Annotated in this window: 50 protein-coding genes (2 of these 50 only partly in view); 26 read left to right on the forward strand and 24 right to left on the reverse strand. The window is 62.1% G+C overall.

All coding sequences use genetic code 11. The features are described 5' to 3' along the window. Positions 1–185, reverse strand: the 5' portion of a protein-coding gene (locus AC5XE7_RS00800; protein ID WP_183830686.1) for an S-(hydroxymethyl)glutathione dehydrogenase/class III alcohol dehydrogenase. The gene continues 940 nt to the left of window position 1, outside the view; only the first 185 of its 1125 coding nucleotides appear in the window; it begins with the start codon at positions 183–185; the stop codon falls past the left edge of the window. Between the two features lie 220 nt (positions 186–405). Here AC5XE7_RS00800 and dnaE point away from each other — a divergent pair, with 220 nt between their 5' ends. Together dnaE and AC5XE7_RS00810 are read left to right on the forward strand one after the other, a co-directional pair. After that, on the forward strand, positions 406–3885 hold the full coding sequence (gene dnaE, locus AC5XE7_RS00805; protein ID WP_495364662.1) for a DNA polymerase III subunit alpha: 3480 nt from the start codon (positions 406–408) through the stop codon (positions 3883–3885). 46 nt (positions 3886–3931) lie between these two features. Further along, positions 3932–4729, forward strand: a complete 798-nt coding sequence (locus AC5XE7_RS00810; RefSeq protein ID WP_495364535.1) for an ion channel — start codon at positions 3932–3934, stop codon at positions 4727–4729. A gap of 20 nt (positions 4730–4749) precedes the next feature. On the opposite strand, the gene AC5XE7_RS00815 is transcribed toward AC5XE7_RS00810, so the two are convergent. From AC5XE7_RS00815 to AC5XE7_RS00845, 7 genes are all read right to left on the reverse strand, one after another. Further along, positions 4750–6102, reverse strand: coding sequence for a DNA polymerase IV (locus tag AC5XE7_RS00815; protein WP_495364534.1), 1353 nt, complete (start codon positions 6100–6102; stop codon positions 4750–4752). Between the two features lie 52 nt (positions 6103–6154). Further along, on the reverse strand, positions 6155–6784 hold the full coding sequence (gene aat / locus AC5XE7_RS00820; protein ID WP_495364533.1) for a leucyl/phenylalanyl-tRNA--protein transferase: 630 nt from the start codon (positions 6782–6784) through the stop codon (positions 6155–6157). Between the two features lie 102 nt (positions 6785–6886). After that, positions 6887–8230 carry an acetyl-CoA carboxylase biotin carboxylase subunit gene (accC, locus tag AC5XE7_RS00825; RefSeq protein WP_239798939.1) on the reverse strand — a complete coding sequence of 448 codons (1344 nt, stop codon included), beginning with the start codon at positions 8228–8230 and terminating at the stop codon, positions 6887–6889. Between the two features lie 10 nt (positions 8231–8240). Further along, on the reverse strand, positions 8241–8699 hold the full coding sequence (gene accB / locus AC5XE7_RS00830; protein WP_495364532.1) for an acetyl-CoA carboxylase biotin carboxyl carrier protein: 459 nt from the start codon (positions 8697–8699) through the stop codon (positions 8241–8243). Between the two features lie 26 nt (positions 8700–8725). After that, positions 8726–9160 carry a type II 3-dehydroquinate dehydratase gene (gene aroQ, locus AC5XE7_RS00835; protein ID WP_183830675.1) on the reverse strand — a complete coding sequence of 145 codons (435 nt, stop codon included), beginning with the start codon at positions 9158–9160 and terminating at the stop codon, positions 8726–8728. Between the two features lie 141 nt (positions 9161–9301). Then, positions 9302–10078 carry a DsbA family protein gene (locus AC5XE7_RS00840; protein ID WP_495364531.1) on the reverse strand — a complete coding sequence of 259 codons (777 nt, stop codon included), beginning with the start codon at positions 10076–10078 and terminating at the stop codon, positions 9302–9304. Positions 10079–10122: 44 nt separating this feature from the next. Beyond that, entirely contained in the window at positions 10123–11520 is a 1398-nt protein-coding gene (locus tag AC5XE7_RS00845; RefSeq protein ID WP_495364530.1) for a M48 family metalloprotease, read from the reverse strand. A 143-nt stretch (positions 11521–11663) separates the two neighbouring features. On the opposite strand from AC5XE7_RS00845, the gene AC5XE7_RS00850 reads away from it, so the two are divergent. Further along, entirely contained in the window at positions 11664–12812 is a 1149-nt protein-coding gene (locus AC5XE7_RS00850) for a pyridoxal phosphate-dependent aminotransferase (protein WP_495364529.1), read from the forward strand. Between the two features lie 12 nt (positions 12813–12824). Continuing rightward, entirely contained in the window at positions 12825–13751 is a 927-nt protein-coding gene (locus AC5XE7_RS00855; protein ID WP_495364528.1) for a glutaminase, read from the forward strand. 131 nt (positions 13752–13882) lie between these two features. On the opposite strand, the gene AC5XE7_RS00860 is transcribed toward AC5XE7_RS00855, so the two are convergent. After that, the gene (locus tag AC5XE7_RS00860; RefSeq protein WP_495364527.1) at positions 13883–17059 is read right to left on the reverse strand and encodes an Rne/Rng family ribonuclease; all 3177 of its coding nucleotides are present in this window, start codon (positions 17057–17059) and stop codon (positions 13883–13885) included. A gap of 615 nt (positions 17060–17674) precedes the next feature. Between AC5XE7_RS00860 and AC5XE7_RS00865 the strand changes: the two genes are divergently transcribed. The 4 genes from AC5XE7_RS00865 (at position 17675) to AC5XE7_RS00880 (ending at position 23638) form a co-directional block, all read left to right on the forward strand. Beyond that, positions 17675–18940: an N-acetylmuramoyl-L-alanine amidase gene (locus AC5XE7_RS00865; protein ID WP_495364526.1), complete on the forward strand. Its 1266-nt coding sequence runs from the start codon at positions 17675–17677 to the stop codon at positions 18938–18940. Positions 18941–19139: 199 nt separating this feature from the next. Next, a complete protein-coding gene (locus tag AC5XE7_RS00870; RefSeq protein WP_495364525.1) occupies positions 19140–21584 on the forward strand; it encodes a penicillin-binding protein 1A in 2445 nt (814 codons plus the stop codon). Positions 21585–21717: 133 nt separating this feature from the next. Then, positions 21718–22849 (forward strand): peptide chain release factor 2 gene (gene prfB / locus AC5XE7_RS00875; protein WP_183830664.1). Its coding sequence is split into 2 segments (ribosomal slippage): positions 21718–21783 and positions 21785–22849, totalling 1131 coding nucleotides; the frame shifts between segments, so codons are not numbered across the junction. Positions 22850–22987: 138 nt separating this feature from the next. After that, positions 22988–23638, forward strand: a complete 651-nt coding sequence (locus AC5XE7_RS00880; protein WP_183830663.1) for a YiaD family glycine zipper/OmpA-like lipoprotein — start codon at positions 22988–22990, stop codon at positions 23636–23638. Positions 23639–24087: 449 nt separating this feature from the next. Here the strand turns inward: AC5XE7_RS00880 and AC5XE7_RS00885 are convergent, their stop codons facing one another. Then, complete coding sequence (locus tag AC5XE7_RS00885) at positions 24088–30567, reverse strand: apolipoprotein A-IV repeat region-like domain-containing protein (RefSeq protein WP_495364524.1); 6480 nt, start codon at positions 30565–30567, stop codon at positions 24088–24090. Positions 30568–30966: 399 nt separating this feature from the next. On the opposite strand from AC5XE7_RS00885, the gene AC5XE7_RS00890 reads away from it, so the two are divergent. Next, on the forward strand, positions 30967–31248 hold the full coding sequence (locus AC5XE7_RS00890) for a histidine kinase (RefSeq protein WP_495364523.1): 282 nt from the start codon (positions 30967–30969) through the stop codon (positions 31246–31248). Between the two features lie 86 nt (positions 31249–31334). Further along, the gene (locus tag AC5XE7_RS00895) at positions 31335–31655 is read left to right on the forward strand and encodes a 2Fe-2S iron-sulfur cluster-binding protein (RefSeq protein WP_183830656.1); all 321 of its coding nucleotides are present in this window, start codon (positions 31335–31337) and stop codon (positions 31653–31655) included. 27 nt (positions 31656–31682) lie between these two features. Here AC5XE7_RS00895 and AC5XE7_RS00900 read toward each other — a convergent pair whose 3' ends face one another. Continuing rightward, the gene (locus AC5XE7_RS00900; protein WP_495364522.1) at positions 31683–33167 is read right to left on the reverse strand and encodes an MDR family MFS transporter; all 1485 of its coding nucleotides are present in this window, start codon (positions 33165–33167) and stop codon (positions 31683–31685) included. Positions 33168–33269: 102 nt separating this feature from the next. After that, positions 33270–34040: a DUF922 domain-containing Zn-dependent protease gene (locus tag AC5XE7_RS00905; RefSeq protein WP_495917596.1), complete on the reverse strand. Its 771-nt coding sequence runs from the start codon at positions 34038–34040 to the stop codon at positions 33270–33272. Between AC5XE7_RS00905 and folP the strand changes: the two genes are divergently transcribed. From folP to folK, 3 genes are read left to right on the forward strand one after another with little or no spacing between them, the layout of a single operon-like run. Then, positions 33970–34815 (forward strand): dihydropteroate synthase, encoded by an 846-nt coding sequence (gene folP / locus AC5XE7_RS00910; protein WP_495364521.1) that lies wholly within the window; start codon positions 33970–33972, stop codon positions 34813–34815. The genes AC5XE7_RS00905 and folP overlap by 71 nt on opposite strands. 15 nt (positions 34816–34830) lie before the next feature. Beyond that, on the forward strand, positions 34831–35190 hold the full coding sequence (gene folB, locus AC5XE7_RS00915) for a dihydroneopterin aldolase (RefSeq protein ID WP_183830648.1): 360 nt from the start codon (positions 34831–34833) through the stop codon (positions 35188–35190). Then, a complete protein-coding gene (folK, locus tag AC5XE7_RS00920; RefSeq protein ID WP_495364520.1) occupies positions 35174–35686 on the forward strand; it encodes a 2-amino-4-hydroxy-6-hydroxymethyldihydropteridine diphosphokinase in 513 nt (170 codons plus the stop codon). The genes folB and folK overlap by 17 nt, the downstream gene beginning before the upstream one ends. A gap of 24 nt (positions 35687–35710) precedes the next feature. On the opposite strand, the gene AC5XE7_RS00925 is transcribed toward folK, so the two are convergent. From AC5XE7_RS00925 to AC5XE7_RS00935, 3 genes are read right to left on the reverse strand one after another with little or no spacing between them, the layout of a single operon-like run. Beyond that, positions 35711–36259, reverse strand: coding sequence for a DUF924 family protein (locus tag AC5XE7_RS00925; protein ID WP_495364519.1), 549 nt, complete (start codon positions 36257–36259; stop codon positions 35711–35713). A gap of 14 nt (positions 36260–36273) precedes the next feature. Continuing rightward, positions 36274–36978 carry a TIGR02281 family clan AA aspartic protease gene (locus tag AC5XE7_RS00930; protein ID WP_495364518.1) on the reverse strand — a complete coding sequence of 235 codons (705 nt, stop codon included), beginning with the start codon at positions 36976–36978 and terminating at the stop codon, positions 36274–36276. Beyond that, positions 36975–37211, reverse strand: coding sequence for a DUF1289 domain-containing protein (locus tag AC5XE7_RS00935; protein ID WP_239798923.1), 237 nt, complete (start codon positions 37209–37211; stop codon positions 36975–36977). Before AC5XE7_RS00935 ends, AC5XE7_RS00930 begins: the two co-directional genes overlap by 4 nt. A 154-nt stretch (positions 37212–37365) precedes the next feature. Between AC5XE7_RS00935 and AC5XE7_RS00940 the strand changes: the two genes are divergently transcribed. Further along, on the forward strand, positions 37366–38364 hold the full coding sequence (locus AC5XE7_RS00940; RefSeq protein ID WP_495364517.1) for a nicotinate-nucleotide--dimethylbenzimidazole phosphoribosyltransferase: 999 nt from the start codon (positions 37366–37368) through the stop codon (positions 38362–38364). 48 nt (positions 38365–38412) lie between these two features. Here AC5XE7_RS00940 and AC5XE7_RS00945 read toward each other — a convergent pair whose 3' ends face one another. Then, positions 38413–39933 (reverse strand): sensor histidine kinase, encoded by a 1521-nt coding sequence (locus tag AC5XE7_RS00945; protein WP_495364516.1) that lies wholly within the window; start codon positions 39931–39933, stop codon positions 38413–38415. Between the two features lie 145 nt (positions 39934–40078). Here AC5XE7_RS00945 and AC5XE7_RS00950 point away from each other — a divergent pair, with 145 nt between their 5' ends. From AC5XE7_RS00950 to AC5XE7_RS00965, 4 genes are all read left to right on the forward strand, one after another. Further along, positions 40079–40627, forward strand: a complete 549-nt coding sequence (locus tag AC5XE7_RS00950) for a thermonuclease family protein (RefSeq protein WP_495364515.1) — start codon at positions 40079–40081, stop codon at positions 40625–40627. A gap of 57 nt (positions 40628–40684) precedes the next feature. Beyond that, positions 40685–41296, forward strand: a complete 612-nt coding sequence (locus AC5XE7_RS00955) for a glutathione S-transferase (RefSeq protein ID WP_495364514.1) — start codon at positions 40685–40687, stop codon at positions 41294–41296. A gap of 14 nt (positions 41297–41310) precedes the next feature. Further along, on the forward strand, positions 41311–41943 hold the full coding sequence (locus AC5XE7_RS00960) for a uracil-DNA glycosylase family protein (protein WP_495364513.1): 633 nt from the start codon (positions 41311–41313) through the stop codon (positions 41941–41943). A gap of 107 nt (positions 41944–42050) precedes the next feature. After that, positions 42051–42542, forward strand: a complete 492-nt coding sequence (locus tag AC5XE7_RS00965; RefSeq protein ID WP_183830618.1) for an Lrp/AsnC family transcriptional regulator — start codon at positions 42051–42053, stop codon at positions 42540–42542. Between the two features lie 34 nt (positions 42543–42576). On the opposite strand, the gene AC5XE7_RS00970 is transcribed toward AC5XE7_RS00965, so the two are convergent. The 4 genes from AC5XE7_RS00970 to AC5XE7_RS00985 form a co-directional block, all read right to left on the reverse strand. After that, positions 42577–43131, reverse strand: a complete 555-nt coding sequence (locus AC5XE7_RS00970; protein ID WP_280197552.1) for a hypothetical protein — start codon at positions 43129–43131, stop codon at positions 42577–42579. A gap of 143 nt (positions 43132–43274) precedes the next feature. Then, positions 43275–44363: a YcjF family protein gene (locus AC5XE7_RS00975; protein ID WP_495364512.1), complete on the reverse strand. Its 1089-nt coding sequence runs from the start codon at positions 44361–44363 to the stop codon at positions 43275–43277. Then, complete coding sequence (locus AC5XE7_RS00980; protein WP_495364511.1) at positions 44360–45835, reverse strand: YcjX family GTP-binding protein; 1476 nt, start codon at positions 45833–45835, stop codon at positions 44360–44362. Before AC5XE7_RS00980 ends, AC5XE7_RS00975 begins: the two co-directional genes overlap by 4 nt. A gap of 118 nt (positions 45836–45953) precedes the next feature. Beyond that, positions 45954–46457: a SixA phosphatase family protein gene (locus tag AC5XE7_RS00985; RefSeq protein ID WP_495364510.1), complete on the reverse strand. Its 504-nt coding sequence runs from the start codon at positions 46455–46457 to the stop codon at positions 45954–45956. A 183-nt stretch (positions 46458–46640) separates the two neighbouring features. Between AC5XE7_RS00985 and dksA the strand changes: the two genes are divergently transcribed. Continuing rightward, positions 46641–47057 carry an RNA polymerase-binding protein DksA gene (dksA, locus tag AC5XE7_RS00990; protein WP_183830602.1) on the forward strand — a complete coding sequence of 139 codons (417 nt, stop codon included), beginning with the start codon at positions 46641–46643 and terminating at the stop codon, positions 47055–47057. Positions 47058–47237: 180 nt separating this feature from the next. Here the strand turns inward: dksA and AC5XE7_RS00995 are convergent, their stop codons facing one another. Continuing rightward, entirely contained in the window at positions 47238–47951 is a 714-nt protein-coding gene (locus AC5XE7_RS00995) for a hypothetical protein (protein WP_495364509.1), read from the reverse strand. Between the two features lie 250 nt (positions 47952–48201). Here AC5XE7_RS00995 and cckA point away from each other — a divergent pair, with 250 nt between their 5' ends. After that, on the forward strand, positions 48202–50799 hold the full coding sequence (gene cckA / locus AC5XE7_RS01000; RefSeq protein WP_495364508.1) for a cell cycle histidine kinase CckA: 2598 nt from the start codon (positions 48202–48204) through the stop codon (positions 50797–50799). Between the two features lie 30 nt (positions 50800–50829). Here cckA and AC5XE7_RS01005 read toward each other — a convergent pair whose 3' ends face one another. Further along, complete coding sequence (locus tag AC5XE7_RS01005; RefSeq protein WP_183830568.1) at positions 50830–51135, reverse strand: ribbon-helix-helix domain-containing protein; 306 nt, start codon at positions 51133–51135, stop codon at positions 50830–50832. Positions 51136–51374: 239 nt separating this feature from the next. Between AC5XE7_RS01005 and AC5XE7_RS01010 the strand changes: the two genes are divergently transcribed. The 3 genes from AC5XE7_RS01010 to AC5XE7_RS01020 all read left to right on the forward strand — a co-directional run bounded on the left by AC5XE7_RS01010 (position 51375) and on the right by AC5XE7_RS01020 (position 54008). Continuing rightward, complete coding sequence (locus tag AC5XE7_RS01010; protein ID WP_495364507.1) at positions 51375–51770, forward strand: VOC family protein; 396 nt, start codon at positions 51375–51377, stop codon at positions 51768–51770. An 87-nt stretch (positions 51771–51857) separates the two neighbouring features. Next, positions 51858–52388: a twin-arginine translocation signal domain-containing protein gene (locus AC5XE7_RS01015; protein WP_495364506.1), complete on the forward strand. Its 531-nt coding sequence runs from the start codon at positions 51858–51860 to the stop codon at positions 52386–52388. Between the two features lie 48 nt (positions 52389–52436). Next, entirely contained in the window at positions 52437–54008 is a 1572-nt protein-coding gene (locus AC5XE7_RS01020) for a GMC family oxidoreductase (RefSeq protein ID WP_495364505.1), read from the forward strand. A 54-nt stretch (positions 54009–54062) separates the two neighbouring features. Here the strand turns inward: AC5XE7_RS01020 and AC5XE7_RS01025 are convergent, their stop codons facing one another. Together AC5XE7_RS01025 and AC5XE7_RS01030 are read right to left on the reverse strand one after the other, a co-directional pair. Next, entirely contained in the window at positions 54063–54398 is a 336-nt protein-coding gene (locus tag AC5XE7_RS01025; RefSeq protein ID WP_495364660.1) for a hypothetical protein, read from the reverse strand. 50 nt (positions 54399–54448) lie between these two features. After that, entirely contained in the window at positions 54449–54952 is a 504-nt protein-coding gene (locus tag AC5XE7_RS01030) for a hypothetical protein (RefSeq protein ID WP_495917598.1), read from the reverse strand. A gap of 39 nt (positions 54953–54991) precedes the next feature. On the opposite strand from AC5XE7_RS01030, the gene AC5XE7_RS01035 reads away from it, so the two are divergent. From AC5XE7_RS01035 to eno, 3 genes are all read left to right on the forward strand, one after another. After that, a complete protein-coding gene (locus AC5XE7_RS01035) occupies positions 54992–55882 on the forward strand; it encodes a VOC family protein (RefSeq protein ID WP_495917600.1) in 891 nt (296 codons plus the stop codon). Further along, a complete protein-coding gene (kdsA, locus tag AC5XE7_RS01040; protein ID WP_495364502.1) occupies positions 55879–56724 on the forward strand; it encodes a 3-deoxy-8-phosphooctulonate synthase in 846 nt (281 codons plus the stop codon). Before AC5XE7_RS01035 ends, kdsA begins: the two co-directional genes overlap by 4 nt. 214 nt (positions 56725–56938) lie before the next feature. Next, positions 56939–57446, forward strand: partial view of a phosphopyruvate hydratase gene (gene eno, locus AC5XE7_RS01045; protein ID WP_495364501.1) — the 5' portion only. The gene runs 767 nt beyond the window's last position; 508 of the gene's 1275 nt are visible here — the first part of the coding sequence; it begins with the start codon at positions 56939–56941; its stop codon lies off the right edge, out of view.

The following is a 57446-nucleotide window of genomic DNA, read 5'->3' on the forward strand; positions in this document are numbered from 1 at the left end:
TGACCCAGAATGGCGGGGAAGATGCCTTCCGGATCTGCGCCCGAGAGGGTGAATTCGTCCGTGTGGCAGATGCCCGTGGCCTTGATCTCGACCAGAACTTCGCCCTCGCGCGGCCCTTCGAGGTCGACTTCCATGATCTCAAGGGGTTTGCCTGCTCCAACAGCAACGGCGGCGCGGGTTTTCATGAAGTTTCCTCCCAGCAATACAATTTCAATTGTCGCCAAACTAGCAGCAAGGGGCGGGGGCGCAAGGTGGCACACCATGATTGGACATTTCGTCGCCTCGCAGACGCAGTTGTGAACAGCCGGGGTCTGGACTCGCAGCCGGCCTGTTCCGACTATAAGGATCAATGAACGAATCCCCGGTTTGCGACCTATGAGCGACGATCAATCAGCCAGCGAGAAGATGAAGACACTCCCGGCGGGTGCATCGGGGCGCGTCTTCGTGCATCTGCGCGTCCATTCCGCCTATTCCTTGCTGGAAGGCGCACTTCAGCTTGGTGCGATCGTCGGGCATGCGGTTAAGGACAGTGCGCCCGCCGTTGCCGTCACCGACACCAACAATCTGTTCGGTGCGCTGGAGTTCGCGCAGAAGGCTACCAAAGACGGCGTGCAGCCGCTCATGGGCTGTCAGGTCGATCTGTCTTTTGCCGGTGAGCCCGCGGACGGACCGCGTGAACGGCGACGCGCGGGGCCGGACATGGCGCCTGTCGTGCTCATCGCGGCTAACGAGGAAGGCTATGCCAATCTCGTGCGTCTGGTCAGCCACGCCTATCTCGATACGCCGTCGGGCGAGCCGGTGCATGCCACCAGCGATATGCTGGGCCAGTATTGCGAGGGCGTGATCTGCCTGACCGGCGGGCCGCGCGGGCCGGTCGGAGCGGCGCTGAAGGCGGATCGGCAGGAACTGGCGGAATCGCGCCTGCTGTTCCTCAAGGAAATGTTCGGCGACCGGCTCTATGTCGAGTTGGAGCGCGTATCCGGCTACGACCGCGTCATCGAGCAGCGCACCATCGATCTGGCCTACCGGCACGAATTGCCGCTGGTTGCCACCAACGAGGCCTTCTTCCTCAAGCGCGAGGACTATGAGGCGCATGATGCGCTGATCGCCATTGCCGAAGGCTCGGTGATCGCGGTCGACGACCGCCGCCGGCTGTCTCCGGACAATTACCTGAAATCGCAGGCGGAAATGGCGAAACTGTTCGCTGACCTGCCTGAGGCGCTCGACAATACGGTCGAGATCGCCATGCGCTGCTCCTACTATCCGAAGAACCGCAAGCCGATCCTGCCGCGCTTTGCCGGCGCCGATGTCGAGGACCCGGAAGCGGCTGAAAAGGCGGAGGCGGAGGAACTGAAGCGGCAGGCGCGCGAGGGACTGGCGCGCCGGCTGGAGGCACACGGGGCGACCAAAGGCCATACGGTCGAGGATTACCGGGAGCGGCTGGAATTCGAGCTCGGCGTCATCGAGCGCATGAAGTTCCCCGGCTACTTCCTTATCGTTGCCGACTTCATCAAATGGGCCAAGGCGCAGGATATTCCGGTGGGGCCGGGGCGTGGCTCGGGCGCGGGCTCGCTGGTCGCCTATGCGCTGACCATCACCGACATCGATCCGTTGCGTTTCTCGCTGCTGTTCGAGCGCTTCCTCAACCCCGACCGCGTGTCGATGCCGGACTTCGATATCGACTTCTGTCAGGACCGGCGTGAAGAGGTGATCCGCTACGTGCAGGGCAAATATGGCCGCGAGCAGGTGGGCCAGATCATCACCTTCGGGACGCTTCAGGCACGTGCAGTCCTCCGCGACGTCGGTCGCGTGCTGCAAATGCCCTACGGTCTGGTCGACCGGCTGTGCAAGATGGTGCCGGCCAATCCCGCCAATCCGGTCAAGCTCAAGGACGCCATCGAGGCGGAGCCGCGCTTTGCCGAGGAGGTGGAGAAGGAGCCGATCGTCCAGACGCTGCTCGACATGGCGCTGAAGCTGGAAGGGCTCTACCGGCACGCCTCTACCCACGCGGCCGGCATCGTCATCGGCGACCGGCCCTTGTGGGAACTGGTGCCGATGTACCGCGATCCGCGTTCGGACATGCCCGTCACCCAGTTCAACATGAAGAAGGTCGAAGACGCAGGGCTGGTGAAGTTCGACTTCCTCGGCCTCAAGACGCTGACCGTTCTGGAAACGGCGGTGAGGCTGATCCGACGGCGGGGCGTCGACATCGACCTTTCCAGCCTGCCTCTGGACGACCAGCCGACGTATTCCATGCTTTCGCGCGGCGAGACGGTCGGCGTGTTCCAGGTGGAATCGGCGGGCATGCGCAAGGCGCTGATCGGCATGCGCCCGGACTGCATCGAGGACATCATCGCGCTGGTGGCGCTCTACCGGCCCGGCCCGATGGAGAATATCCCCACCTACAACGCCCGCAAGCATGGCGAGGAGGAAACCGCTTCCATCCACCCCAAGATCGATCATCTGGTGCGCGAGACGCAAGGCGTCATCGTCTATCAGGAACAGGTCATGCAGATCGCGCAGGAACTGGCCGGCTATTCGCTCGGCGAAGCAGACCTGCTGCGCCGCGCCATGGGCAAGAAGATCCGCGCAGAAATGGACAAGCAGCGCGAGCGCTTCGTCTCCGGCGCGGTCGAGCGGGGGGTGAGCAAGCAGCAGTCCAACTTCATCTTCGATCTGCTGGCAAAGTTCGCGGACTACGGCTTCAACAAGTCGCACGCCGCCGCCTATGCGGTGGTTTCCTATCAGACCGCCTATCTGAAGGCGCACTATCCGGTGGAGTTCCTGGCGGCGTCGATGACGCTCGACATGAACAACACCGACAAGCTCGCCGACTTCCGGCAGGATGCCATGCGCCTCGGCATCGAGGTGGTGCCGCCATCGGTGCTGACCAGCTATCGCGAGTTCGAGGTCGGCGAGAACAAGATTTTCTATTCGCTGGCAGCCCTCAAGGGCGTGGGCGAAGCTGCGGTCGATCACATCGTCGAAAAGCGCGAGGAAGGCCAGTTCCGCAGCCTTGCCGATTTCTGCGAGCGCATCGACCCCAAGATCGTCGGCAAGCGCGTGTTCGAAAGCCTGATCATGGCGGGCGCCTTCGATTGCTTCGGCCACGAGCGCGCCGCCATGATGGCGGGCGTGGAGCGCATGATGGGGCTGGCGGCTCTTGCCCAGCAGAACGCAACCTCGGGGCAGGGCGATATTTTCGGTGTTTCACTGGGCGCGCAGTCGAACGCGCTCAACCTGCCCGCCGTCGAGCCATGGCTGCCGGCGGAGCGTCTGCATCGCGAATTTCAGGTGGTGGGCTTCTATCTCTCGGCGCATCCGCTGGATGAATACAAGCAGGTTCTGGAGAAGATGCGGGTGCAGAACTGGGCTGATTTCGCCGCTGCCGTGAAACGCGGTGCATCGGCGGGTCGTCTGGCCGGAACCGTCACTTCCAAGCAGGAGCGGAAAACCCGTACCGGCAACAAGATGGGCGTGGTGAATTTCTCCGACACCAGCGGCCAGTTCGAGGCGGTGATGTTCTCCGAAACGCTGGCGCAGTACCGCGACCATCTGGAGGCGGGCAAATCCGTGGTCATCGAGGTCGGTGCCGAGGACAGGCCGGAAGGCGTCAATCTGCGCATACAGGCGGTGAGGTCGCTGGACGACGCGGCCAGCCAGGTGCAGAAGCTGCTGCGCATTTTTGTTCGTGGGGCCGAGCCTGTCGATTCCGTCGCGGCGCGACTGTCGCAAAGCGGCGAAGGGCAGGTCAGCATCGTGGTGCTGAAAGAGGAAGGGCAGGGCGAGATCGAGGTGGCGCTGCCCAACCGCTATCGCATCGATCCGCGCATCGCCTCGGCAATAGGCGCGGTTCCGGGCGTGATCGAAGTGGAGCTGGTGTAAGCCGGCTTCACTGGACGCTCCCGCGGCGAAGCGCTATCGCTTGGCAATGAGCAACGACGCCGAAGACGTGCAACTGACCGGTCTTGCAGCCATCAGGGATGGGCTGCGAAAGCTTTACCACGGCAATTCGCCGGCTGCGTTCCGCTTTCAGGTCGCCACGATCGTGGTCGATCTGGCCATTATCATTTTTTTCATCCTGACGCCGGTGTTGCAGGAAACGCCAAGCTTTCTGTGGATCGACTATCTGGTCGCCGCCCTTGTCGCTGCGGACATGGCCGGCAGGCTGCTCGCCTCCACGGACATGTTGCGGCTGATCCGCCAGCCCACGTCCTGGATCGATATCTTCATCCTGATGACGCTGCTGTTTCCGCAGGCGCTCGCCAATCTGGCATTCCTGCGCATATTGCGCCTGTGGTCGCTGTCACGCAGCGGCACATTGTGGCGTCATTTCGAGATGAAACGGCTGCGACCATGGCGCGAGGCCAGCCATGCGGTCGTCAATCTGCTGACCTTCCTGTTCGTCGTTACGGGCTTCGTCTACACGTTCTTCTTCCGTAACGGCTCCGGTTTCGAGGGTTATGTGGACGCCATGTATGTCACGGTGGCAACCGTCACCACGACGGGCTTCGGCGACATCGTATTGCCGGGCGTGGCGGGAAAGCTGACTTCTATCGTCACGATGATCATCGGCATCACATTGTTCGTGCGGCTGGCACGGGCGCTGTTTCGTCCGAACAAGGTGTTTTTCCCGTGTCCGCGCTGCGGCTTGCAAAGGCATGAACCTGATGCGGTGCACTGCAAGGCATGCGGCAAGGTTCTCAACATTCCAGACGACAATTACTGATCCGGTGAAGCTGCCGCGGTTCAGATGCGCTCCCATGGATGGCGCACGTCCGGCTCGTCTTCCTCGCCGGGGCGGGTGGGCTTGCCCCTGTGGCCACGGCCGAAGGTGTAGCCTGTCTCGACGGCACCGTTGCCGAATTTGTTTCGCAGCACGTCGATAGCGCCTTCGGCAAGGGCTCGCTTGTGCGAGCGGGTGTCGACGAGATCCGGAGGATCGGCCTTTTCGGCATCGCACAGATCTGACACGCCGATGCCCAGAAGCCGGTATTTTGTGCCGTCGATTTCCCTGCGCAGAAGTTCAAGGCCGGTGGCGAAGATGCGGTCGGCAAGACGGGTGGGGTCACCCAGTTGCCGGTTGCGGGTGCGTGTCCTGAAATCCTTCGATTTCAGCTTCAGCACCACCGTCCTGCCGGCCAGATTGGCTTTCTTCAGGCGCGCCGACACTTTTTCGGAAAGAGCGCGCAGCACCGGAACGAGATCGTCCAGTTTTCCAAAATCCGTGTCGAAAGTGGTTTCGGCCGACACGCTCTTGGAGTCGCGGTCGGCGTGGACGACGCGTTCGTCCTGACCACGTGACAGCCTGAACAGCCGGTTGCCCATGCTGCCGTAACGGCGCATCAGTTCGCTCTGCTCCATCTTCTGCAGCTGGCCTATGGAGCGGATGCCGTCGCGCTCCAGCGTGGCGGCGAAAGCCTTGCCGACGCCCCAGATCAGCGTGACAGGTTGCCCGGCAAGAAAACTGACCGCTTCCGCTTCCCCGATGACGGAAAAGCCTCGGGGTTTACGGAAATCGGACGCGACCTTGGCGAGAAACTTGCAGTAGGACAGGCCAACCGAGGCGGTGATGCCGACTTCCTTTTCCAGCCTTTGGGCAAAGCGGGCCAGAACCAGTGCGGGCGGCATGGCGTGCATGCGTTCCGTTCCGCTCAGATCGAGAAAGGCCTCGTCGATCGAGATCGGTTCGACCAGCGGTGTCAGGTCCTGCATCATGGCGCGCACCTCGCGCCCGACGCGGGCATATTTCTCCATGTTGGGCTTGATGACGGTCGCCTCCGGGCAGGCTTCCAGCGCCTTGAACATGGGCATGGCCGAGCGCACGCCGTTGATGCGCGCAATGTAGCAGGCGGTCGAGACCACACCGCGCTTGCCGCCACCGATGATCACGGGCTTGTCCTTCAGCGCCGGATTGTCTCGCTTTTCCACCGCCGCATAGAAGGCGTCGCAATCGATGTGGGCCAGATGCAGGCTGTAAAGCTCGGGATGGCGCACGAGCCGCGGGCTGCCGCATTGCGTGCAGCGACGCACCGCAGCAGGCTGCGGCGTCAGGCAGTCACGGCAAAAACCGTATTCGGGATCATTGACGGCGGTGCGCATCGGTCGAACATATGAGGAACGTGCGCCATCCTACGCCAGCGTCGCGGCGGCTTCAACCGCTGCCGGCAGGGGTGAAGCTGGCCGTGCCGACAAGGGCCTCGGCCAGAAGCTGCTCATATTGCGCGCGCGGCACGTCTATGGCGCCGAAGCGCTTGAGATGCTCTGTGGTGAACTGGGTGTCGAGCAGCCGGTAATCCTGCTGCCGCAAGCGTTCCACCAGCGCCACGAGGCAGATTTTCGAGGCGTCGGTTTCCTTCGAGAACATGCTTTCCCCGAAGAAGACGCGCCCCAGCGAAACACCATAGAGTCCGCCCACAAGGCGGCCTTCGCGCCAGGCCTCGACCGAATGGCAATGGCCCATATAGTGAAGCTGCACATAGGTTTCCCGGATGGGGCCGTTGATCCATGTGGAGGGGCGCTCGTCGCGCTTTTCCGCGCAGGCGTCGATCACGCCTTCGAAATCCGTGTCGAACCTGATGTCGAACGGATTGTGCCGCAGGGTCTTGGCAAGGCTTCTGGGAATGTGGAAGGCATCCAGCGGAATGATGCCGCGAATTTCCGGCCGCACCCAGAACACTTCCGGATCCGTTTCGCTTTCCGCCATCGGAAAGACGCCGGAGGCATAGGCCTTCAGCAGGAGATCCGTGGGGATGCGGAAGCCGGGTGCGAAGGGGCGGATCATGGCCGCAGCGTCTGGTCTGTGTTCAGGCAGTCTTCATGCCGTCGTTCACCCCCCTTTTCGAGGGGGGTGAGAATAGAGGCCATGACAGGCTCCATCGGCAGGTTACTCGCCTTTGGCGAGATACTTTTCCAGCCAGTGGATGTCATAGTTGCCGTCAGCGATGTCATGGTTGCCGACGAGATCGCGGAACAGCGGCAGCGTGGTATTGATGCCGTCGACCACGAATTCGTCCAGCGCGCGGCGCAGGCGCATCATGCATTCCACGCGGTTGCGGCCATGCACGATCAGCTTGCCGATCAGACTGTCGTAATATGGCGGGATGCGGTAGCCGGAATAGACGCCGGAATCGACGCGGATGCCGAGCCCGCCCGGCGTATGGAAGTGCGTGATCGTGCCGGGAGACGGCATGAAGGTGCGCGGATCCTCCGCATTGATGCGGCATTCGATGGCGTGACCCTGAAAACGGATGTCTTTCTGCGTCACCGAAAGCCCGCCGCCGGACGCGACGCGGATCTGCTCGTGCACCAGATCGACGCCGGTGATGGCTTCGGTGATCGGATGCTCCACCTGCAAACGGGTGTTCATTTCAATGAAATAGAACTCGCCGTTCTCATAGAGGAACTCGATCGTGCCGGCGCCCGAATAGCCAAGCTCGGCCACGGCATTGGCGCAGATCGTACCGATGCGCTCACGCTCGGCCTCGTTGAGGGCAGGGGAAAGAGCTTCTTCCCACACCTTCTGGTGGCGGCGCTGCAACGAACAGTCGCGCTCGCCGAAATGCACGCCCTTGCCGGCGCCGTCGCCGAACACCTGAAGCTCGATATGCCGAGGCTTTTCGAGATATTTCTCGATATAGACCGCGTCGTCGCCGAAAGCAGCACCCGCTTCAGACCGTGCCGTGGCAAGTGCTACTTCCAGCTCGCCTTCCGAGCGCGCCACCTTCATGCCGCGACCGCCACCACCGGCCGAAGCCTTGATGATGACCGGATAGCCGATCTCGCCGGCGATGCGCCGTGCTTCGCTTTCTTCCGTGACCGCGCCGTCAGAGCCCGGAACCACCGGAATGCCGAGGCGCTTTGCGGTGCGCTTGGCCTCGATCTTGTCGCCCATCATGCGAATGTGGTCGCCGGAGGGGCCGATGAAGGTGATGTTGTGTGCGGCCAGAATGTCGGCGAACTTGGCATTCTCCGACAGGAAACCGTATCCCGGATGCACGGCATCGGCGCCGGTGATTTCACAGGCGGCGACGATCTGGTGAATGTTGAGGTAGCTGTCGCGGGATGGCGGCGGGCCGATGCAGACGGCTTCGTCGGCAAGGCGCACATGCATGGCGTCGGTATCGGCGGTGGAGTGAACCACGACGGTCTGGATGCCGAGTTCCTTGCACGCCCGCAGAACGCGCAGCGCGATCTCGCCGCGGTTGGCTATGAGAACCTTCTGAAACATGCCCACCGGCCTACTCGACCACAACCAGCGGCTGGCCGAACTCGACCGGCTGCGCGTCCTCGATCAGGATGGCGGTGACGGTGCCGGCGCGGGGGGCCGGGATCTGGTTCATCGTCTTCATCGCCTCGATGATGAGCAGGGTCTGGCCTTCGCTCACCTTCTGGCCGACCTCGACGAACGCCTTGGCGCCGGGGGCAGGGGCCAGATAGGCGGTGCCAACCATGGGCGAGGGCACGGCGTTCTTGGAAAGGTCGGGTGCGGCAGGTGCAACAGGCGCTGCCGGTGCAGCGACCGCGGCAGGCGCCGGCGCATAGGCAGGCGCAACTGCGTGAACCGTCGGCGCCTGACGCGAGATACGCACCTTGAAATCTTCGTTCTCGACCTCGATTTCGGTCAGGTTGGTGTCGTTCAGGATACCTGCCAGATCACGGATCAGTTGCTGGTCAACACCGGTTTTCTTGTTTGTCATGGTCGAGCCTTCTTGTTGAGTGCTGGTCACAGGCGCGCAACGAGCGCCTGCAGCGCCAGCGTGTAGCCGAGCGGGCCGAAGCCGCAGATCATTCCCACCGCATTCGGCGCGATCATCGAGACGTGCCTGAACGCTTCACGGGCGTGTATGTTGGAAAGGTGAACCTCTACGACCGGCAGCGGCTGAACAGCCTTGACCGCATCGAGGAGTGCAATCGACGTGTGGGTATAGGCAGCGGCGTTGATGACGATGCCCGCCGCCTTGTCGGCGGCTTCGTGAATCCAGTCGACCAGAACACCCTCATGATTGGTCTGGCGAAAATCCACTTCAAGGCCGAGCGCGCGGCCCGCCTCACGGCACTGGTCGGCAATGCCCTCAAGCGTCTGCGTCCCATAGATGGACGGCTCCCGCTTTCCGAGCATGTTGAGATTGGGACCGTTCAGAACGAAAACAGTTTTCAATATGCCGACCTTGTTCCGCGACGGAAGCCGATCACCCCCGCCGGACCCTCTATAAAGCGCTTAACCCGGTGCGAAAAGAGCGCAAGCGGGTTCTTTGCCTGTCCACAACAGGCTCCACCCACCAATTAAGCCGATTCTGTGTCAGAGAGCTTTTTTCGCATCGGCAATTTTCTCGGCAAGCACATCCTTGCCGAGCGCGCCGAACACCACTTCGTCGCCTATCACGTAGGAAGGGGTGCCCGTGATCGAAAGCTTGTTTGCCAGCTCATAGGTAGCCGAGAGCGCCTGCGGGATGGACGGATCCTTCATCTTCTCGCGCAGTTCCGCTTCGGTGGCTCCGAGCGAAACGGCGATCCTGATCGCAGCCTCCTCACTGGCCCCGCCTTCTACCGCCATCAATGCGCGATGGAATTCGCCATATTTCTCGGGCTGCAGCAGATGGAAGGCCATGGAGACGATGCTGGCTTTTTGCGAATTGGCGCTCAGGATCGGGAATTCCTTGAGCACGAAGCGCAGATCCGGATCATCTTTGGTGAGGGCATCCATGTCGTCCATGGCGCGTTTGCAGTAGCCGCAATTGTAGTCGTAGAATTCGACGATGGTGATCTTGCCATCGGGATTGCCGACCACACCGTCAAAGCTGGAATTGAAGATTGCGTCCTTGTTCTGCTTGATGGTTTCGAGGCTGGCGACGCGCTGCTGCTCCTGCTGCTTCGTCTCCAGAGAATCCTGCATTTCCAGAAGAATTTCCGGGTTCGCCAGAAGATATTCGCGCACGATGGTTTCGATCGCGGCGCGGTCGGGCTCTTGTGCCTGTGCCGGTGTCACCATCTGAAGATTGCCGCTGCCGGCGATATAACCGGTTGCCACCAGTGCGAGGCCCAATGCCGTGGCGCTGGCCAGAAATGTCTTCTTCATCGTTGCTAACCTTTTCCCGAGCACGGCGTTGCGCGATCTGGCTCTTACTTGCGGGCGGATTTGCCCTGATTGATGATGTCCTGCGCCCGCGTCCAGGCGGGAGAATTGGGCTTCAGGCGGGTTTGGGCTCTGGCTGCGAAGATAGCTGCATCCCGGTAGCCGCCCGAGTAATAGTGGCCTTCGGCGGTGGCTAGTTCGGCCTCGCCGACATTTCCAAGCAGGCCCTGCGCCTGCGCAAGGTAACGATAGGCCGAGATGTTTTCGCGGTCGCGTTCAAGCCCCTTGTTGATGAGGCCAACCGCCTGTTTGATCGCTTCCGGCGTGCCGATGGCGAGAAGGGCCTGCCCCTGCATCACCGGCAGCAGACCGGATTTCGCTTTGTCGAGCTGGATCGCCTTTCCATAGGCGGCCGCGGCTTCCTTCGGCTTGCCCGCCTTCATCAGAATGTCGCCACGCAGCTCCTGAAAATAGGGGTTGGAGGGCTGGGCCTTGGCCAGCGCATCCGCCTTGCTCTGGGCCGAACGCAGATTGCCGTAAAGATAGGTGATCTGGGCGTCGCCATATTTCGCGGCGAGCGTGCCGGGGCTCTTGGCGATCATGCGCGAGGCGGCTGCCTGACCGTCCGTATAGGCGGCGATCTTGAAGCGCGCCATGTCGTGGCGCTGCTGCAGTGCTTCCGAATCGGCCTTTCCGTAATGCGGGCTTTTTTCGATCAGCGTCTGAAGGTTGGATATGCGATCCTGCGGCATGGGGTGGCTGACCCGATAGGGGTCGACCTTGGCGCCGGAAAGAGACAGCGCGCTCTGGAACCGCTGGAAGGTTCTGAGCATGCCTTTTCCGGACTGGCCGGTCTTGTCGAGATAGGTGATGGCGGAGCGGTCGGCCGCCATTTCCTCGCCACGCTGGTAGGAAAGCAGGCTTCGACGCGCCACTTCGCCGCCGCCGGTGGCAAGGCCGATTCCCGCTCCGGCAAGGCCGCGATTGTCGGAGGCTCCACCGGCCACGATCGCACCGGCGCCGAGCAGGCTGGCGATGATGGCCATGGTCTTGGCCCGCTCCAGCTGATCACGCAGCCTCTGCTGATGGCCGCCGGCCAGATGCCCGGCCTCATGGGCGATCACGCCGATGATTTCGTTGGGGGTTTCGGACTGCATCAGCGCGCCGGTGTTGATGAACATGCGGCGGCCGGCAACGAAGGCGTTGAAACTCTTGTCGTTGACCAGAACGATCTGGATACCGGCCTTCGACAGACCGGCGGCATTGAAGATCGGGCGGGAGTAATCGCGGACCAGAGCCTCGATCTCCGCGTCGCGAACGACGGGAACGCCCTGCGCGAAACTTTGCGCACAGGTGGAGGCCAGCAAAGCAAGACCGAGCGACAGTTTGGCCAGCGCCTTGCCAGCCTGGATCGCAGGCCGGACATTTATGGGCAGGTTCATCATTTCCGCTCCACTCGTAGCTGAGCCTTCGTGCGATGAAAAGGCGCTGGCGTAAAGTTCATGAACTTGTGATCCCCACAGCAATAGGGCAATTGTGCGGCGCCTGCACTGTTTGAAGTGCGGGATTGGAACGAGGATTGGTGCAAATGGGTGTGTCGTCGTCACGTCGCGGAGATGTCGAGCCTTTCCATGCAATGGATGTGCTGGCCGGCGCAAACCGGCTCATCGCGCAGGGAATCGATGTCATATCGATGGCGGTCGGCCAGCCCAGCGACCCCGCACCGCTCACAGTCCGGCGCGCCGCTTCCGAGGCGCTGGAGCGCGGGCGGATCGGCTACACGGACGCGCTGGGGCTGATGAGCCTGCGCGAAGCCATCGCGCGCCATTATGCGGAGAACTACAAAGTCGAGGTTTCACCGGACCGTATCGCGGTAACGACCGGCTCTTCTGCCGCCTTCAATCTGGCGTTTCTTGCCATGTTCGATGCAGGCGATCGCGTTGCCATCGCGGCGCCCGGCTATCCGGCCTATCGCAACATCATGGCCGCGCTCGGCATCGAGGTGGTCGAGATCGAGCTGGACGGCGCGCCCTATCTCGATGCTGCGCATCTGCGTGCCGCCCACGCAGACAAGCCTCTGAAGGGTGTTCTCTTTGCAAGCCCGGCCAACCCGACGGGTTCGGTCATTTCGGAACCGGACCTTGCCGAACTGACAGCTGCCGCGCGTGAACTCGGCATCACCGTCATTTCCGATGAGATCTACCACCGGCTGACCTATGGCGCGCCGGACACCACGGCGCTTGCCTATGGCGACGACGTGACCGTCATCAACTCCTTCTCCAAATATTATTGCATGACCGGGTGGCGAATCGGCTGGATGGTGTTGCCGCAGGAGCTTGTGCGCCCGGTGGAGCGCATCGCGCAGAGCCTTTACATCTCCGCGCCGGAACTGTCGCAGGTCGCGGCCATAGAGGCCTTCTCGGCGACCGGGGAGCTGGAGGCAGTGAAGGCGCGCTATGCGCAGAACCGCGATTTGCTGATGCAGCGGCTGCCTGAGCTCGGCTTTCCGCTGGCCGCCCCGATGGACGGCGCCTTCTATGCCTATTGCGATGTCAGACGGCACACGAACGACAGCATGGAATTTGCCCGCCGGATGCTGGCAGAAGCCCATGTCGCGGCTACACCGGGGCGGGACTTCGACACGAGGCAGGGCCATCGCTACATGCGTTTTTCCTATGCCGGGAGCAACCGCGATATGGTGGAGGCTCTGGCCCGTCTTGAGCGCTGGCTGAAATAAGGGGAGGTGAGCGTGCCGGATCTGCAGGCTGTTCTCGATGAAATTACTGTTGAGATGCTGGCAAGGACGGATCGCGGCGCTGTTGCCGGCTATATTCCCCAACTGGCGAGGGTAGACCCCCGCAAATTCGGGATTGCCGTGGCACTTGTCGACGGCCGGGTGCTGACGGCGGGAGACGCGGGTGAAAGCTTTTCCATCCAGAGCGTCTCCAAGGTTTTCACGCTGACGCTGGCGCTCGGAAAGGTGGGCGACGCGATATGGCGCCGCGTCGGGCGCGAGCCTTCCGGCAATCCGTTCAATTCGATTGTCCAGCTTGAGCATGAGGCGGGCGTTCCGCGAAATCCCTTCATCAATGCCGGCGCCATCGTGGTGGCGGATATGCTTCTGGCGGGCCACCAGCCGCGCGAGGCGATCGGCGAAATCCTGCGCTTCGTTCAGTTCCTTGCCGATGATGACGGCATTGTCATCGATCATCAGGTGGCAGCCTCCGAGCGTGCCACGGGATTTCGCAATTTCGCGCTGGCGAACTACATGAAATCTTTCGACAATCTCCTTCATGAACCAGAGCTGGCTCTCGGCGTCTATTTTCACCATTGCGCGATTGCCATGAATTGCCGCCAGCTTGCGCTGGCCGGGCGCTTTCTGGCCGACAAGGGCAGGGCGGCCGGCGGGCATTCCGTCGTCTCGGCCGAAAGGGCGCGACGCATCAGCGCGTTGATGCTGACCTGCGGCCATTATGACGGTTCAGGCGATTTTGCCTTCCGGGTTGGCATTCCGGCCAAAAGCGGTGTCGGCGGCGGCATTCTGGGCGCGGTGCCGGGCGTCGGCTCCGTCGCAGTCTGGTCTCCGGGGCTCAATGCGCACGGCAACTCGCAACTGGGCACGCTGGCGCTGGAGAAACTGGCGCGGGCGATGAACTGGTCCGTGTTCGGAGCCTGATCTCCTCTTGCCTTGATCCGTACGAAAAAGCCCGGCTGCGAGAACAGCCGGGCTTTTTACAAATTTGTTTCCGGCGGAATTCGTTTTCCGCAAGCCTGCCCGAAGCCGCGATCGGCACCGGGCAGATTGGTTTAGAAGAAGCTCTTGCGCTGCCACCAGCCGGCACGCTTGGGCTTCTCCTCGGCCGGGGAAGCGGCCTGATCGGTTTCGGGCACCACCGAAGACACAACCGGAGCGGCAGGTGCTTCCGCCGTTGCGGCAGGCTTGCGGCGAGTGCGCGTCGGTTTGGCCGGCGCCTTTGCCTCGGCAGCAGCTTCCTGATCAGCCGCGCTATTGGACTGAGTATCCTGAGGCGCAGGTGCCGTTTCTTCCGCAGCGACGGAGGGAGGGGTCTCGGCTGCAGGCTCGGCTTTTGCCTCCTCAACGGGCGCAGAGGCTTGAGCGGGAGATTCCGCCGCAACTTCATCCGCCTTGGGCTTTTTGGCACGCGGCGCGCGGCGCGCACGCTTCGGCTTCTCAGCAGGCTCTGTGGCAACGGCTTCGGGCTCTGCCGCCGCAGCCTCAGGCTGCCCGGCAACCACAGCTTCATCCGCATCCGCCACGGCCTCGACGGTCTCCGCGACGACCGACACTTCGGCAGCAGCGGGAACCTCGGCCTCGGTGGCAGGCTGTTCAGCCGCTTCAGCTTCGTCGGCGGATGCCGTTGCGTCGCTGTCTTCTGCCGTTTCGTCCCCGGAAGCGACGATCTCGGCGCCATCTTCCTCGCCATTGCGGCTGCGACGGCCACCGCGCTTGCCGCGACGACGCTTTCTCGGCTGACTGTCCTCGGCCTTCACCGGGTCTGCATCATCGTCAGCGGCTGCATCGCCGTCTTCGGCCTCGCCGTCTTGGGCATCGCCTTCTGCGGCCTCAGTTACAGCGTCGGAACCGGCTCCATGGGCCTGCTCATCACCGTCACGATCCTTGCCACCCCGCCTGCGGCGGCGCTTGCGGCGCTTGCGGTCACGATGGTTGTCGGACTGGGTTTCCTCACCCTGAGCTGAGACTGCCTCTTCGGTATCCGCTTCGTCCTCATCTACAATGAGGTCGTCTTCAGGATCTTCTTCGGCGGCAAATCCGGTCTGGGTATGGATCTCGACGAAGCCTTCCGGCTTCTCGGCGACGGCACCACGGGTGATGACATAGTGCTGCGAAGCGGTGCTTTCGTCCGCCTCGATGGTGATCGTCACGCCAAAACGCTTTTCCAGATCGATCAGCGTGCTGCGCTTGTGATTGAGCACATAGAGTGCCGTTGCGGCAGGCGTGCGCACGGTGATGTGGTTGCGTGCATCCTTCAGCAGGAATTCCTCGATGGCCCTCACGACCATCAGCGCAACGGAAGAATCAGAGCGCACATGGCCGCTGCCACCGCAATGCGGGCACGGCTTCATGGTTGATTCCAGAACGCTGGCGCGGATGCGCTGGCGCGACATTTCCAGCAGGCCGAAATGCGAAATACGGCCGACCTGGATGCGGGCGCGATCGTTCTTGAGGCATTCCTTGAGCCGCTTTTCAACCGTCCGGTTGTTGCGGCTTTCCTCCATGTCGATGAAATCGATCACGATCAGACCGGCAAGGTCGCGCAGACGCAACTGGCGTGCCACTTCCTCGGCCGCTTCCAGATTGGTATGCAGCGCCGTTTCCTCGATGGAGTGCTCCTTGGTGGAGCGACCCGAGTTCACGTCGATGGCAACCAGAGCTTCGGTCTGGTTGATGATGAGATAGCCACCGCTCTTGAGCGTCACCTGCGGCTGCACCATGCGGTCGAGCTGGCCCTCGATGCCGGAGCGCACGAAGATCGGCGTGGTGTCGCGATAGGGCTGCACCACCTTGGCGTGGCTTGGCATCAGCATGCGCATGAAGTCCTTCGCCTCGCGATAGCCTTCCTCGCCGGCGACCAGAACTTCGTTGATATCCTTGTTGTAAAGATCACGCACCGAACGCTTGATGAGCGAACCCTCCTCGTAAACGAGGGCAGGGGCCGTCGACTGAAGCGTCAGATTGCGGACGTTTTCCCACATCCGCATCAGATATTCGTAATCGCGCTTGATCTCCGCCTTGGTGCGGCTTTCGCCGGCCGTGCGCAGAATGACGCCCATGCCTTCCGGAACCTCCAGATCGGTCATGATCTCCTTGAGGCGCTTGCGGTCCTGGGCATTGGTGATCTTGCGCGAAATGCCGCCGCCACGGGCGGTGTTCGGCATCAGCACCGAATAACGGCCGGCCAGCGACAGATAGGTGGTGAGGGCCGCGCCCTTGTTGCCACGCTCTTCCTTGACCACCTGCACCAGCAGGATCTGGCGGCGCTTGATGACTTCCTGAATCTTGTAGTGGCGGCGCAGCGGCTTGCGGCGGGTACGCGCTTCTTCAAGCGCATCTTCCGCACCGACCGACTCGACTTCGTTCTCATCGCCATTCGAGAAAGACACTTCCTCGATTATGCCGCGTCCGGCTTCTTCCTGTTCACCTTCGGAAGAAGCGTCGCTGTCGCCTTCGGCAGACGCGCTCTGTTCATCTTCCGACGAAACGCCCTGCTCGGGCGCGGGTTCGGAAATGACGTCCCCTTCGGAAGCGGCAGCCATGGAGCCGGGCTTGGTGCCGTCCGTCTCCGTTGTATCTTCCGGCTCGTCGTCGGAGGCTTCGACGGTCTCCGAAGCTTCAGACGTTTCAGCCTGATCCTGGGTGCCAGCTACCTTTTCGGCCTGCGGAGCATCTTCACTTTCGGGCTGATTTTCGTCAGCCGCGCTTTCCACAGGTTCAAAAGCATTCTCGGCGACGGCTACCGCGTCGTCCGATTCATCGTCATCGCTGGCGGTTGCGGCATCCTGCGACGCACCTTCAGCATGAACCGCCTCATCGCCATGGTCGCGGGCCTTGCTGCCGCGACGGCGATTGCGACGTGAGCGGTCGCGTTCCCGGTGCTCGCCACCCGAATTGCTTTCACCGCCTGAACTCTCTTCGTCGTGCTCGGCCTGTGCATCTTCGGCCTCAGCGGCCAGAAGCGCCTGACGGTCGGCGACAGGAATCTGATAGTAGTCCGGATGAATTTCAGAGAAAGCAAGGAAACCATGCCGGTTTCCGCCATATTCGACGAAAGCGGCCTGAAGCGAAGGTTCTACCCGCGTGACCCTGGCGAGATAGATATTTCCTTTGAGCTGCTTTTTGTCCTGTGATTCGAAATCAAATTCTTCAATACGGTTACCGCGAACGACAACGACGCGGGTCTCCTCCGGATGGGAGGCATCTATAAGCATTTTGTTGTTGGGCATTACTGCGTTTCCTCCCGGCAGCCACCCGTGCCGGCCAGCCGGGCCATGCCCGCCGCTGCCGTCTGAAAAGGTTGAGGGTGCCGGATAATTGTATGTCCGCGGCCTGTCGCCGAAGCGCGATGGCAAAGCCGCCCGCTGCCATGGTGGCGCGGTGTGATGCGGAACTTTCCATTTTGGCGCTTGAGGGCATTGTGAGCCACTGGACCTTTTGAACCAAAGCCCGGGAAACCGGACCAGCTTGTTTGCTCTTGATCAGAGCCGGCCGGGCAGACCCGAGCCGTTTTCATGAACGCAGACCACTCCCCGCCACGGGTTCATGCCTGCGAAAACCTTTTTTGTGACCAGCCGCGAACCGTATCTATCCCGCGAGGACGATGCCGGCCACTTTCCATGGCGGGCAGAATCGCAGGGGGACGGTTCCGAGATTGCGGTAGTCCACCGCTGCTTTTAAGATTTGGCGAGGTGGAACGCAACCCTGTTTTCGGATGCCGGCAAACACGCACTGCATCGCGTAATGTCGTGTTCGCAAAGGCTTGGTTAACCTTCTTTGGCTACGAACCGTTAATCGAATTGCGTCGTATCGGCGTTACGATCAACAACGGGCAAGCCGCCGCAATGGAAGCCACGCGACATTATATCGGGACGCATACCGAAAATCGCAAGTCGGCCGGCGCCGTTGGGCGTCTGCTTGCCGTTCTTGCTCTTATGGTTCTGCTTTGCGGATTGCAGGCGCTGATGCCTTCATCCGTGCTGGCCGGTGAGACCGTTACCGCCAGCGAATACAAAATGGCCGGCGACGCCACCAGGATGCGCATCGTGATGAATTTCGACGGCGAACCGGAGCCGCGCTGGTTCCTTTTGCGTGCGCCGCACAGGCTCGTCATCGATCTGCCGTCGACGAACATGAGAATCGCGACCTCCGATCTCAAGGCCAAGGGTTTGGTGGCAGGTGTGCGCTACGGCAGCACCGGGGATGGCAATTCCCGCCTGCTCATCTCCGGCAAAGGGCCGTTCATGGTGGACCGGCTCGATGTTCTGAAAAACGAGGACGGCAAGGGCTACCGCATCGCCATCGAGATTTCGGCGGCTTCAGACCGTGAGTTTGAGGCGGCACTGGCCGAGCAGGCGATGACCACGGCCTCGACAGTTGCCGGCGACAAGGGCGACCGCAGGTCGAACCATCCGCTCAAGCGCTTCACCGTGGTTCTGGATCCGGGGCATGGCGGCATCGACGGGGGAGCAGAGGGCGTCAGCGGTACGCAGGAAAAGGAAATCACGCTGGCGTTTGCCCGCGAACTGCAGGCGAAGCTTGCCAGCACGCGCAAATACGATGTCATCCTGACGCGCGACAGCGATGTGTTCCTGCGCCTGGATGACCGGGTGCGGATCGCGCGGCAAAATGAGGCCGACCTGTTCATTTCAATTCATGCCGATACGATCCGGCTCAAGGGCATTCGCGGCGCCACCGTCTATACCGTGTCCGACAAGGCTTCGGATGCCGAGGCGCAGGCGCTGGCGGAGCGCGAAAACTTGTCGGACCAGCTTGGCGGTGTCGAGGTGAAGGTGGACAGCCCGGAAGTGGCCGACATTCTGTTCGACCTGATCCGTCGCGAGACGCATTCCTTCTCGATGAGCTTTGCCAATACGCTTGTGGGAGAATTGTCCACAACGGTTGGACTGATCAATAATCCGCATCGTTTTGCCGGGTTCAGGGTTTTGCGCGCACCCGATGTGCCATCGGTGCTGGTGGAGCTTGGTTATCTGTCCAATCCGGAAGACGAGGCGCAGCTGATCAACCCCGAATGGCGGGACAAGGCCGCAAACAGCATCATCAATGCCATATCCGCCTTCGCTTCGGCCAAGGCCGCAGCCGGCGGGTGAGGGCCTCTGGACGGCAAAGGCAGCGTTGCAAGCGCACAACACAGTACGATATTGTGAGGGCCTTCGAGAATCGGGTTTGCCCGCTGCCGTAATTTACCCACATGAGGGCGACAATGGTTCCCGATCCTGGCACTTTTCGGGTTTTTGTGCGCGCTGATGCGTCGTACCGGAGGGCCATGAAGTCTCGAACGGAGCGGGCATGATTCGTCTATTGGGCTATTTTTTCGGCATCGGTACAGCGGTTGCCCTGCTTGTGGCAGCGGGCGTGGCTGTCTATGTCGGCAATCTTTCCAAGGATCTGCCCGACTATGAAGTGCTGGCCAGATATGAGCCGCCCGTAACGACGCGCATTCATGCTTCCGATGGTTCGCTGATGGCTGAATATGCGCATGAGCGCCGGCTGTATCTGCCGATCCAGGCCATACCGGATCGTGTGAAGGCTGCCTTCCTTTCGGCTGAAGACAAGAATTTCTACAATCATCCGGGTATCGACATTCAGGGCATCGGCCGCGCTGCGGTACGTTATGTATCCGGCGGCCCCATGCAGGGCGGCTCTACCATTACCCAGCAGGTCGCCAAGAACTTCCTTCTGACCAACGAGCAGACCCTTGACCGCAAGATCAAGGAAGCCGTGCTGTCGTTCCGTATCGAGGAAGCCTATTCCAAGGATCGCATCCTCGAACTCTACCTCAACGAAATCTTCTTCGGTCTCGGCGCCTATGGCATAGCGGGCGCGGCGCTCACCTATTTCGACAAGTCGGTGAACGAACTGACCACCGCAGATGCCGCCTATCTGGCGGCATTGCCCAAGGGCCCGGCCAACTACCATCCGTTCCGCCACACCGAGCGCGCCATCGAGCGCCGCAACTGGGTGATCGACCAGATGGTGGAGAACAATTACATCTCGCGGGAAGAGGCGGAAAAGGCCAAGGCCGAAGGGCTGGGCGTCAAGCCGCGGCGCGGCGGCACCTATCTGTTCGCCGGCGAATATTTCACCGAGGAAGTGCGCCGCGAGATCATTTCCCGCTATGGCCAGACGGCTCTCTATGAGGGCGGCCTGTCGGTGCGCACCACGCTCAACCCGGAAATGCAGCGCATCGCGCGCAAGGCCATGCAGACCGGCCTGATCAAATACGACACGCTGCGCGGCTATCGCGGCCCGGTGACGACCATCGACGTTTCCGGCGACTGGGGCGTGCCGCTGGGCGAGGTCAAGGGGCTGGACGATGTGCCGGAATGGACGCTCGCCGTCGTTCTGGAAAGCGGTGCTTCCGGGCTCCGCATCGGTCTGAAGCCGGCAAGGCAGGTTTCGGGTGAACTGGTCAAGGAACGCGTGGAAGGCACCGTTTCCAAGGAAGACATGTCGTTTGCCATGCGCCATGTCGTGGACGGCAAGACGCTGAAGGCGAACTCTCCCGCCGATGTGCTGAAGCCCGGCGACGTGGTGTTAGTGGAAAAGCAGGAAGGCGGCGAAAATGCCTATCGCCTGCGTCAGATGCCCGAGGTGAGCGGCGGCATGATCGCCATGGATCCGCATACCGGGCGCGTTCTGGCCATGGTCGGCGGCTTTTCCTACGCCCAGTCCGAATTCAACCGCGCCACCCAGGCGATGCGCCAGCCCGGATCATCGTTCAAGCCGATCGTCTACGCGGCAGCGCTGGACAATGGCTACACGCCGGCTTCGGTGATCATGGACGGCCCCATCACCATCCAGAGCGGCAACACGGTATGGACGCCGAAGAACTATGATGGCCGCGCCGCCGGCCCCTCGACGCTGCGGTCCGGCATCGAGCGTTCGCGCAACCTGATGACGGTTCGCCTCGCCAACGACATGGGCATGAAGCTGGTGGCCGAATATGCGGAGCGCTTCGGTGTCTACGACAAGCTGGCGCCTTATCTGCCGATGTCTCTCGGTTCGGGCGAAACGACCGTGATGCGCATGGTTTCTGCCTATGCGATCATGGCCAATGGCGGTCGCTCGATCAAACCTTCGCTCATCGACCGCATCCAGGATCGCTACGGTAAGACCGTTTTCCGGCACGACGATCGTGGTTGCGAGGGTTGCAATGCCAGCGACTGGCAGAACCAGCCGGAGCCTGAACTGATCGACAATGCGGAGCAGGTTCTCGATCCGATGACCGCCTACCAGATCACCTCGATGATGGTGGGTGTGGTGCAGCGGGGCACCGCCACCTCCGTGGCCGAGCTTGGCCGTCATATCGCCGGCAAGACCGGCACGACCAATGACGAAAAGGATGCCTGGTTCATCGGCTATACGCCCAATCTCGTGGTCGGCCTCTATCTGGGCTACGACAAGCCGAGGAGCCTCGGTCGCGGCACAACCGGCGGCGGCCTGTCCGCGCCGGTGTTCAAGGACTTCATGCGCGCCGCGCTCGAAGGCACGCCGAATGTCGATTTCAAGGTGCCGGATGGCATGAACCTCGTCTCCATCGACCGCAAGACCGGCATGCAGGCGACACCCGGCCAGCCGGGTACCATCATGGAGGCCTTCAAGCCCGGCACCGGCCCGGCCGACTCCTACTGGGTCATCGGCATGGGCGAGGATGGCTCCAACGGCTACGGCGAAGCACTTTCGCCACAAGCCAATCAGGCCATCCAGTCTGGCGGCGGCGGCCTTTACTGAGCCGGCTTTCGCGCTCTGACAATACAATGGGCAGGCCGTGCGCCTGCCCATTTCGCTTTACAGGGGCGGCCCCTCTGCCTATGTATCGCGCCCAGCAATCCGATCTGCATCAATAAGGGACCAGCGCCGAACCATGCGCGCCGAAACACAGAACATTGTCGACGAAATCAAGCAGGCCATAACCCTGCTGAGGAGGCATCTTTGACTGGGATCAGGCTCTTAAACGACTGGAGTATCTGAACGTTCTGGCGGAAGATTCCACGCTCTGGAACGATCCGCAGGAAGCCCAGAAGCTGATGCGCGAGCGCCAGACGCTTGATGACGGAATCAGCGCCGTCAAAAGCCTGACGCAGTCGCTGGCCGACAATCTCGAACTCATCGGGATGGGCGAGGAGGAGGGCGACGACAGCATCGTCACCGAGGCCGAGGACGCCCTGCGCGCGATGCGCGGCGAGGTGAAGGCCCGTCAGGTCGAGACCCTGCTGTCCGGCGAAGCCGATTCCAACGACACCTATCTGGAAATCCATGCAGGTGCCGGCGGCACCGAAAGCCAGGACTGGGCCTCCATGCTCCTGCGCATGTACACGCGCTGGGCGGAGCGCCGCAGGTTCAAGGTCGAGGTGCTCGAAGTCCATGATGGCGAAGAGGCGGGGATAAAGTCCGCCACGGTGCACATCAAGGGCCAGAACGCCTATGGCTGGCTGAAAACGGAATCGGGCGTGCACCGGCTTGTGCGCATTTCGCCCTATGACAGCAATGCACGCCGTCATACCTCGTTCGCCAGTGTCTGGGTCTATCCGGTCATCGACGATTCGATCGTCATCGAGATCCCGGAATCAGAGGTGCGCATCGACACATATCGCTCGTCCGGTTCGGGTGGACAGCACGTCAACACCACGGACTCGGCCGTGCGCATCACTCATATCCCTACCGGCATCGCCGTTGCCTGTCAGGCAGAGCGTTCGCAGCACAAGAACCGTGCAAAGGCGTGGGAAATGCTGCGCTCGCGCCTCTATGAGGAAGAGCTGAAGAAGCGCGAGGCGGCAGCCAACGCAACCGAATCGTCCAAAAGCGATATCGGCTGGGGCCATCAGATCCGCTCCTATGTGTTGCAGCCCTATCAGCTCGTGAAGGACCTGCGCACCGGCGTGGAATCGACCAGCCCGTCGAATGTTCTTGACGGCGATCTGGACGAATTCATGGAAGCTTCCCTGTCCCAGCGTATCGAAGGCGGATCGGGCGAAGTGGTTGCAGATCTGGAGTGATGGTCAAATGGCCGGGGAAAGCCCCGGCCTGAGCCCAAAAGGGCTACCAAGTTCCGCTTTTCGCCGTATTTTATGCTAGAACGGGCGGCAAGGGACCAAGGGCGCTTACTGCGTCGCAGCTTATGAGGGATAATCCTGATGAAGACCAGAACAGTGATCGCCATGATGGTTGCCGGCGCTCTGACGGCGGCATGCTCGACCGACCCCTATACCGGCCAGCAGAAGATTTCCAATACGGCCGGCGGCGCGGGCATCGGTGCTCTGGCCGGCGCGGCGCTCGGCACGCTTGCAGGTGGCGATGACCGTCGCAATGCTCTGATCGGTGCTGGTGTGGGTGCGCTCGCTGGCGGTCTGGTCGGCGCCAAGATGGATCAGAACGAAGCTGAGCTGCGCGCGCAGTTGCAGGGCACCGGCGTGAGCGTCACCCGTGTCGGCAACCAGATCATGCTCAACATGCCCTCCGACATCACCTTCGGTGTCGATCAGGACGCGGTGCGTGCCGACTTCTATCCGGTCCTGAATTCAGTGGCTCTGGTTCTGCGCAAGTACAACCAGACGCTGGTCGACGTGTATGGCCACACCGACTCCACCGGCAGCGATCAGCACAATTACGACCTGTCGCAGCGTCGTGCGCTCTCCGTCGCCAACTACCTCTCGGGGCAGGGCGTGGATCAGCGCAGGTTCGCCGTCAGCGGTTTCGGCAAGACCCGCCCGATCGCCAGCAACGGCACCGCCGACGGACGCGCGAAGAACCGCCGCGTGGAGATCCAGCTTTCGCCGCTCACCTGATCGCGGCCACTGCAGACGAACAAAAAAGGGCGGGATTTCCCGCCCTTTTTAATGTTTCTGCGCCGGGCATCCGGCGTTTCGAAAAAGCTGGGCCTCCACAATGGAATCCACACTGGAATAGGGGCCGGAGCAGCGGACGCTCTGATGAACGCAGCTCCGTTGCTCAGCTTGTTTTTCTTGCCCTCATGTGTGCGATATCAGACGATTCCGCCTGACTGCAAAATCTTTCCACACCTCTGCCTCCATTTCCTCTGCGTGACATTTATCTGCTGCCCGGAGGCGAGAGCCAGCTTCGCACAGATCTCTGATGTCGGTCGGACGGAGGTGCGTCGAAACGATCTTCATCGGACTCGGTTCGGCAGCATGGGTGATGTGGCAAGCCATCGGCGGTTTGGCGGGCACAAAAAAGGGCGGGAAAATCCCGCCCTTTTTGTGTCTGAACTATCGCCTTACCGAAGCCGGCCCGAGGCATGGGCTAGCATGGTGTAGACCTTGCCGGTATCGGAGGTGAGATAGGTCTGCGTCATGATGTTGTCGCGGTCTGTGCGGGCAACGTCCTTCAACAGCTTCTCGAAATCCTCGCAATAGCGATCGACGGCGGCGCGGAACTCGGCTTCCGCCTGATACTTGCGGCGAATGTCGTCGAAGGTCTGCTGGCCCTTGAGCGTGTAGAGGCGGCGCGTGAACACGTCGCGTTCGCCACGGCGATAGCGGTTCCACAGCTCGATCGATGCCTCGTGGTCGATGGCGCGCGCGATGTCGACCGACAGTGAGTTGAGCGACTCGACGACATGAAGCGGCGAACGCTCGGCCGGCTTTGCCGTGCGCGGCGCATCGGATGCCGCCGGCTTGGCGCCATCCTCACGCGAGGCGCCGCTCAGCAGATCGCGGACCCAGCCGCCCTGCTGTTGCGAGCGGTTTTCAGGTTCGCGCTGGCGCACGGTCGGTTCCGCCCGCGGCCGGGTATCCAGCCCGCCGCGCAACGCGGTATCGCCCAGAGGATTGGCGGCCGCCGGCGCCGGTGCTGCCGGCTGAACCGCGGTTTGCGCCTGGCGCGGCTGTTCGGCCGGGCGAGGGGCGGGCGCCGGTGCGGCAGGGCGCAGATTGGCCTCGGAAGCATCCGGGCCGCGGCCGGACTTGGCGACGATCGCGGACAGTTCCTTCAGCGCGTTGATCTGCTCGGAAACGGCGCGGCGGATGGCCGTCGTCGATTCCTTGGCCTCGGCCGGCATTTCCACGACGCCGCGCTTGAGTTCGGCACGGGTCAGGTCCAGCTCGCCCTTGATGGCGGCAGCCGTGCGGCGCATGTCCTCGGTTGCGTCGGCGAAGCGCTTGGTGGCGGTCTCCACCACGTCGCCGATGGACGAACGGATCTTGTCCGCCGATTCCAGCGTACGGTTCTCTGCCGTCTGCAGGGTGCGGCCGACCAACGACTCGAAGGACTTCATCACCTTTTCGAGGTCTTCCGACTTCTTCACCAGTCCGACGGCAAGGTCGTCCAGCGAGGACTGGCGCTCCAGCGTGTGCTCCAGATTGCTCTGGGCGGAGCTCAGCAGCTCCGACGCACTGGAGAGAAGACGGCTGTGCTCGTCGAATTTGGTGGCGATGGAAGCCACCTCGCGCAGCGTGTTGGACGAGAGCTCGGTGAGGCGCGATGCGTTGGAATCCACCAGCCGGGCCGAGCTTGCAAAGGTCTGCGCGGCCTTTTCCGTGGTCGCGGCGAAGCTTTGCGTGCTGCCGGCCAGCCGCTCGTCGATCTCGCCAAGATTGGCTGCGGCGTTCTCGATGAGCTGGCCGAGTCCCTGGCTCGACGCGCCGAGGCGGCCGATCAGGTCGTTGATGCTCTCGGCGAGGGTAGCCCGGGCGTTTTCCACGGCCGAGAGGGTTTCCGCCGTGCGGTTGGCGAGCGCGCCGGCGAGGCGGGCATTTTCATGCCGCAGCTTTTCGGTGGCACGCTCGGTGGCTTCTTCCATGCTCTTCTGGAGCTCGGAACCGCCTTCGGCGAAACGCTCGACCAGAGGACGCGCGGTCTCGTCGAGGATGCGGGTCATTTCGGCCGAACGGGCAGCCAGCATCTCGTTGAGTTCGCGGGTGTTGGTGCCGATCGTCTTCGCAGCTTCGTTGGTGCTCTGGCCGATATGCTGGCCAACGGCAGTGAAGGTCTCTGCGATGGCATCGGCACGGGCAACCAGCTGGCTTTCGGCGCGGGCAACCTGCTCGCCAAGCTTCTCGCCCATGGTTTCGGCCGAGCGGGCGAGGCGGTTCTCGACGCTGGCGACTTCCTCGCCAATGCGGCTGGCAACCGTTGCTGCACCGGCGGCAAGGCGCTCGTCGGCTCCGGCAAGTGCTGCCTCGATGGAGCGCGCCTGATCGGACAGCGCCCTGCTGGTCTCGGCAGCGCGGGCGGCCACCTGACGTTCCGTCTCGGCAAAGGCACCGACAATGCTGTCCGCATGCTGGCCGATCGTCGAGGCGGTGTAGGCGATGCGCGACACCATGCGGTTGTCGGCTTCGTCGAACACGCGGGCAATCTCGCCTGCACGTTCGCCGAGAACTTCGGACCCCTCGGCAATACGCTGGGTGAGCTTCTGGTCGACGGCTTCGAAGACACGGCCCACTTCCGCGGCACGACCGACGAGGGCCTGCGAGCCCTCGGCAATGCGCTGCGTGAGTTTCTGGTCGGCCGCGTCGAACACGCCACCGATCTCGGCGGCACGACCGGCGAGGGTCTCAGAACCTTCGGCGATGCGCTGGGTAATCTTCTGGTCGACGTCCTCGAAGACGCGACCCACTTCCGCAGCGCGGCCGACGAGGGTTTGCGAGCCTTCGGCGATACGCCGGGTCAGCGTATCATCGGCAGCGTCGAAGATGCGGCCCATTTCGGCGGCGCGGCCGCCAAGGGCTTCCGAGCCCTCCGCGATGCGAGCCATGAGCTGCTGATCGGCGGCATCGAAGATGCGGCCGAGATCTGCCGCGCGTGCAGCCAGCGCCTCGGCGGATTCGCCGATGCGGGCGCCAAGGCGGTTATCCGCATCCTCGAAGTTGCGCAGGATGTCGCCTGCGCGAGCCGCCAGCGACTGCGCCGTTTCCATGGCGCGCTGGGCAAGGCGCTGATCCGCGACCTCGAAGCTCTCGACGATGTTGCCTGCGCGAGCCGCCAGCGTGTCGGCGGTTTCCTCGGCGCGTGCGACGAGCATCGAAGAGGTGTCTTCCGCCCTCGCAGCAAGCCTGTTTTCCGCTTCCTCGAAGGTTCGGGAAATGTCGTGAGCACGGGCCAGCAGCGCGGCGGAGGTCTGCTCGGCGCGCTCCACGATCTTGCGGTCGGCATCGCTGAGGGCAAGTCCGGCCTGCTCGTTGAGGGCTGCCGTGACTTCCAGAACCTTGTCACGCAGGGCACTGGCGACAGACACCGCGCTCTGTTCAAGCGTGCCCCGAATATTGTCGACACCGATCGACAGGGCGCGCTCCATGGTGCTGGTGCGCTCCTCGATCACGCCGGTCTGACGCTCGAATGCATTTTCGATGCGGGCGATGTCGCCGGTGATCGAATCGGAAATCCGCGTGCTGGTCGAGGCGATGCGTTCGATGTGATCGGTGACGGCAACGTCGATCTCCTGACGGGCTTCCGCAAGCTTGCCGACCTGTCCGGCAACAGCTTCCTCGATCTGGCCGCGGCTGTTGAAGATCTTCTCCAGATCGGCTTCGAGGGCACGCTGCAGGATGGTCCGGCCTTCGGCCAGCTTCTCGACCTGACCCGCAACAAGCCCGTCGATTCCTGCGCGGCTTTCAGCCAGCTTCGCCAGATCGTCTTCAAGCACGCGGGAGAGGGCGCCACGGTCCTGTGCGAGGCGCTCGGCATGCTGGTCGATGAGCGCGTTGACGCGGGCGAGGTCCTCGTCCAGCGCCTGAGACAGCCTGGCGCGATCGCTAGCGAGCTTTTCGGCCTGCGCGGCGATCGCCTGCTGTACGGTGCCGAGATCGCTTTGCAGGGCGCGCGTCAGAATATCGCGGCCTTCCGCCAGCTTCTCGACCTGGCCGGTGACCAACCCGTCGATGCCGGCGCGGCTATCGGCCAGTTTTGCAAGATCCGCTTCAAGGGCGCGCTTGAGGATGTCGCGGCCCTCTGCCAGCTTCTCCACCTGCGCGGCAACGAGACCGTCGATGCTGGAGCGGCTTTCGGCGAGCTTTGCGAGGTCGTCTTCGAGCGCCTTTGCAAGTGCGGCGCGCTCCTGAACCAGACGGTCGGCATGGGCGCCGACGAGGCTGTTGACGTTGCGAAGATCATCTTCCAGCGACTGCGAGAAGCGCTCGCGCTCGCCGGTGATCTGCTGGGACTGTTCGGCAATCACGCCGCGGATGGTGTCGAGGTCGCGCTCCAGTGCGGAGGTGAGAACGTCACGGCCTTCAGTGAGCTTCGCGACCTGACCGCTGACAAGCCCGTCAATATCCGCACGGCTCTCCGCCAGTCTGGCAAGATCAGCCTCAAGAGCCTGCGACAGCACGCTGCGGTCGCTGGCGATCTTGTCGGCATGTTCGGAAATGAGACCGTTGATGTTGGTGAGATCCGCTTCGAGGGCGCGGCGCAGAATGTCACGGCCCTCCGCCAGCTTCTCGACCTGACCGGCGACGAGGCCATCAAGACCGGAGCGGCTTTCTTCCAGCTTCGCAAGGTCGGATTCCAGAACCTGCGAAAGGAGATTGCGGTCGCCAGCAAGCTTCTCCGAATGGTCCGCGATCATGCGGTTGATGTTGGCGAGATCGGCCTCCATGGCGCGGCGCAGGACGTCGCGGCCTTCCGCCAGCTTCTCCACCTGACCGGCAACCAGCCCGTCGATGCTGGAGCGGCTGTCCGCCAGCTTGGTGAGGTCGGCTTCCAGAGCGCGGGTGAGAATGTTGCGCCCCTCGGCCAGCTTGCTGACATGGCTGGAGACCATTTCATCAATGTCTGCACGCACCTGCACCAGCTTCTGGGAGTCTTCGTGCAGCGAATCCGCCAGCCGCTTGCGGCCAATGTCGAGGGCTTCCAGATGGGAGCCCAGCGATGCATCGATGGCAGAGCGGGATTCGTTGACCTTGCGCAGGTCTTCTTCCAGCGCGCGCGAGATGAGGTTGCGGCCTTCGGCCAGCTTTTCGATCTGCCCGGAGACGACGCTGTCGATTTCGGCGCGACCCTCGGCGAATTTGGCCAGATCCTCATGCAGGGCGGCAGCCATGCGCTCTCGGCTTTCCGCCATTTCCACGCTGTGCTGGCGCACGGCGTCGTCAATGCCGGCGCGCGCTTCGGCCAGACGCTCGATATCGGCGTCGAAGGCGCTGGAAACGGTATCGCGCGCGGATTCGAGCCGTCCCGCGAAATCGCCGGCGCGGGCTTCGAGCATGGTGGAGGTGGAGGAGATGAGATCCGCCATATCGGCGCCGATGCGGTCGCGGCCTTCCTCGATGAGGGTCGACAGCGAATCCCTGCCGGACGTGAAGGCCTGTGCGATGTCGCGGGTGCGGTCGGCAAGCGTCTCGTTGATCTGGCGCGCGCGTGCTTCGAGCGCGGCGTTCAGCTTCTGGGTGCCGGTGTCCAGCGCCTCGGCACGTGTTTCGAACTCGCTGATCAGCGCCTGACCGCGCTCGGCCAGCGTACGCTCGATGCCCGAAAGGCTGGCCTCGAACTCGGAGGTGAGGTTGCGCGCGGCGCCGCCCAGCAGGGAAACCATGCCGGAGGTGCGATCGTCGAGCAGCTCTGTGAGGGAGCGGGTCAGACCGTCGGCGCTGTCAGTGAGCTTGGCGATACGCGTATCGAGAAGGCTCGCGAAAGCCTCGCCGGAGGTGGAGAGGCGGTCGGTGATGGAATCGAGACGGCTCTCGACGGATTCGAAGATCGATGACGAGCTTTCGTTGATCCGGTCGATAAGGGCGTCGCCCGAATTGGTGATGGTCATCGACAGCTGGGTCGATGCGCCCATGATGCTTTCGCGAATGGCGTCACCGGCCGTGTTGATCTCTTCGCGCAACGTTTCATGCGCGCCGGCGATGGAAGCGCGGACGCGCTCGGCGTGGCCAACGACAGCCTCGCGTTCACTGCCAAGCCCATCCACCAGCGAGCGGATGCGTGCCTCGTTCTCGGAATAGGAGCGTTCGATCTGGTTGACTTCGCTGTGAACCAGCGTTTCCAGTTCGACGGCGCGGGCCAGCGTGCGCTCGATGCCTTCGCCCATGGCCGCGACTTCGCGGCGTACGGCCTGGCCAAGGGTCATGACACGGTCCTGAGCCATGGTTTCCGGCTCGGCCAGACGGAAGGCCATCTCGGTCATGGACTGTGCGGCAAGGCGCATTTCCTGAGCGCGACGGACCATCGCTGCGAAAGCCCAGAACATGATGATCGGCAAAATGGTGGCAACCACCAGACCCATCAGTTGCGGACGGGCAATGAATTGGTCGAAGCTGCGGACCTGCCACACGTCGGGGCCAAGCGTAAGATTGGCGATCGCGGCAGCGCCTGCAATCCATGCCAGAGACAGGAAGGCAACCACCCAGTAGATGGTGTTGGGCGTGCGGCGGTTCAGGCTGTGCAGGAGAGACTTGTAGTCTTTCTGACGATCATCATTGGCGGGAGCAAAGCCTGCCGGCTGTGCAGGCTGCGGGTCTACAGGGCGAAGATCAGCCGTTTCAGGCTGTGGCTGAATAGCCGGAGATGGCTGCGAAACAGGAGCCTGCGCCTTCGGTGGCGCCTGCACCTGCTGCGTCTGCGCTGACTGGCTGGCGCGCGCCAGCTCGTCCGCAGCTTCCGCAATCTGCGCTTCGAGGTCTTCCATCGAGGCTGCAATGTCGAGGTCGCCGAGATCGCCCACGTCAAGATTCAGATCAAGATCGAGGGCTTTTTCGAGCTCCTGGGCAACTTCCTTGTCGATGGACTTTGCCGTCGTGGTTTTCTTCGCCATGCCTTCGCTACCCTGTACTAGCTGCGTGGAGCGTCTTGTTCTGGTCTTTTACGCCCTGCCGAGAGGCCACATATGGAAGCCTCGTATCGTAATGACACAGGGGGGTAAATAAAACATGCATTCGCGCCAATACGTAAAACTTTAAATATAAGGTTAACGGCGCTGTGATGGGAAAACCCCGTAAATCCGCTATTTTCGCGTGCGCCGGGGCTCCATTCCTTAACCCGCCATCCACCGGTTTCTGTGATCTTCGGCTGCGGCGCGATCATGCTGTTCGGTGCAGGGGGATATGGGCCGATGAATGAAGGCGGACATGTGACCACTTCGGGACAGGCTTTGGAAAACTGTGGGAAACCCGCTGAGCCGCCCATCGATCTTGCCCATTTGGATCGCCAGACAATGGGAGATGCCGCACTTCAGGCCGAGGTTCTGGGGCTGCTCGACGACCAGCTCACGACGGTTCTGTCCACCATTGGCGATGCGTCCCCTGAAGAGCGGGCGGCGCTGGCTCATGGCCTGAAAGGAGCGGCTCGCGGGGTTGGAGCATTCGCGCTGGCCGAAGGAGCGGATGCGGTCGAGAAGGCTCCTGACCTCTATGACAATCTGCGGCGTCTGGATGAACTGGCACAGGCCGTTCTGACGTTCATCGCCCGGCGGCGCAATGGCATGCACAACGGCTGAACCCTGTGGCGGGGCGCTGCTGCGCCGCAGTTGACTTGGACCACGGAGTGATTATCTCCGCGGAGACTTCCCCCTCAGGTGACCAGATGACCAAGCTGACATTCATCGCCCATGACGGCACCCGCTTCGATGTCGAGGCCGAGAACGGTGCGACCGTAATGGAAAGCGCCATCCGCAATTCCATTCCCGGTATCGAAGCGGAGTGCGGCGGCGCCTGTGCCTGCGCGACCTGCCACGTTTATGTGGACGAGGCGTGGACCGATGTCGTGGGCGAACCGGAAGCCATGGAAGAGGACATGCTCGACTTCGCCTATGATGTGCGCCCGAACTCGCGTCTCTCCTGCCAGATCAGAATCCGGGAAGAGCTTGACGGCCTGATCGTGTCGATTCCCGAACGGCAGGGATGACAGATCTCGCCGGAATCCAAATCCGGCTCACTCCGGCATGATGGGCGTTTCCGTCGGCACGGATCCGCGCAGCGCTTTCTGCGGCATGAAGGCGTAGACGATCAGAGCCGCGAGCAGCATGGCAGCCGCCGCCAGGAAGATGATCGAGAATGATCCGTGCGGGCCGCTTGCTGCCGTGGTGGCCACGCCTTCGCCCGCCAGCGGCAGGTTGTTGCCGAGCGCGATCGCGCCAATTGCCGCGACGCCGATGGCGCCGCCAAGAGAGCGCAGGAAGGTGAGCAGGCCTGTCGCCACGCCAAGATCCTTCCTTTCAACCGCGTTCTGTACCGAAATCGTCGAGACCGGGAAAATCGTGCCAATGCCGGCACCGATAATCGCGGTCGCAATTTCGATCTCCAGAAGATGTGCAGTGTCTGCGATGTAAGCGAGAACGCCGAGGCCCAAGATCGAGGCGCTTATGCCGAAAAACGCAATTCTCTTGTAGTTCACGACGCGGGGAACCAGCCGTCCGCTGGTTCCGGCACCGACAACTGTTCCAAGAAGCAGCCCCAGCATGGCAAGCCCCGTGTCGCCGGGCGACATGCCAAGCGTGGCCTGCATGTAGACGGGCAGATAGACGGCAAGCCCGATGCTGCCTCCCTGAAGCAGAAACATGGTGAATGTGCCGGTCAGCACGATCCGGTTGCTCAGAACCTCCAGTGAGACCAGAGGCTCTTCCGCCATGCGCAGTCTCAGGCAGAACAGCAGCCAGAAGACCGCTGATCCCGCCAGCAGCCCGATGATCTGCGGATCACTCCATGCATAGCGGTTACCGCCCCAGTTGACGGCGAGAAGCAGCATGAAGGTTGCGATCACCATCAAAATGGCGCCCCAGCCATCCACTTTATGGCTTGTGCCGGCGATAGCGAGTTTTCTCAGCGGCTTGTTGATGACCGCAACGGCGAGCAGACCGAGCGGCAAATTGATCCAGAAGATGAGCGACCAGTGCAGATGTTCTGCAAAAGCGCCGCCGAGCAGGGGGCCGGCGATGCTGGCGACCGCCCACGTCCCGGAAATCCACGCCGCATAGCGCGCCCGTTCCAGCGGCGGAACGAGGTCGCCGATCACCGTCTGCGTCAGGGCAAACAAGCCGCCGCCGCCAAGGCCCTGCACGGCACGCCCCGCAATCAGCACCAGCATGTTGGGAGCCAGGGCGCACATGACCGAGCCGGCAAGGAAAATGAATATAGCGGCGAACATGATCGCGCGGCGTCCGTAGATGTCGGACAATTTGCCGTAAAGCGGTGAAACCGCCGTCGCCGTGAGCAGATATGCGGTCACGATCCATGACAGATATTCTGCATGGCCCAGCGAGCTTGCGATCGTCGGCAAAGCCGGAGCAACGATCGTCTGATCGAGTGCCGCCAGCAGCATGGAAAGCAGGGAGCCGGCGATAATGACGTTCTTTTCACGGTCGCTGAGCGAAAAATCCGGGACGGCCCGTTTTGGCTGGGCGCTGATCGGTTGATCCATTCTTGTTCTTCTTTGAAAATGCGGCCCGTATTGCCGATAAATGTCAGATCATATCCAAATGCATAAGGTATGTCGCAGCAGATTGCGAACCAGTGCCGGCTTTTAGCGCTTCTTCGCGGCTTTCTCCGCCCTCTCGATGCGGTAACTCAGAAGACGCAGCAAACGGCTTTCAAAATTGATGGTCTCGACACGGTCGAATTCGAACTGGGCCCGGTCGTGTCGCGCGAGGGTTTTGGAGGTTATCTCCCTGGCTTTTGCCGCCGCGGCATCGCAATCTTTGAAACGGGCCGGCTTTTTCAGGGCCTGTTCCAGTTCTCGCGCATGGGTTTTCGCGATCTCGACATGGCGGTCCTCGTGACGCTTGATGTCGGCGAAAAGCGTGTTCCAGAAAAGCCGGTCCTCGGCATCTACGCGGCCGCGCGGTTTCCATCTGGGCAGGATGACACGCGCCTTCACCACCGTATCGGCCGAAACGATGCGGCAATAACGCCCGTCATTGGCATATCCGATTTTCGTGGTGAAATTCATTCGGGTCGCACCCGGATGCCGCAGGCCGGTGGATTTGACATGCGGGCCCCGGTTCGACAGGTCTTTTTCGATCTGCTCGAAAGTCGTGCCGCGGATGTTGAAATAGCTGTAGCTCTTCGCAACCGTTTCGGCGGCGGCGGGGACCGCTGCGCTGGCTGCAATGATCAGGGAAAGGAAAATTTTCTTCATCATGTTGTCTCGCGCTGCACCTTGCGTTACGGCGGCATTCGGCGCAACGGAAAAACAGTCAATCGCCACGGGCTGAACTGAAACTATGATGAGACGATGGCAACTGGCGCATGGACGCCATATCGATCTCGGTCCGCGTGCCGTGGTCATGGGCATCCTGAACGTGACGCCCAACAGCTTTTCCGATGGTGGCAGCTATCGTTCGCTTGACGATGCGGTGGGGCGCGCCCGGCTCATGATGGAGCAGGGGGCGGCGATCATTGATGTCGGTGGCGAATCGACCGGCCCGGCAGCCGCACCCGTCACGGCGAAGGAAGAACAGGCCCGCGCCCTGCCGGTGATCGAGGCGCTGGCGTCGCTCGACGGGGCGATCATCTCCGTGGACACCTACAGGGAAGAAACGGCACGGCTGGCGGTGGCGGCGGGCGCTCATATCGTCAACGATGTCTGGGGCCTGCAGCGCGAGCCCGGCATAGCCAATGTGGCGGCGCAAACCGGGGCAGGGCTTGTCATCATGCATACGGGGCGCGAACGGGAAAAGCTTGCCGACCCGGTTGCAGACCAGTTCCTGTTCCTGCGCAGATCTCTGGAGATCGCGCGGGCGGCTGGCATCGGCGAAGAGCATATCGTGCTCGATCCCGGTTTCGGCTTCGCCAAGGAAACGCCGGAAGACAATATCGACCTGATGGCCCGGTTCGGGGAACTGCTTGAGCTGGGCTTCCCGCTGATGGCCGGAACCTCGCGCAAGCGTTTTCTCGGAGCCGTGACCGGACGCGAAGCGCCGGACCGCGATGCGGCGACCGCCGCCACCAGCATCATTCTGCGCTTGCGGGGCGCCGATCTTTTTCGCGTCCACGATGTCGCAATCAATGCGGATGCGCTGGCAGTCACGGATGCTATGCTGGCCCGTGAAGCTTACCTTTCCTCATAGTCCGGACACCAGCCCATGTATGTCATCCGTATGAAGAATTGCGCCTTCTTCGCCACGCACGGGCTGCTGGATGAGGAGGAAAAACTCGGCCAGCGCTTCTATGTCGATGCGGTGCTGCATGTAGAGCCGACGAAGCCGCTCGAAGCCGACGCGATGGACGCCACGGTCGACTACGGCGTGGCCTTCAGCGTGATCGAGGAGATCATCACCGGCCGCCGCCATTTCCTCATCGAAACGCTGGCCCATGAAGTCGCCAAATCGCTGTCGGCCCGTTTTCCGCAGATCCAGCGCGCGGAGATAACGGTCAGGAAGCCCAATGCGCCGGTGCGCGGTGTGCTGGATTATGTGGAGGTGACCGTTGCCTGGCCGCGATAGCCGCGTTTTCGTCAGCCTCGGCGGAAATCTTGGCGATCCCGCCCATTCGATGGGTGCGGCGCTGCGGGCGCTGGACGCGCATCCACAGGTGCGGGTGACCGCCGTGTCGTCGCTGCACAGGACGCCGCCGTGGGGAAAGACCGATCAGCCGGATTTTCTCAATTCGGCAGCCGAACTTCACACCACGCTGCGCCCCCGCGAATTGCTGGAACTGTGCCTTCAGACGGAACACAGCCTCAAGCGGGTTCGCGAGGAACGGTGGGGGCCACGTCTCATCGACATCGATATTCTTCTGTACGACGACCGCGTCATCAACGAAACGGGGCTGGAAGTGCCGCATCCGCGCATGCTGCAACGCGCCTTCGTGCTGGCACCGCTTTCGGAGCTTGCTGCGACCCTTGAGATTGGCGGGCAGCGCGTCGGGGAGCTTCTGGCTGGCGTTGACGCCGCCGGAATCGAGCGTCTCGACTCCGGCAGGCAATGGTGGCGCGGCTGAGCCGGGCCTTAAGAGGGGTGCCAATCAGCCTGCGAAGCCGCCCCCGTCCAGAAATGCCTGTTCTTCGGCTGTTGTCACCCGGCCCAGAGGCCCGTTCCTGTGCGGGAAACGCCCGAAGCGCTTTATGATGTCGTAGTGATCGACGGCATAGCTCAGATAGCTGGCCGCATTGGCCTTGTGCAGCTCGACCGAGCGCTTCTGATCGTCCAGATCTTCGGAGTGTTCCAGCGGGAGATAGAAGAAGACGCGGATCTGCTCGTCTACGGCCATGTCGTGACCGGCTTCAATTGCTCTGGCCGCATAATATCTGGCCAGCGGATCGGTTGCGAACATGTGTCCCGTTCCCCGGAAGCAATTGCGCGGGAACTGGTCGAGAAGGATCATAAGCGCCAGCGCGCCTTCGCGATCCCCCATCCAGCCATCCAGTTCGCGGCGGGCTGCCGCATAGTGCAGGTCAAGGAAACGCTTCCGGAAGTCGGTGTCGAAAGCCTCGTCCTTTCTGAACCAGGCTTCCGGTCCTGCCTCGCGCCAGAAGGCGGTGACGGTTTGCGGATTTGCAGTTGAAGTGGTCATGTCTGCTCCTTTTTTCAGTCGCGAAGGATCATGCGGTCGCCGCGCACGTCAAAGCCCGACAGCGAGCCGATAAAATTCATGCCAAGCAGGCTTTGCCTCAGGGCGCCGGGGGCTGCGACCAGCACGGGCTGGTTGCGGCGCACGATGTTGCCGACGGCGATCTCCCCCGCGCGTACTGCCGCCGCGCTCGCGGTGCCGTTGGCGGTCGAAACGCGGACGGTATAGTTCAGCGAGGCCGGATCAAAACCCACGATGCGCGCGTCCTCGGCGCTTAGAACTGTTGTGGTTGCGCCGGTATCGACCAGCGCGGGGATCGACTTGCCGTTGATCACCATGCGCACCTCGAAATGACCGCTGCGCCCCTTGTCCAGTGCAACAGTGGCGCGGCCGTCCTCGGTGCCGAGCATCAGGGGACTTCCGGGAATCAGGCCGGCGGTGATGCGGCTGCCGAAATCCTGAAGCTCATAGCGGTACTGGTAGCCGGCAATGAGAGCGATGACGATCAGGGCCCACAGGCCAAGGCTGCGCGCCATGTCACCGAAACGCCGGCCGGAGCGCAGCAGGCCGGCGCCGATCACCGCCGCGAGAAGGCCGAGCCAGATGAGGTTGGCGAAATCCTCGTTAAGAAAACCCAGCGTCGCGCCGGATTCGTGATTGAGCATCAGGAGGATGGCGCCGAGCCCGATGAGGCCAAGTATGATCCACAGACCGCGGCTCATCGGGGAGCCCTGATGCGCTGGCGCGTCTTGGGGATGGCCGGGGATTTTGCCTTCATGCTGCCTTCCATCTTTTCCAGTCTTGCGCCCAGAGTATCCATGATGCGGCGACGCTCCGGGGGGCTCATGGCGATCCATCCTGCGATCTCGCTGCCGGTGCGCCCGCAGCCGATGCAGTAGCCGCTCTTCATATCGATCGAGCAAACAAGGATGCAGGGCGATTCGATTGCCGTCATGGATGTTTTCCGAACTCTCAACCCACATGGGACAGGCAAACCGCCGATGCAAGCCTTCTGCGGCACTTGCTGCCGGTGGTTTTCGGCCGATGCGGTTGTCAGGCGGTCCACAGAGGGCTATGCGGGCGGCACGTTTTGCATGGAGCCGGGGCCTATGGTCAGCGCATTGCCGTTTGAAGATTTCCGCGTCCTTCTGGACAAGCTGCCTGAACAGGATGACCGCTTTGCAACGGATGTCCGCAAAGTCTTTGCGAAGGCCGCGATGGCGCAGGGGCCCCTCGGGCGCATGGAAGATGTCGCGGCATGGTTCGCCGGCTGGACCGGACGGGCAAGCCCGCAGGTGACGCGGCCGCTGGTTGCCATTTTCGCCGGCACGCATGGCGTGGCCGCGCATGGCGTGTCGCCGCGCCCGGTCACCGCGACTGTCGATGCGGTCGAATTGTGTGCGGCGGGCGGCGCGGCAATCAATCAGGTGTGCCTGACCTATGATCTCGGCCTGAAGGTTTTCGATCTCGCGCTCGATCTGCCGACGGGTGACATCACGCGCGAGCCGGCGCTGGACGAGCGCGGCTGTGCTGCCACCATGGCCTTCGGCATGGAGGCGATCGCCGGCGGATCTGACCTTTTGTGCCTTGGCGATCTCGGTGTCGGCAATTCCACGGTCGCCGCTGCGCTGATGGCGGCATTGTTCGGCGGACGGGGTGCTGACTGGGTGGGGCCGGGCAGCGGCGCCGACGAGATCGGAGTGGCACGCAAGGCGGCCATCGTCGATCAGGCGCTGGCTTTCCATGGGCCGCATCTGGCGGATCCGCTGGAGGCGCTGGCGCGTGTCGGCGGGCGCGAGTTCGCCGCCATCGCCGGTGCGATACTTGCCGCCCGCATGGAGCGCATTCCGGTGCTGATCGATGGTTTTGCCGCTACTGCTGCCGCTGCCGCGCTGCACAAGGTTCATCCCGGCGCCCTCGATCATTGCCTGCTGGCCAGCCTTTCGGCGGAGCCGGGACATCGGCGCGCGGCTGAAATCCTCGGCCTTCAGCCTCTGCTGGATCTGGGCATCGGCCACGGCGAAGGCGTGGGGGCCGCACTTGGCGCGGGGCTGGTGAAGGCGGCGGTGCAGATGGTATCCGGCATGGCGCTGGCGCAAAGGGCCTGATAGCCCGTTTCGGGCTCTTTCCTGCCAGTCGGCCCTACTTAGCCGGCCTTACCAGCCGGCATTGGCTGCCACCTTCGTGGGCATCGCCGGAAGCTCTTCCATGACGCGCGACGGCGGGAAGATGACGATGGCTTCCGTGCCTTCGCGCAGTTTCGAGTGCAGCTCGAACTCGCCGCCATGCATGGCAACGAGGCCCTGAACGATGGGCAGCCCGAGGCCAGTGCCCTGTTCGGCGCTCTTGATCGCTATCGTGCCCTGACCGAACGCGGACAGCACGACGGGAATCTCGTCCTGCGGGATGCCCGGGCCGTTGTCCTTCACCGAAATGTACTGGCCGCCGCCAGCGGTCCAGCCAACGCGCACGCGAACTTCCCCGCCGCTCGACGTGAACTTGATGGCGTTGGAAAGAAGATTGAGGAGGATCTGGCGGATCGCGCGCTCGTCTGCGTAGAGGCGCGGCAGCGTCGGCTCGAACTGCTGCACGATGCGGATGCCCTTGTTGCGGGCTCTGAGTTCCATCATGTGGCAGGTGTCTTCGGCCAGCATCGTCAGGGTGACGGCTTCTTCCTGAAGCTGATAACGGCCGGCCTCGATGCGGGACAGATCGAGAATCTCGTTGATCAGGTTCAGCAGATGCTGGCCTGAATCGTGAATGTCGCCGGCATATTCGCGGTAGTTCTTGTTGCCGACGGGTCCCAGCACCTCATTGGCCATGACTTCGGAGAAGCCCAGAATGGCATTCAGCGGCGTGCGAAGCTCGTGGCTCATGGAAGCCAGGAACCGTGACTTGGCGAGGTTTGCTTCCTCGGCGCGGTGGCGGGCTTCGTCCGACATGGCCTTGGCCGTTTCCAGTTCGGCGATCAACTCATCCTTTTGCGATCGGAACGACAGCATCATGACCGATGAATGTTTCAGGTGACTGGCCACATAGGACAGGAACGGAAGGGCGATGATCAGCAGCGCCAGCATCATCACTTCCACCGGCGAGGCCGGCCATGTCGCGCCCCAGGCGTAGGCCAGAACGGGCAGGGCGAATGTGGCGATGAGCGCGCCGCTGATGGACGACGTGAGGATGGCCGTGGCAGCCATGGCAAGAAGCAGCGTCACCGCCTTGACGACATGGAACTGGTCGAGCGTGCAGGCGGCGCAGCCCATCAGGCCGAAAACCGCCCAGCCGATGCCGGAGATCACATGCGCGATCAGATAGTTGCGCGTGGCGGCTCTGGGGTCGATAAGGGCGGCATCGGTTGCATTGTAGCGTCGGGACAGGATCAGAAGGGGGCTGAGGCACGCCAGCGCCAGCGCGCCCCAGAGCAGCATTTCCAGACCCATGCCCGCTGCCAGACCAGCTACGGAGACAAGCAGAATGAGTGCCGGTATGAAAAATGCGCCGCTGAGCATGGAGTGCGCATGCAGCTTCAGCATTTCGCGGTCGAAATCGGGATTGCCGGCCTGTTGCGCCAGACGGTCGCGGGTTTTGCGGACAGCGCGGGCCACATCGCTGTTGCGATGCGGTTGGCGGCGGTCCACAATATTCTTGTCCGCTGTTGTTGAGCGTTGCAACGGCATTCTATGGGTTCAATCTATGCGGCCAGCATGGTCTCCCAACACGCTACGATCGAATGCTTAAGACTTTGTTTGCCATATGAGCAGATCGCGTTCCCGCAACGGAAGCCGTTATCGGAATCCGCGCTCGCGCAGTCCGGCGAGGCGCATGCTCGACTATGGGCTGACCATTCTGCTGTTCGGAATTCTTGCATTCGTGGCGTCGCGGCTGGATAAGGCCAATACGCGCACCGAGCAGGGTGCGGCCCGCATTGTCGACGGCGATTCCATCGAACTGGATGGTCTGCGCGTGCGCCTGCGCGGCATCGATGCTCCCGAATACAAGCAGATGTGCAAAAGGGGCGGCCATGACTATGCCTGCGGGCGGCAATCGCGCGAGGCGCTGCTGCGGATGACCGATCGCAGGACAGTCGCATGCACGGGGTGGCGAAACGATCAGTATGGGCGTCTTCTTGGCGATTGTTCGGCCGATGGGGTGGATCTGAACCGCGAGATGGTCGCGCAGGGATGGGCCGTCGCCTATGGCGATTTCGAGCGCGAGGAGGCGAAGGCCCGTTCGGCAAAGCTCGGCCTCTGGGCGGGCGAGTTCGAAAAGCCCCGGCAATGGCGCGACCGTCAGGGCGGACGGGTCGAGCCGGCTCATGACAGTCTCGCTGCGGTCGGCGACTGGCTGCGGGAAATATTTCGTTTCTGGTGAGCGCAACCCTATATAGCGGCGGTATCCGCTGTGCATTTCGGGAGCAGGGAGAGAAGGATGAAACTGTTCGATGGCGGGCGGGCGCCCAATCCGCGCAGGGTGCGGGTTTTTCTGGCCGAAAAGGGCATCGAGGTGCCCATCGTGCCTGTCGACATGGGCGCAATGGAGCATCGCAGCGAGCAGGTGCGCTCGCGCAATCCGCTGCAGGGCCTGCCGGTGCTGGAACTGGATGACGGTACGATCCTCACCGAAACCGTCGCCATCTGCCGCTATTTCGAGGAGATCCAGCCCGCGCCGCCGCTGTTCGGGGAGGGCGCGGTTGGCAAGGCTCTGGTGGAGATGTGGCAAAGGCGCGTGGAACTGGAGCTGTTCATGCGGGTTGCGCATGCCTTCCGCCATATCCATCCAGCCATGAAGGAGTGGGAGGTTCCCCAGATTCCGGAATGGGGCGAGGCGAATAAACCCAAGGTGACGAAGTTCCTGCATTTCCTTGACGGTGAGCTCGCCAATCGCGAATTCATTACCGGCGATGCCTATACGATTGCCGACATCACCGGCCTAATAGCGATCGATTTCATGAAGCCGGCCCGCATCGCCCTGCCGGATGACTGCGCCCATGTGCGGCGCTGGTATGAAGCCGTTTCGGCACGTCCGAGTGCTGCCGCCTGATGATGGGCGCAAGCGTGGCACGCCGCGAAACCGGCGACGAGCTTGCCACGCTGACGGCACAGGTGCGCGCCTGCCGCATATGCGTGGAGGCACCGCTGGGGCGGCCCCTGCCGCATGAACCCCGCCCGGTTCTGGTGCCTTCCCCGACGGCGCGCATCCTCATCGCCAGCCAAGCGCCGGGCACCAGGGTTCACCTGAGCGGCGTGCCGTTCACGGATGCCTCGGGCGACCGGCTGCGCTCGTGGCTGGGCGTCAGCAGCGCCGAGTTCTACGATCCGTCCAAGTTCGCAATCGTACCCATGGGCTTCTGCTTTCCGGGGCAGGATGCCAAAGGCGGAGACCTGCCGCCCCGGCGCGAATGCGCACCTGCGTGGCGCGGGCAGCTCATGGAGCTGATGCCCCAGCTCGACCTGATCCTCACCATCGGCCTCTATGCGCAGAAGTGGCATATGGGCTCCCTGCGACAGGGTTCGCTGACCGATACGGTGAAGGACTGGCGCGGAATCTGGGAGGCGCAAAGCCCGGTCAAAGTGCTGCCCTTGCCGCATCCTTCATGGCGCAACACCGGCTGGCTGAAGCGCAATACATGGTTTGAAACCGAATTGCTGCCTTTCCTGCAGGCGGAAATCAGACGCCGGCTCGAATAAGTTTTTGAGAATTTATCACTCGCAATTTGCCAGTATGACGGAATTTCTTTCTTGTGCGGCGGGTCATAATCACTAAAAATTGGGCAACTTTTCTACAAGGAGCGCCCATGGACCGCCTCGACCGAAAAATTTTGCGCCTCTTGCAGGAGGATGCCACCCTGGCCGTCGCCGACGTCGCCAAGAAGGTTGGCCTTTCCACGACGCCGTGCTGGCGCCGTATCCAGAAGCTGGAGGAAGAAGGGGTCATCAAGCGCCGCGTGGCCATTCTGGACCCGGTGCGGGTGAACGTGCGGGTGAACGTTTTCGTCTCCATCCGCACCAATTCACACAGCCACGAATGGCTGCGCCGGTTTTCCGAGGTGATTCAGGAGTTTCCGGAAGTGGTCGAGTTCTACCGCATGAGCGGCGATGTCGACTATCTGCTTCGCGTGGTGGTGCCGGATATCGCGGCTTACGATGCGTTCTACAAGCGCCTCATCGCCAAGATCGAAATCCGGGACGTTTCATCGGCTTTCGCCATGGAGCAGATCAAGAACACGACCGAGCTGCCGCTCGACTACATGGTTCTGGACAAGGAATCGGGATCCAGCGCGGGCTGATGCGCTCAACACTGTCGAATCCGGGGCGGGCTCGTCAGTTCTTGGCGAGCTTGCCGACCGGAGCGCCTTCGATACGCTTCAGATTGACGCCGATAACGGGCACCACCTGCTTGTCGACCTTCACCGATACGGTGACGATCATCGACTGATCGTCGGGGATGCGGGCCTGCATCACGCCGTTGAGTTCCTTGCGGTTGATGGCGAAGACAACCTTGCGCGGGTCAACGACATTACCGGCGATGATGTCGAGCCCTTCGCCGGCAGCACCGCCCATAAAGGTGCCCTTGTAGCCGGTGCGGCCCTTGTGCTCGACCGTGGCTTTCATCTGCTGCGTGAAGACGCCGACGCGGCAGGAGCCGTCCAGAGTCATGCCGACTTTCACCTCGGGCGACGAGCCGGTGAATGTGCAGGTGAACTTGGTGCCCTTGTATTTGCCCGCGACGATTTCGCCGGGGCCGACCCATTTGCCTTCGACCGACTGGAAGAACTGCTTGTCGCGTTCGCCGGCGGAGGCGGTTGCCGGGAGAATTGCGGTTGCCGAAATGGCGAGAGCCAGCGGCAGCATGGAAGACACGATTACGCTTTTCATCGAGGATACCCGGCAACGAAATACTGAGAGGAACCTTGTCCGAACCATGAACAAAAATGGTTAATGGTTTCTCACCATATGCCCGAGAATTCGAATTTTCGCCAGCGCTGTCATTTGTAAAGCGTCCCGATCCCTGATGCGTCTCAGGCCGAAGGAGATTTTTCCGTGCCGTTGCCCTTGCCGGCGAATGAGGTGAGGGCGGAGAGAAAATCGCCCATTCCCGGCCGCCTCAACGCATGAAACGGCAGGGGGCGCGTGGTGTCCATGGCGGCCAGGCCGATGCGCGCTGTCAGCATGCCGTTGACGACACCTTCGCCAAGCTTCGCCGACAGCCGTGCGGCCACACCGTGGCCCAGTATCTGCTGCACGAAGCCGTCACCCAGTGCGATCGAGCCGGTGATGGCCAGATGCGCGAGCACGCCGCGCGCAAGGCGGAAGAAGCCGAGCGTGCCGGGTCGTCCGCCATAGAGTTCCGAAAGCCTGCGGATCAGCCGCGCCGCCTCGAAGGCAACATAGGCGATGTCGACAACGGCGCGCGGGCTTACCGCCGTGACCAGCGAGACGCGCTTGGCGGCGTCGAGGATCATGATTTTCGCACGGGCATCCAGCGGTGCGAGGATTTCGGTTTCCGCAATTCGTATGAGGTCGGCGCTGTCGATGATCTCGCCATCCAGTTCGTCCAGCGCACGGCGGCCGGCAGCCGTTTCCGGTCTTGCAGCGACAAAGGAGGACAGTTCGGCCACCACGGCGCGGGCCGCTTTGGGATCGTTGCGGCCAACGGCGTCCTGCGCGCGCTTCTGTATCTTTTCCACCTCCGCGAGGCGGGCGATGGCGATGCATTCGCGCGCGAGAACGATGATGAGCGCGATGGCGCCGATCGCTGCTGCAAGCGCCGCCAGCCAGCCGAGCCACGGTGCACGCTCGAACAGCGAGCGGATCAGCCCGTCGATCCACAGGCCAATGGCAAGCGATACGAGCAACCCGGCGGCACCTGCCAGAATTCGTGCCGCCACGGAGCGTCTGCGTGGCGCTGTGGCGGGCGGCGGCACGATCGCGGCTTCATCCGGTGCCTCGAAGATGTCGTGCCCGTCCGGCACGGCGACGGCGACTTCGACCGGTGCGGCGCGCGGCCTGCGTGGCGGCTGAGCGGGATGCTGGGTCTCTTCTGCGGCTTTCCTTGCTGGTTCCGGCGCCACGGGGAAAGCGGAGGGTTTGCGGGGTTCGTTGCTCATGCCAGCCGGTCTCCGATCAGGAACTGCAGGGCGCGATCGAGCCTGATATGGGGCAGGGAGAGGGTGACGCCCTCGGCGGTGCGTTCAAGCCTTGGCGGGCGAAAGCGGACAAAGCGGATGGCGGGATCGGTTTCGTCCTGACGATGACCGTTTGCGGTTTCAAAAACGGAATCAACTTTCTCCGGCAAGTCACCGGGAAATATGGCTGTTTCCGTTTCGCCGTCGAAGATCTGGCCGCCGATCGTTTCTCCGGCCAGCGGTGTGCCGAGAATGACGGGCAGCGTGTCGCGGCCCTGCTTGACCGTGCCTTCGCGCGTGGCGCGGATGGCAGCCATGGCGACAACGTCGACATTGGCGCCGGTGAAATTGGCGCGGGCTATGGCGCGATCCGCCAGGCGCCGCACGATCGCCTGCAGCCGATCGTGGCTTTCGTGGTGCAGATGGTCGGCCTTGGTGGCGGCAATCAGGATGCGGTCGATGCGCCGCGACACCAGATCGGTCAGGATATTGCCGCGGCCGGGCCGGAAGCAGGCCAGGATTTCCGTCACCGCGCGCTCCAGATCCGCCATTGCGCCGGGCCCGGCATTGAGCGCCTGCAAGGCATCGATGAGAACGATCTGGCGGTCGAGCCGGGTGATGTGCTCGCGAAAGAACGGCCGCACCACGTGGGTTTTATAAGCCTCGTAGCGGCGCTCCATCATGGCGCGCAGAGACCCCGGTTTTGCGCGGCGCTCTTCGTTTGGCGTCAGCGGGGCGAAGGTGAGCGCGGGCGAGCCTTCGAGGTCGCCCGGCATCAGGAAGCGGCCGGGCGGCAGCGTGGACAGTGCGCGGTCGTCGAGCTTGCACGCCTTCAGATAGGCCGCGAAGCTTTCCGACAGGCGGCGGGCGGTAACTTCATCGGACGCCGCATCCGGATCGACGGATGCGGAAAGATCGCGCCACTCCCGCGAAAGATCCGCACGCACCGGAAGCTCCGCCATTTCAAACGCTTCGCGTGAAAAGTCCGCGTAGGACTTGCCGAGCAGCGGCAGGTCGAGCAGCCACTCGCCGGGGTAGTCCACAATGTCGAGCGACAGCTTTCCGGCCGAGAACATGCGGCTCCAGCCGGAAGCGGATTCATATTCGATCGTCAGCCTGAGTTCGGAAATAGCACGCGTCGAATCCGGCCACAGGCGGTCGTTCACCAACGTCGCGATGTGATCCTCATACTGGAAGCGCGGCACGGCATCGTCGGGCTGCTCCTCCAGAAAGGCGCGGGCGATGCGGCCGGATTTCTGCGCCTCGAACAGCGGCAGGCGTCCGCCATGCAGCAGGTTGTGGACGAGAGAGGAGATGAAGACGGTCTTGCCGGCGCGCGACAGGCCGGTGACGCCAAGGCGCAGGGTGGGGGTGAAAAGCCCGGTCGCGCGGCCGGAGAGCGTGTCGAGCGCGATGCGCGCTTCATCCGTGAATGTCGTCAGCGAAGATGCCAATTCGGTTCCTAAAACTCGTCCATCTGGCTGAAATCATGAATTTTTCAGGATTGCGAGTGCGTATGAAAGCCTGATTTCAGGGTCGATATAGGGTGCCGGTCGGGGCTTTGTAATAGGCTCAGACGCTGACGGGGGTCAGAAACGCCTGAAGATAGCCTTTGCCGGGACCAGTCTCTTCCAGATTGCCTTCGAACTTCAGAACGGCAAGTCCGGCCGTTGGAAAGCCGTGATTCAGCGTATCGAGTGCTCCCGGTTCTCCATCGCCGGATATGGCCAGGGTCAGGTCTTCCATCATGGGATTATGACCGATGACCAGAATCGAGCCAAAGTGGCCGTAGGCGCGCACGGTTTCCAGGTAGAAAGCAGCATCTTCCGTATAGAGCGCTTCCAGAAGAATGACCCGGCCGGTATCGAGGCTGCCGGCGATGCCTTCCAGAGTTTCCTGAGCCCTGCGCGCTTTCGAGCACAGGGTGAGGTCCGGCTGGTAGCCGCATTTGCGCATAACGTCGCCAGTCATGGCGGCTTCCTCGCGGCCCGCGGCATCCAGCGGACGATCGAAATCGCACATTCCGGGCTGAGCCCAGCCCGCCTTTGCGTGCCTGAGGAGATAGAGTTTGGCCACCAGCCCTCCCGCCTGTACCTGCCTTAGAAGGATTATCGTTTGACGGCAGCGAGCGCAACGCCTCTGGCCGATGCCGCACAACAACAGGATTATACGTTCGTGTGATGAGGTGAGTACAGGCTTGTGCGGGGCAGTTTAGGTGAATATATAGGCGCCAATTCTTGGGGCTGTCGGGTGAGTCGAATGAATCAAAACCTTACTGCCGATTACGTACCCTCCGAAGACGAGCCGTTCATGAATGACCGGCAGAAGTCTTATTTCCGCGGCAAGCTGATCGCATGGAAAAACGATATCCTGCGAGAGGCACGGGAGACCCTTGAGATTCTCCAGCAGGAAAATGCAAATCTTCCTGATCTGGCGGACAGGGCCTCCTCGGAAACCGATCGTGCCATCGAGCTCAGGGCACGCGACCGCCAACGTAAGCTGATATCGAAGATCGATTCGGCGCTGCAGCGGATCGAAGAGGGCACTTACGGCTATTGTGAAGAAACAGGCGAGCCGATTTCGCTGAAGCGGCTGGATGCGCGTCCTATCGCGACCTTGTCCATCGAGGCGCAGGAACGTCATGAGCGTCGCGAGAAGGTTTATCGGGACGATTGATAATACCTCTTTTCTGATAGCAAAAAGGCCGCCCGTGAGGCGGCCTTTTTGATTCTGTGGCTATGTGCCCGATCTCAACGCGTTGTCGCGATCCTTCAGATGGGTTCCTTCCGAAGCTAAGCTCCCGTTCCTGCGCATGTCGTTATCCCGAAACCGGTTCCCAGTTTCGGGCGACGTGCGTCAGCGCCTGGTCGTCGACAGTTCACCGAGAAGCCGCGACATTTCATCATCGGGAGTCTGGAGCCTTTGCGGGGGCTCGACGGCCGGTTCACCGAGAGAAAGTGTGAGTTCATCCACAAGCGAAGCGTCGAGCGCGTCTTCCACTGAATGCCGATGCTGCTGGGGCTGCTGAGCCGCTGGAGCAGGCCGGGGTGGTGCGGCGGCAGCCACCTGCGGTGCCATGTAGCTGTTTTCCGATGGCCGTGGCTGTGGCGAGGGTGCCGCCGGACGTGCAGGCGCTGAAACCTGCGGCTGGGGAGCAACTGGCTGGCGTTGCTGTACGGGCTGAGGTGGCGGAGCAGCTTTTGGCGGCTGGGACTGAAGCGGGGGCTGGGGCGTAAAAGCCGGCTCCGCGACTGGCGTTGTTCGTTTTGCGCTGGCCAGCCTGATGTCGCGCTCGACCACCACATCGGTCGGCCCGCCGATGAGAATCAGGTGCTCGACATCGTCGCGGCGAACCAGAACCAGCCGCCTGTGGCTGTCCACGGCGGTGGCGTCCATGACGGCGAGACGCGTCTTGCGGTTGCGCCCGCCTGCAACGAAGGTTCCGAAGTTCATGCTGCGGATCATCTTCACGATGAACAGCACAGCCACAAACGCGGCCAGCGCAACCAGAACCCAGAAAATGGCGGCACCATATCCGTTTCCGCCAGCGCTATCGAGAAAATCAGGCATCGGCACCCCCGGAAGTGTGGCCAAGACGCAAGGATGGCCAAATAAATCAAACATGACAGTAGAACGCAGTGATGTGCCACCGCAAGTTGCCAGCCCGGTTTATCAACGTGGGGACCGGCATTTGCGAAGGAGTTTTCACGTTCCGGGGGCATTTTACGCAGAGAGTTGCCCCTTTGGCCTTTTCCGGGCAAGGAGAATATGATTCAACCGCCCGGATCGGAACAGGGCAGGAATCGTAAGCAGGGGGCAAATGGCCAAGGACGCGCGCGGCGATTTCTATCCGATGCCGATGATAGATCAGGATACACGGCCCGGAACGGTAACGCGGCTTATCATCTTCATCCTTATCCTGATTGTCTCGGCAGTGGTGTTCGGGCTGTTTCGGGAACGCTTTGGCGATCCGTTCCTGCTCGGCATGCTCGGCGTATTGGCGATGATCGGCGTCGGTTTCCTGTTCGCGACGGCGATCGGCTTCATCCAGATCGCGCCGCGCTCGACCGGCGACGAGCTTTCCAAGGCCTTCGTCGATTCGATGGCGCAGGGCCTCGTTGTCACCGATGCGAAGAACCGCATCATCTACGCCAACCGTGCCTATGCTGAGATGACCGGCGCGGCCTCGGCTGCCGATATCAGAACTGTTGAAAGTCTGCTGTCGGATGCGCCCGAAGCTTCTTCCGTCATCTATCGGCTGGCCGGCGGTTTGCGGGATGGCCAGCATGGCGATGGCGAGTTTCGCCTCAGCCAGGCTATTCGTCCCGGCGCCGAGGTCGGCGCGCGGTGGTATCGTATCGAAGCGCGCGCGTTTCGTATTCCCGGCCAGCGTCAGCCGTTCAATGCCTGGAAGCTGGCCGACATTTCCCGCGAGCGCGAAGAGCAGGAGCGCTTCTTCCTCGACCTGCAAAAGGCCATCGACCATCTCGACAATGCGCCGGCCGGTTTCTTCTCCACCGATCAGGATGGCCGCGTCACCTATGTGAACGCCACTCTGGCGGAATGGCTGGGCATCGATCTGGCGAGTTTCACGCCGGGCGTGGTCACACTCTCCGACATCGTGGCGGGTGACGGCATGGCGCTGGTGCGCTCGGTACGTCCCGATCCCGGCACCGTCCGCAACGCGGTGATCGACCTCGATCTGACGACGATGAAGGGCGAGGCGCTGCCTGTGCGCTTCCTGCATCGCGCCACCGTCAATCGCGACGGACATGCCGGCCCGGCGCGCACCATCGTGCTCAACCGCACGGAAGGCGAGGATTCGTCCGCAGATCTGCGGGCTTCGGAGGTGCGTTTCACGCGCTTCTTCAACTCCACGCCCATGGCAATTGCCGGTGTCGATCAGGCGGGGCGTATCCTGCGCACCAATGCGCCGTTCCTGTCGCTGTTCGCCTCTGCGGTGGATCGCGATGCGCTGGACCGACGGGTGCGCCTCGATGCGGTCATCCATGAGCGCGACCGGCCGGCGTTCGAGACAGCGCTTGAGAAGGCCCGCCAGCGGCAGGCCGACATTGGGCCGATCGACACGGTTCTGCCCGACAATGAAGAGCGGCACATCCGCTTCTATGTGAATGCCGTTGCCGATGGTGACGGCGCCGAGGAAGCGGCGATCGTCTATGCGGTGGAAACCACCGAGCAGAAGGCGCTTGAAGCGCAGATGGCCCAGAGCCAGAAGATGCAGGCGGTCGGCCAGCTTGCCGGCGGCATCGCGCATGACTTCAACAACGTGCTCACTGCCATCATCATGGCTTCGGACCTGCTGCTGACCAATCACCGGCCGTCCGATCCGTCCTTCCCGGACATCATGAACATCAAGCAGAACGCCAACCGCGCGGCCTCGCTGGTGCGGCAACTGCTGGCCTTCTCGCGCAAGCAGACGCTGCGGCCGGAGGTGCTGACGCTGACCGACGTTCTTGCCGATCTGCGCATGCTGCTTGCCCGTCTGGTCGGCAACGACATCAAGCTGCGCATCGATCATGGGCGCGATCTGTGGCCGGTGAAGGTGGATATCGGCCAGTTCGAGCAGGTGGTCGTCAATCTGGCGGTGAATGCGCGCGACGCCATGCCCGAAGGTGGCGAGCTCACGGTTCGCACCCGCAATGTGACGACCGATGAGGCGAAGACCTTCCCGTATCGCGAACTGGAAGCCGGCGATTATGTGCTTGTCGAGGTTGAGGACAACGGCAGCGGCATTCCCGCAGAGGTGCTGAAGAAGATTTTTGAGCCTTTCTTCACCACCAAGGAAGTCGGCAAGGGCACGGGTCTCGGCCTTTCCATGGTCTACGGCATCATCAAGCAGACCGGCGGCTTCATCTTCTGCGATTCGGAAGTGGGCAAGGGCACCACTTTCCGGATCTTCCTGCCGCGTCACGTTCCGGTCATTGCTGCGCAGCCCGCGGCCGGCGCGGACCAGAAAGCGATCGCTGGCGGAGCGGAAGCTCCTGCTGCTGCGGTTCAGGCGAAGGCAGATGCCGCGAGAGACCTTTCCGGTTCGGCGACGGTTCTGCTGGTCGAGGACGAGGACGCGGTGCGCATGGGCGGGGTGAGGGCGCTGACCTCGCGCGGCTACACCGTGCATGAAGCTTCCTCGGGCGTCGAAGCGCTGGAATTGTTCGAAGAGCTGGACGGCAAGGTGGACATCGTCGTTTCCGACGTCGTCATGCCTGAAATGGACGGGCCGACCCTTCTGGGCGAACTGCGCAAGCGCCAGCCCGATATCAGGTTCGTGTTCGTGTCGGGCTATGCGGAGGACGCGTTCGCCAAAAACCTGCCCGAGGATGCACAATTCGGCTTCCTGCCGAAGCCCTTCTCCCTCAAGCAGCTGGCCACTGTGGTCAAGGAAGTGCTGGAAGGCTGAATTTCTCAGCGTTCCTGAAGAGGCGGCAGATTATGCCGCCTCGCGCTTCAGGGCGGCCACTTCCTCGGCCATCGGTCTGGAACCGCGCAGGTAGAGCGCGCAGGTGGTGCGCAGCATCGAGGCGAAATTCGGCACTTCTCCACGAAGCTCAAGCGCCTCGTCATACAGCTTCGAGATGAATTTCGGCGTCGTCAGCCCCTGGCTTTCGGCGATTTCGTCCAGCAATGCCCAGAACGTCGCTTCGATCTGGATGCTGGTCGAATGCCCGCCGATGCGGATCGACCTGTTGATGGGGCGATAGCCCTCCGGATCCTGTTCTGCAAAAACTCTGCACATATCAGCCTCCCTGTCATTCTGCTCACGCCGCTTTCAGCAAGCAGCAAGCGACGTGAGCCTGAAATTCCTGTTCCTGAAGGAACAGTTCTGGACTTGTGCGCGCCATTCTGGGTCCAAAATTCTCAAACAGCAATCGCACTTCTACATTCGTGAACGGTGGTAACCCACTGCCACCCTATTTGCCCGCCCGGTTGCATAATCACCGAAAGATCGGGTGCGAACGAAAGGCGCGGCACAGTTTGGCAAAGGCAATCCACAGCATGATCCGGGTTCTCGACGAGGCCCGGTCCGTTGGCTTCTACAACAAGGCCTTCGGGCTCGATGTGGCGCAAAGGCTCGATTTCGAGACTTTCACGCTCATCTATCTCTCCAATGCGGAGACGGAGTTCGAGCTGGAGCTCACCGTCAACAAGGGCCGCACGGAGCCGTATCAGCTGGGTGACGGCTATGGGCATCTGGCGGTGTCCGTTGCCGATCTCGACAGCGAGCATGACCGGATGGGCGCTCTCGGCCTCAGCCCGAAGAACATCGTCGAATTCAGCCATGCGGGCGCGCCCGTGGCACGGTTCTTCTTCATCGAGGATCCGGACGGATACAAGATCGAGGTGCTGCAGCGCGGAGGCCGCTTCAGGTAACCGACAGCACAGGAGGTCAGGCCGCACGGGAGGTGCGGAGCCAGCCACAGCGTCTTTCAGGCGCTCCAGCAAGCAAGGGAGGAAGAAATGGTAACGGTATACACGGGCAAGCAGGGCCTTTCACGGCGCGAATTGCTCAAACGCGGCGGCGTCGGGGCGCTGCTTGTCGTCACCGGCAGCGCGGTGATCAGCCCGCGGCATGCGTGGGGTCTGGAGACCTCGGCGCTCAAGCCGGAAACGATGGCGACGCTGATCCAGATGGCGCGGGACATCTATCCGCACGATCAGGTGCCCGACAGGTTCTACGCCATCGCCGTGAAGACCCATGACGAGCAGGCCGGCAAGGATGCCGCCCACAGGGATCTCATCGAGAACGGCATTGCCGATCTCGACAAGCGCGCCGGCGAAGACGGCTACCGCGGGCTCGGCTGGGAAGAAGAGCGCGTCGACGTGCTCAGGCACATCGAGGACACGCCCTTCTTCCAGGCGATCCGCGGAGGTCTGGTGGTGGGTCTCTACAATCAGAAAGAGCTGTGGCCGATCTTCGGCTACGAGGGCGAGTCCTACTCGAAGGGCGGTTACATCAACCGCGGCTTCGACGACATCGAGTGGCTCTGACCCCTCCGAAATCTCCACAGCCAGACTACGGATACATGGGAGGAAACCATGGCAGCACCTTATGATCTTAACGACGACAGCGTCGTCGTCATCATCGGCTCCGGCGCGGGCGGCGGAACGCTCGGCAACGAGCTTGCCCAGAAGGGCATCGACGTCATCATTCTCGAAGCCGGCAACCGCATCGAATATGAGGACTTCATCAACGACGAATGGGACAGCTTCGCCCAGCTCTCATGGGGCGATCCGCGCACCGCATCGGGAGGATGGCGCGTGGCCAGGGATTTTCCGGGCCTGCCTGCCTGGATCGTCAAGGCCGTGGGTGGCACCACCACGCATTGGGCAGGTGCGTCGCTGCGTTTTCAGGAGCATGAGTTCAGGACGCTGACCCATTACGGCAAGGTCGAGGGTGCCAATCTTCTCGATTGGCCGCTGACGCTCGCCGAACTCGAGCCCTACTATGCAAAGGCCGAGGATAAGATGGGCGTGACCCGCACCAATGGCATCGAGGGGCTGCCCGGCAACAACAATTTCAAGATCATGAAGGCCGGGGCGGACAAACTTGGCTACAAGGAATGCCACACCGGCAACATGGCCATCAATTCGGACTTCCGCGACGATCGCATGGCATGCCAGCAGACCGGGTTCTGTTTCCAAGGCTGCAAATGGGGCGCGAAATGGTCGACGCTCTACACCGAAATCCCCAAGGGCGAAGAGACCGGAAAGCTGGAGGTGCGGCCGAACAGCCATGTCGTCAGGATCGAGCATGACGACAGCGGCAAGGTCACCGGCGTCGTCTATGCCGACAAGGACGGCAAGCTGCAGGAGCAGAAGGCGCGCATCGTCTGCGTGGCCGGCAACTCCATCGAAAGCCCGCGGCTTCTGCTGAACTCCGCTTCGGCGAAATTCCCGGACGGTCTGGCGAACTCCTCGGGGCAGGTCGGCAAGAACTACATGCGCCACACCACCGGTACGGTCTACGCCATTTTCGACAAGCCGGTGCACTTCTATCGCGGCACGACAATGGCCGGCATTGTGCGTGACGAGGCGCGGCATGATCCCTCACGTGGCTTTGTCGGTGGCTACGAGCTGGAGACGCTGGCTCTCGGCATTCCCTTCATGGCCGCCTTCCTCAATCCGGGCGGCTGGGGCAGGGGCTTCACCACGGCCCTCGACCACTACGACCATCTGGCCGGCATGTGGATCGTGGGCGAGGACATGCCGCAGGAGCAGAACGCCATCAGGCTCCATCCCACCCTCAAGGACCAGTACGGCATGCCGGTGGCGGATGTCTGGTTCACCGACCATCCCAACGACATCGCCATGCGCAATCATGCCTACAGGCAGGGCGCTGCGATCTACGATGCCGTGGGCGCGACGCGCACCATGCCGACGCCGCCCTATCCCTCGACCCACAATCTCGGCACCAACCGCATGAGCGAAAAGGCATCCGATGGCGTGGTCAACAAGCACGGCCAGACGCACGACATCCAGAACCTGTTCGTGTCGGACGGCAGCCAGTTCACCACCGGCGGCGCGGAGAACCCGACGCTGACCATCGTGACGCTTGCGATCCGGCAGGCCGACTACATCGCCGGGGAAATGGCGGCAAAGAACATCTGAGGCGTTCCTTCTTGTGACCGGCCCCCGAACAGTTGCCTGTTCGGGGGCCATTCATCATTTTGTGATGGTGCAGGTCGAAGCGGTGAAGGATCCATGCGGCTGGCGCATGATGATGTCGAACGAGGCCGAGGCCGGATCGAGGGATGTCACCTGTGTCAGCGATACGCTGTTGCCGCCGGCGGTGAAGCCGCCAAGCGGGCCCAGCCAGGAAATCTCGCCATTCCGCTCGATCTGGTAATTGTAGCCCTGCTGCGGGATCGGGAAATATGCCGGGCCGCTATAAACATTGCCCCTGATCGTGATGTCGCCGAGGCTGAGGAACTGCCCCAGCAGATAGACCTCGCAATGATAGATGCCGTCGGGCAGTTGCTGCGCTGCGCCGGCAGGCATGATCGCCGTGAAAATCGCCGCAAAGCTTGTTGCAAGGGCTCGAAAGCTCTTCATCCCGTTCGCCAGTTTGTTCTGTGCAGAGCAGTATATCCGCTTCTCAGTGCCGGATGATTATAATTATCTGCAAAATCGCGTAACGGCCAGAAGGCGGCGCAAGAATGGCGCAGGGCAAATTGCATGTTATTCTTTTGGCTGGTCATGGTGAGTCGGCCGTGTTTCCGCGTCAGCCGGAAATGAATTTGGGAAGGCGCCAAGGCGCCTGCAAGCTCTGCGCAAGCCATTCTGCCTAAATTTCTTTCCGTGTCTGGGAGTTGTTCCAAGGGGTTGGGCAAACGGGCAAGGGGAAATGAATGGAGCGATTTCTCGAAGACCATCAGAAACGGCGGCTGACTGACCGTTTCGACATACTCACGGCCATCAACATATTGAAATCGCAGGGTTACGAGGACGATGAACTGATCCGGGAAATCATTCGCGTCTTTTACGTCGATCTCGATACCTATGAGGAAGTGCTGAAACAGGCCCGCGCGGCGTAAAGAATTCTGCGGTTTCATCGATGCTCTTCCGCCTGCCTGCTTGAACGCGCCAGCGGAATGAGGCAAACCGCAGCGATGGTGCGCCTCCTCGATCATCTTGTGCTGCCGACCGCCGATCTCGATGCGGCGCGAACCCGGCTGGACCGGCTGGGCTTTACGGTGGCGCCTCGCGGCATTCACCCCTTCGGAACCGGCAATTGCTGCGTCTATTTCGCGGACGGAACTTTTATCGAGCCGCTGGTCGTTGTCGATGAGCACGCGGCTGAAGCGGCGGTGAAGAGCGGAAACGTGTTTGTCGCACGCGACCGTTCCTATCGACAGGCGTTCGGCCCTGAGGGTTTTTCGGCGGTCGTCTTTGCAGGCGATAACGCCGATGACGAACATCGGGCTTATGTTGAAGCGGGGATTTCAGCCGGCGACCGTCTGGACTTCTCAAGACCCTTTATCGATGCCGCCGGAGCCAGCGATACTGCTTCCTTCCGTCTTGCCTTCGCCGCCTTGCCAGAAACGCATGGAACCTACGTTTTCACTTGCCAGCGGGTGAATTCACCGAAGGTCGACCGATCGGCTCTTGAGCAGCATGAGAATGGCGTGACGCGCATCTGCGAAATTATCGCCGTAAGCGATGATCCGGCGCGGGCCGCGGGCTTTCTGCGGCTGAGTGCGGGTTATGATCGTTCAGGCACATCGGATGGCGCGGTGCCTGATCTGCCGAATGCGGGTCTACGCGTTCTCACCGGCAGCCATTATGCTGAAAAGACCGGCCTTGCGCCGCGCGGGCATGGCCTGCTCTCCTTTGAAGCCGTTGTTTTTTGCGTGCGTGACATCGAGGCGCTGCGGAAGGGGCTTGTGTCGCGTGGCATCGATCACGACATTCGCGAGGGTCAGGTGGTTGTCGCACCCGCACCGGGGCAGGGCGCCACTTTCATATTTCAGGAGTCTGCATGACCACGCTCGATAAAGCGGTGCCCAACAGCGCCGTGAAAGCCGGAAACGTAATCTTCGACAACAGCGCCCCGCTGGCGCTGATTGCCGGCCCCTGCCAGCTTGAGACGCGGCAGCACGCATTCGACATGGCCGGTGCGCTGAAGGAACTGACCGGAAAGCTTGGCATCGGCCTCGTCTACAAGACCAGCTATGACAAGGCCAACCGCACATCGCTCTCCGGCAAGCGTGGCGCCGGTCTCGAAGCCGCGCTGCCGATCTTTGACGACATCCGCAAAGAGTTCGGCCTGCCGGTGCTGACCGATGTCCACACCGAAGAGCAGTGCGCCATCGTCGCGCCGCATGTCGACATTCTCCAGATCCCGGCCTTCCTCAGCCGTCAGACCGACCTTTTGATCGCCGCCGCGAAAACGGGCAAGGTGGTGAACGTCAAGAAGGGACAGTTCCTTGCGCCCTGGGACATGAAGAATGTCGTCGCCAAGCTTGTCGCTTCCGGAAACCCCAATGTGCTGGTTACGGAGCGCGGTGCGTCTTTCGGCTACAACACGCTGGTCTCCGACATGCGCTCCCTGCCGATCATGGCGGAACTCGGCGCGCCGGTGATCTTCGACGCCACTCACTCCGTGCAGCAGCCGGGCGGACAGGGCGGCTCGTCGGGCGGCGAGCGGCGTTTCGTGGAAACGCTGGCGCGGGCGGCGGTGGCTGTCGGCGTGGCCGGTGTGTTCATCGAAACGCATGAAGACCCAGACAATGCGCCTTCCGACGGTCCCAACATGGTGCCGCTGAAGGATCTGCCGCGCCTGCTCGAAAAGCTGATGGCTTTCGACCGCATCGCCAAGGGGTGAGGCGCTTTCCGGGGAAAGCGGCTGCCGACGCTAAAGCGTGTCGCGATCTTTCAGATCCGCTCCTTACGCTTTGAGTTCCTGTTTTTACGCATGTCGTTATGCCGAAGCCGGTTTCCACTTTCGAGCGACATGCTTTAAGGAAGCGATTGCCTTTTGGCCCCCTGATTGGCTATGACGTGGCCCATCTTTTCAACTGACGGAACGGGGATTTCGAATGACCGCTATTGTCGATGTCGTAGGCCGCGAGATTCTCGATAGCCGGGGTAACCCGACCGTCGAAGTCGATGTCGTGCTCGAAGATGGCTCCGTGGGCCGCGCAGCTGTGCCTTCCGGCGCTTCCACCGGCGCGCATGAGGCTGTCGAGCTTCGTGACGGCGGGCCGCGCTATCTCGGCAAAGGCGTGGAGAAGGCGGTCGAGGCCGTCAATGGCGAGCTGTTCGAGGCAATCGGCGGGCTCGAAGCCGAAGAGCAGATCCACATCGACCGCACCATGATCGAGCTGGACGGCACGCCCAACAAGAGCCGTCTCGGCGCCAACGCCATTCTCGGCGTCTCGCTGGCAGTTGCCAAGGCTGCGGCGGAGTCCGCCGGCCTGCCGCTCTATCGCTATGTCGGCGGTGTGAATGCGCATGTGCTGCCGGTGCCGATGATGAACATCATCAATGGTGGCGCCCATGCCGACAATCCGATCGATTTTCAGGAATTCATGATCATGCCGGTCG

It is taken from the genome of Aquamicrobium sp. YD-1-mutant5 (assembly GCF_059509755.1).

Coding starts and splice junctions, on each gene's coding strand:
- dnaE (WP_495364662.1), top strand. CDS start 406: ATGAAGACACTCCCGGCGGGTGCATCGGGGCGCGTCTTCGTGCATCTG.
- AC5XE7_RS00810 (WP_495364535.1), top strand. CDS start 3,932: ATGAGCAACGACGCCGAAGACGTGCAACTGACCGGTCTTGCAGCCATC.
- AC5XE7_RS00815 (WP_495364534.1), bottom strand. CDS start 6,102: ATGCGCACCGCCGTCAATGATCCCGAATACGGTTTTTGCCGTGACTGC.
- aat (WP_495364533.1), bottom strand. CDS start 6,784: ATGATCCGCCCCTTCGCACCCGGCTTCCGCATCCCCACGGATCTCCTG.
- accC (WP_239798939.1), bottom strand. CDS start 8,230: ATGTTTCAGAAGGTTCTCATAGCCAACCGCGGCGAGATCGCGCTGCGC.
- accB (WP_495364532.1), bottom strand. CDS start 8,699: ATGACAAACAAGAAAACCGGTGTTGACCAGCAACTGATCCGTGATCTG.
- AC5XE7_RS00840 (WP_495364531.1), bottom strand. CDS start 10,078: ATGAAGAAGACATTTCTGGCCAGCGCCACGGCATTGGGCCTCGCACTG.
- AC5XE7_RS00845 (WP_495364530.1), bottom strand. CDS start 11,520: ATGATGAACCTGCCCATAAATGTCCGGCCTGCGATCCAGGCTGGCAAG.
- AC5XE7_RS00850 (WP_495364529.1), top strand. CDS start 11,664: ATGGGTGTGTCGTCGTCACGTCGCGGAGATGTCGAGCCTTTCCATGCA.
- AC5XE7_RS00860 (WP_495364527.1), bottom strand. CDS start 17,059: ATGCCCAACAACAAAATGCTTATAGATGCCTCCCATCCGGAGGAGACC.
- AC5XE7_RS00865 (WP_495364526.1), top strand. CDS start 17,675: ATGGAAGCCACGCGACATTATATCGGGACGCATACCGAAAATCGCAAG.
- AC5XE7_RS00870 (WP_495364525.1), top strand. CDS start 19,140: ATGATTCGTCTATTGGGCTATTTTTTCGGCATCGGTACAGCGGTTGCC.
- AC5XE7_RS00880 (WP_183830663.1), top strand. CDS start 22,988: ATGAAGACCAGAACAGTGATCGCCATGATGGTTGCCGGCGCTCTGACG.
- AC5XE7_RS00885 (WP_495364524.1), bottom strand. CDS start 30,567: ATGGCGAAGAAAACCACGACGGCAAAGTCCATCGACAAGGAAGTTGCC.
- AC5XE7_RS00890 (WP_495364523.1), top strand. CDS start 30,967: ATGGGAGATGCCGCACTTCAGGCCGAGGTTCTGGGGCTGCTCGACGAC.
- AC5XE7_RS00895 (WP_183830656.1), top strand. CDS start 31,335: ATGACCAAGCTGACATTCATCGCCCATGACGGCACCCGCTTCGATGTC.
- AC5XE7_RS00900 (WP_495364522.1), bottom strand. CDS start 33,167: ATGGATCAACCGATCAGCGCCCAGCCAAAACGGGCCGTCCCGGATTTT.
- folP (WP_495364521.1), top strand. CDS start 33,970: ATGATGAGACGATGGCAACTGGCGCATGGACGCCATATCGATCTCGGT.
- AC5XE7_RS00905 (WP_495917596.1), bottom strand. CDS start 34,040: ATGCCCATGACCACGGCACGCGGACCGAGATCGATATGGCGTCCATGC.
- folB (WP_183830648.1), top strand. CDS start 34,831: ATGTATGTCATCCGTATGAAGAATTGCGCCTTCTTCGCCACGCACGGG.
- AC5XE7_RS00925 (WP_495364519.1), bottom strand. CDS start 36,259: ATGACCACTTCAACTGCAAATCCGCAAACCGTCACCGCCTTCTGGCGC.
- AC5XE7_RS00930 (WP_495364518.1), bottom strand. CDS start 36,978: ATGAGCCGCGGTCTGTGGATCATACTTGGCCTCATCGGGCTCGGCGCC.
- AC5XE7_RS00935 (WP_239798923.1), bottom strand. CDS start 37,211: ATGACGGCAATCGAATCGCCCTGCATCCTTGTTTGCTCGATCGATATG.
- AC5XE7_RS00940 (WP_495364517.1), top strand. CDS start 37,366: ATGGTCAGCGCATTGCCGTTTGAAGATTTCCGCGTCCTTCTGGACAAG.
- AC5XE7_RS00945 (WP_495364516.1), bottom strand. CDS start 39,933: ATGCCGTTGCAACGCTCAACAACAGCGGACAAGAATATTGTGGACCGC.
- AC5XE7_RS00950 (WP_495364515.1), top strand. CDS start 40,079: ATGCTCGACTATGGGCTGACCATTCTGCTGTTCGGAATTCTTGCATTC.
- AC5XE7_RS00955 (WP_495364514.1), top strand. CDS start 40,685: ATGAAACTGTTCGATGGCGGGCGGGCGCCCAATCCGCGCAGGGTGCGG.
- AC5XE7_RS00965 (WP_183830618.1), top strand. CDS start 42,051: ATGGACCGCCTCGACCGAAAAATTTTGCGCCTCTTGCAGGAGGATGCC.
- AC5XE7_RS00970 (WP_280197552.1), bottom strand. CDS start 43,131: ATGAAAAGCGTAATCGTGTCTTCCATGCTGCCGCTGGCTCTCGCCATT.
- AC5XE7_RS00975 (WP_495364512.1), bottom strand. CDS start 44,363: ATGAGCAACGAACCCCGCAAACCCTCCGCTTTCCCCGTGGCGCCGGAA.
- dksA (WP_183830602.1), top strand. CDS start 46,641: ATGAATCAAAACCTTACTGCCGATTACGTACCCTCCGAAGACGAGCCG.
- AC5XE7_RS00995 (WP_495364509.1), bottom strand. CDS start 47,951: ATGCCTGATTTTCTCGATAGCGCTGGCGGAAACGGATATGGTGCCGCC.
- cckA (WP_495364508.1), top strand. CDS start 48,202: ATGGCCAAGGACGCGCGCGGCGATTTCTATCCGATGCCGATGATAGAT.
- AC5XE7_RS01005 (WP_183830568.1), bottom strand. CDS start 51,135: ATGTGCAGAGTTTTTGCAGAACAGGATCCGGAGGGCTATCGCCCCATC.
- AC5XE7_RS01015 (WP_495364506.1), top strand. CDS start 51,858: ATGGTAACGGTATACACGGGCAAGCAGGGCCTTTCACGGCGCGAATTG.
- AC5XE7_RS01020 (WP_495364505.1), top strand. CDS start 52,437: ATGGCAGCACCTTATGATCTTAACGACGACAGCGTCGTCGTCATCATC.
- AC5XE7_RS01025 (WP_495364660.1), bottom strand. CDS start 54,398: ATGCCTGCCGGCGCAGCGCAGCAACTGCCCGACGGCATCTATCATTGC.
- AC5XE7_RS01030 (WP_495917598.1), bottom strand. CDS start 54,952: ATGAAACCGCAGAATTCTTTACGCCGCGCGGGCCTGTTTCAGCACTTC.
- AC5XE7_RS01035 (WP_495917600.1), top strand. CDS start 54,992: ATGAGGCAAACCGCAGCGATGGTGCGCCTCCTCGATCATCTTGTGCTG.
- kdsA (WP_495364502.1), top strand. CDS start 55,879: ATGACCACGCTCGATAAAGCGGTGCCCAACAGCGCCGTGAAAGCCGGA.